Raw genomic sequence first — 57,120 nt, forward strand, 5'->3', positions numbered from 1 at the left:
GTGAAGGAGTGTGTGACATGCCGCTGCTTTTATTAGGCTTTTTACTGCATTGTACTGTGCATCAGGCAGCTTGCAAGGCAAAACGCTATTTTTTTGACACTGTGTCAAAAAAATAGCGTCAGCATAACATTAAGCCAATAACTGCAACGCCTGTTGCTGACTAATCCCCGCTTGGGCGCGCACGCTTAACGACGCCTGAGTTAAAATATCGGCAGAAGCCTTTTGCGCTGTCGCCTGGGCAAAGTCAGCATCTTCAATCCGGCTTCTGGCCTGTGCCTGATTAATTTGCTGGTTATTCAGGTTACGCGCCTGCTCTGCAAAACTGTTGATACTGGCACCGGCATCCGCCTGCAAGCCGCTGACAAATTCAGTAGCCTGCGTCAATGTGCTATTCGCTGCAGCCGCGCCAGCCTGGCTGGTTAAATCAATGTTAAACACATTTTGTGCACTGAGTGCCGCGCCAACATCCTCAACCTTAAGGTTAAGATTGCTCTGGCCGCTGTTAAAGGCAATATCCTGGTCATTAAACAGTGCCACGCCACCAAAACTGGCCGTTTGCAGCGTATTTTGCACGTTATCCAGATAACCCTGCGCCTGCTGTTGCAATGCCTGCCGATCGGCATCGGTATAGATACCGTTGCCGGCGGCCACCGCCAGGGTATTTACCTGCGACAAATCGGTATTAATGTTTTGCAGGCTTTGCTCATACACCTGTGCCAGGCCTATGCCATCGTATAAATTGCGCTGGCCTTGCGAGGCTTCATTTACCGCGCTGGTTAAGCGGTTGGCGATCTGTAGCCCCGCCGCGTCATCAGCTGCGCTGTTAATACGCTTGGCACTGGCCAGTTTTTCTGCTTGTTTTTGCTGGGTTTGCAGCAAAGTGTTTAATCTTTCCTGCCCCTGAGGTTGATTGCCAATTTTCATCATCCGCTCCGCTACCGTAACACTACTCTCAACACAGCCGCCACCACTGCGGCCCGCTTCGCTTAATATTAACTACTTAAGTATAGCGCTATCGCGACGGGCTTTCTGTGCCAGACACGGATTTAAAGCAGAATGTTATTTAAATGCCTGATATAGTTGAGATAGCATTTGGCAGCAGAGAATAACCGGGTTAAGTTTTTACCCCTGCTGCCGATACATAATACGCAGTACAACCGTTTTATCGCCATGCGGAGACAAACAGGTGACGGACATTTTAACGCTGATAGGCCGCAGCCAGCCTTTATTTACCGACGATATTACCAGCCACGAAGCCAGACTGAGCGATATAGTGTCACAAAGCCGCTTTCTGGTATTAGGTGGCGCCGGCTCTATCGGGCAGGCGGTATGTAAAGAGATCTTCCGCCGCCAGCCGAAAAAGCTGCATGTCGTGGATATCAGTGAAAATAACCTGGTAGAGCTGGTACGGGATATCCGCTCTGGCCTGGGCTATATCAACGGTGATTTTCAAACCTTCGCCCTGGATATTGGCTCTATAGAATTTGATGCCTTTTTTGCCAATGACGGTCAGTATGATTATGTGTTGAATCTGTCGGCACTTAAACATGTGCGCAGCGAGAAAGACCCCTATACGCTGATGCGGATGATCGACGTGAATATTCTCAACACTGACAAAACCATCCGTCTGGCAATCGCAAAAGGCTGTCGCAAGTATTTCTGCGTCTCAACCGACAAAGCGGCGAATCCGGTCAATATGATGGGCGCCTCTAAACGCATTATGGAGCTGTTTTTACAGCACCACAGCCAGCAAATCAGTATTTCTACCGCCCGCTTTGCCAATGTGGCCTTTTCCGATGGCTCTTTGTTACATGGTTTTAATCAGCGGCTGGAAAAACTGCAGCCAATAGCAGCACCAAACGATATAAAGCGCTACTTTGTTACACCTAAAGAGTCTGGCGAACTGTGCCTGATGTCGTGCATTTTCGGCGACAATGGCGACATTTTCTTCCCAAAACTCAGTGAAGAGTTGCATTTAATTACTTTTGCCGACATTGCGGTTAAATATCTGCAGCAGCGAGGTTACAGCGCTGTGCTGTGTGATAACGAACAACAGGCGCGTGAACAGGTACGCACCTTGAGTAGCGAAAATAAGTGGCCCTGCGTGTTCAGCACCAGCGACACCACCGGCGAGAAAGACTTTGAAGAGTTTTTTACTGAGGATGAAACCTTAGATATGCAGCGCTTTGCCAAGCTGGGCATTATCAAAAATGCGCCGCAACAGCACAGTGACCAGCTGCAGTATTTTGTCGATAGCATCAACGCTTTCAAGCAAGCCAGACAGTGGGACAAGGCCGCTTTGGTGCGCTTATTTCAGCAAATGCTGCCGCAGTTTGGCCATAAAGAAACCGGCCGCTATCTGGACAGTAAAATGTAACTTCTGGCTATGGGCATCTCATGAACGAAAAAATTATTGCTTTTATCCGTCAGCTGTATCAGACCAATGCCAGCATCCCACTGCACGCACCCTACTTTAGCGGTAAAGAACGGCAATATCTGAGCGATACCCTAGACAGTACCTTTGTCTCCAGCGTTGGTAAATACGTTGATCAGTTTGAACAGCAAATTCAGACCTTTACCGGCTGCACCAAAGCTGTCGCCACGGTCAATGGCACCGCAGCCCTACACAGTGCGCTGTATATGGCCGGCGTTAAAGCCGGCGATCTGGTGATTACCCAACCACTGACCTTTGTTGCCACCTGTAATGCCTTGTACCACATGGGGGCTGAACCGGTTTTTGTCGATGTCAGCCTGGATACGCTGTCACTGTGTCCGCAAGCATTGCTGCAATTTTTGCAGCAACAGGCCGCTACCGATGCCGCAGGCTGTTTCCTGAAAAGCACTGGCCAGCGGATTAAAGCGGTGATGCCGATGCATACCTTTGGCCACCCGGCCGCGCTGGATGAGCTGCTGCAGATATGTCAGCAATGGCAATTAATATTGGTAGAAGATGCCGCTGAGAGCCTGGGCTCGTTTTACAAAGGCCGGCACACAGGAACCATCGGCCAATTTGCTGCCCTAAGCTTTAACGGCAATAAAATTATCACCACTGGCGGTGGCGGTATGCTGCTGTGCGCCAATGCAGCAGATGGCGCACATGCCAAACACCTGACGACCACGGCCAAGGTAGCGCACCGCTGGGAGTTTTATCACGACGAGCCCGGCTTTAACTATCGCTTGCCCAATTTAAATGCCGCACTCGGCTGTGCTCAGATGGAGTCTCTGCCTTATTTCTTGCAGCAAAAACGCAAAGTCGCGATGCACTACAAAGCCTTTTTTGCCGCGACTGACTATCAGTTTATAGATGAACCGGCACAGTGCAGCGCTAATTTTTGGTTAAACGCTGTGCTGTGTCCGGATCAGCAGCGGCGCGACGCCTTATTGCAAAGCACGAATGACGCCGGCGTAATGACCCGCCCGGTATGGCAGCTAATGCATCATTTGCCGGCGTTTAAACAAGCGCTGCGTGGCGATTTACGCTGCGCTGAAGATATCGCCAGCCGGCTGGTTAACCTGCCCAGCAGTGTAACGGAGGCGCTGTAATGTCAAACGCTGAAATGCAGAAAAAAGTGGCGGTCTTTACCGGTACCCGCGCTGAATACGGTTTACTGTACTGGCTATTGCATGACATTAAAGCCGATGCCGATTTACAGTTACAACTGATTGTTTCCGGCAGCCACTTGTCGCCGGAATTTGGCCTGACTTACCGCCAGATAGAGCAGGATGGCTTTGTTATAAATGAAAAAATAGATATGTTGCTGTCCTCCGACACCGCTGCCGCTACGGTTAAAAGCATGGGTATAGCGCTGCTTGGTCTGGCTGATGCACTGCAGCGTTTGCAACCTGACGTGCTAGTGCTACTGGGTGATCGCTACGAAGCACTGGCCGCTGCGCAGGCCGCGATGTTAATGAAGGTGCCGGTACTGCATTTACACGGTGGTGAAATCACTGAAGGTGCTACGGATGATGCTATCCGCCATGCGATCACGAAACTGAGCTACCTGCATGGCACTGCAACCGAGGCTTATCGTCAGCGCGTGATCCAACTTGGCGAAAGCCCACAGCGGGTAGTCAATGTTGGCGCGCTGGGGTTGGAACAGCTGCATCGCGCCAGCTTGTTAACGAAACAGCAGCTGACGGACGAACTCAATTTTGATTTAAGTAAACCCTATTTTGTGGTCACCTATCACCCGGTAACGCTGGCTGATGAACCGGCGCAGCAAAGCTTTGCCGCCCTGCTGAACGCGTTGGAACAATTTCCTGAGCACCACATAATCCTCACCTACCCTAACGCTGATGCCGGCGGGCGCAGCATTATGACCCTGCTGCAAAACTATGCTGTGGCCCGGCCGAAGCGGGTACTGGCGGTGGCGTCACTGGGCCATCTGCGCTACCTCAGTGCCGTTAAACATGCCACGGCAGTTATTGGTAATTCCTCCAGCGGCATTATTGAAGTGCCGTCACTGGGCGTACCTACGGTCAATATTGGCCGCCGTCAGCAAGGCCGGCTGTGTGCCGGCTCTGTTATTCACTGCGACGCGACACAGGCCGCCATTGCAGCTGCCATTAGCCAGGCACTGGCCGCACGCCCGGGTGCGAATGACAACCCCTACGATACCGGTAACTGCAGCCAGCGTATTATTTCGATGCTGAAGCAGCTTCACTTTGACCCGGTAAAAACCTTTTATGATTTACCAGGAACATCAACATGACACTGATAATTGCTGAAGCCGGCGTAAACCATAACGGTGATGAAGAAATGGCATTTGCTCTGGTCGATGCCGCTGTGGCCGCCGGTGCCGACATTGTTAAATTTCAAACCTTTAATGCTAAAGCGCTAGCGACAGCAGCGGCACAGCAAGCTGATTATCAGCGCACTAATACCGGCCAGATTGAGTCGCAGCTGGCCATGTTACGTCGGCTTGAATTAAGTTATGACGCTCACCTGCGGCTGCAGGCGTATTGTCAGCAACAAGGTATCGGTTTTTTATCCACCGCCTTTGATGAACAAAGCCTGCAGTTTTTACTCGGGCCACTGAAGCTGACACGGCTGAAAATCCCTTCCGGTGAAATAACCAATGCCCCTTTTGTGCTGCAACACGCCAGAAGCGGGCACGACCTGATAGTATCCACCGGCATGGCGGATCTGGCAGAAATTAAAGCCGCTCTTGGGGTTATTGCTTTTGGCTACATCGCCACAACCGATGCCCAACCGTCACAACAAGCATTTAATCAGGCTTTTGCCAGCGAGCAAGGCCAACTCGCTTTGCGCCAGAAAGTCACCCTGCTGCATTGCACCACAGAGTACCCGGCACCGCCTGAGGATATTAATTTAACCGCGATGGACACCATGGCGGCGACTTTTTCTCTGCCGGTGGGCTACTCTGATCATAGTGCAGGCATCCATATTGCCATAGCCGCCGTCGCCCGGGGCGCTACAGTAATAGAAAAGCACTTTACCCTGGATAGATCCCTGCCTGGACCGGATCATAAGGCCTCACTTGAACCGGCAGAATTACAGAATATGGTCAGCGCCATACGTGATGTTAATCTGGCAATGGGTGATGGTATTAAACGGCCGGCGCCATCAGAGATCGCCAACAAAGCTGTCGCCAGAAAAAGCCTGGTCGCCGCTTGCGCAATCCGCGCCGGCGACACTTTAACCGCAGCGCATATTGCCTGTAAAAGGCCCGGCAACGGTATCAGTCCGCAGCGTTACTGGGAACTTTTAGGGACAGTGGCCAAATACGATTTTGCTGAAGGAGACTTGCTTGCAGACTAAGCACCTGATCCTGCTCGGCGGCGGTGGCCATGCCAAAGTGCTGCTGTCTATGCTTATGAAACAGCACAATGTTCCAAGCGCTGTATGTGCCATGCAAGCGCCGCAATCGGCCATGTTTAGCGCTATTCCCTTTTTGGGGGATGACAGTGCCCTATTGCAGTATCCAGCCGAAACAACCTTACTGATAAATGGTGTTGGCGCTTTACCGGGTAGCAAGGCGCGGCAGCAGCTATTTGAACGCTTCAGCGCACTGGGCTACCGCTTTGCTTCGGTTATTGCCAAAGAGGCCCTGATCGACCCGCATTGTACGCTGGGAGAAGGCGTACAAATTATGCCTGGCGCTATCGTTAATGCTGACAGCCAGATTGCCGATAACGTTATTATCAACACAGCTGCCATTATTGAACATGACTGTGTGTTACAGCGCCATACTATTGTTAGCCCGGGCGCTATCCTGTGTGGCGGCGTAAACTGTGGAGAAAACAGTTACATTGGCGCAGGCGCTACTGTCATACAGGGGCTGACACTGGGCAGCAATAGCATCGTTGCCGCAGGCACTACCGTGGTACGTAACTTGCTAGATAATCAGAGCATTTACGGCGCCAAGTCTGTCATTAAAGTGAAATGAGGCTGCATGATGAGTACCAGTTGGAAAAACACCGCTATAGCCCCGGACAGTAGCATCCGCGATGCGCTGTTATTACTGGATAAAGAAGCTCTGCGCATTGCGCTGGTGGTAGATGGCAATGACCAGTTGCTGGGCGTGCTGACCGACGGTGATATCCGCCGTGGCTTATTGCGTAACTGCACCTTGCAAAGCCCGGTTTCTGATGTGATGAATACCAAACCGCTGACGGCAGAAGCCGGCACGCCAAGACGCGATCTGGTGAAGTTAATGACGCGCAAGAAATTGCTGTCTATTCCGCTGCTAAAAGACGGCAAAGTCGTTGGGCTGGAAACTCTGCAAACGGCTGATGATGGCGCGCAGTACGACAACCCGGTTTTTTTAATGGCCGGCGGTTTTGGCAGCCGGTTAAAACCGCTTACCGATGCCTGCCCCAAGCCGATGCTAAAGGTCGGTGACAAGCCAATACTGGAAATCGTACTCAACAGCTTTATCCGCGCTGGCTTTCATAACTTTTATATTTCGCTGCACTATATGCCGGAGCAAATTCAGGCGTATTTTGGTGATGGTTCGCGCTGGAACGTCAGTATTAGCTATATCTACGAGCAAGAACCTTTAGGCACCGGCGGCGCTTTGGGCTTACTGCCGGATAATCTGCCGGACTTACCGCTGATCCTGATGAACGGTGATTTGCTGACCACGATAGATTTTGAGCAACTGCTGCAGTTTCATAATAAACAGCAGGCTGATGCCACTATGTGTGTGCGGGACTACGAATACCAGATCCCTTTTGGCGTGATCAATGGCGATGGCAATAAAGTCACCGGCATGATTGAAAAACCGATCCAACGGCTGTTTGTTAATGCCGGCATCTATGTGGTATCACCGAAAGTACGCAAGCAGGTCAAAGCCAACCAGCGTATCGATATGCCTACCTTGCTGGAGCAAAACATCGAAAAGAATAACGCCGTACTCATGTTTCCTATCCATGAATACTGGCTGGATATCGGCCGCATTGATGATTACCAAAGAGCGCAGATAGACGTCGTTAATCTGGGGCTGTTTTAATGCCACAGTTTGGCGTTATCGGCCAGGGCAGTATTGGCAAGCGGCATTTGCGCAACTTGCGCCAGTTGTTTCCTCAGGCGCGCTTATTGTCTGTCAGTGCCAGCGGTAACCGCCATAGCAGCCCACCTGAGCAGGCCATCGCCTTAACCCTGCCAGAGTTAATTGCACAAAAGCCTGATTTTGTTATTGTCGCCTCGCCGGCGAACCTGCATTTACAGCATACACAAGCTTTGCTCGCTGCCGGGATACCCACTCTGGTGGAAAAACCCATTGCGGTCAGTGCAGAACAATCCAGCCAGTTTATGCAACTGTTGACGCTGTACCCACAAGCTATCGTCGAAGTGGGTTATTGCTTACGTTTTTTGCCGGCCGCTCAGTTGATACAGCAGATCATTAAGTCTGAGCAATTGGGCAGAATTTTTACCGTTATATCTGAGGTAGGCCAGTATCTGCCGCACTGGCGGCCAGACACAGATTATCGTCAGACGGTATCTGCTCAGGCAGCGCTTGGCGGCGGCGCCCTGCTGGAGCTTAGCCACGAGCTGGATTATCTGCAATGGCTGTTCGGGCCGTTGCAACTGTGCTATGCCCGCAACCGGCAAAGCGGCCTGCTGCAACTGGATGTAGAAGATATCAGTGAACTCATACTGGAAAGCGTCGACAATATCTGCTGTATGGTACACCTGGACTTTATTCAGCAAGCTGCCAAAAGGCACTGCGCCATCATCGCCGCTAACGGCAGACTGGAGTGGGATCTTATTGCCAACACCGTCACACTGCACCAGCACAACCGGACACAACAACTGTACCAGGACAAGAACTACGATAAAAACAACATGTATCTGGCCATGCTACAAGCCTTCTGGCACAAAATTCAGCAGCCAGACCACAACCAAGGTTCGTTGTTATCAGCTGCAGCCATAGTGAAACTTATTGAACAGGCCAAAGGCTTTAAGCAACAGGATATTCTATGACAAGCGTGGCGTTTATCTTCGCCCGAGGCGGCTCTAAAGGCTTACCCGGAAAAAATATCAAACCACTTTGCGGCAAACCCCTGCTGCACTATGCTATTGATGTTGCAAAGCAAGTGCCTGCCATACAGCAAACTTTTGTCTCGACAGATAGTGATGATATTGCCCACTGTGCATTAGCAGGCGGTGCCAGCGTGATAGCCCGCCCGGCGGAACTGGCCAGCGACACTGCGCCGGAATGGGCAGCCTGGCAACATGCTATCCGCTATGTGCAACAACATTACGGCAACTTTAATACCTTTGTTAGCCTGCCGGCAACCAGCCCATTGCGTATTGCCGACGATGTGCAGGCAGCGATTAAACAATTACACCAAAGCAACGCCGATTTATGCCTGGCCGTTACGCCAGCTAACCGCAACCCCTACTTTAATATGGTCACGCGCAGCGCCAACGACCAGGTGCAGCTGGTAAGCAGCTTGCCTGATGGCATCCACCGGCGTCAGGATGCGCCGGCCGTATTTGATATTACAACAGTGGTCTATGCCGCCCGGCCGGAGTTTATTTTGCAGCAAAGCCAGTTGTTTGATGGTGTTATTACCAGCATTGAAGTACCAAAACAGCGCGCGGTAGACATTGATGATATTTACGATTTTATGCTGGCAGAGGCCATCTTAAAGGTTGAACAAAATGCTGAATAAAAAAACCATTTTAATTGCTGGCGCTGGCGGTTTAATTGGCCGAGCAGTGGTAAAAGCCTGCCTGGCGCAAGGTGCCAATGTGATCGCCACAGATTTAGATAAAGACAACCTGCGGCAAAGGCTGCAGGCTGAAGGTATAGCGCCAGCAGGCAACACATTGCAGCTGGCGACGCTTGACTTACAGCAAGCCGATGCTATCCAGGCGCTGCTGTTGCAATACCAGCCAACTGGCGCAGTCAATTGCAGTTATCCGCGCAATAAAGACTATGGTAAGCATTTTTTTGATGTCAGCCTGCACAGTTTTAACGACAACTTATCGCTAAACCTGGGCAGTGCCTTTTTGTTTATGCAGCAATGCGCAGCCTACTTTAAACAACAGCAGTGTGAGTTTTCTCTGGTTAATCTGGCGTCGGTGTATGGCGTCGTCGCGCCACGCTTTGATATCTATGCCAATACGGCAATGACAATGCCGGTAGAATACGCGGCAATTAAATCGGCGTTAATTCACTTAAGTAAATATGCAGCGGCCTATGTTGCCGACAGCCGCTTTCGGGTAAACCTAGTCAGTCCGGGTGGCATCCTGGATAGTCAGCCCGAGCCGTTTTTGCAAGCGTATAAGAAAAAGACGTTGGGAAAAGGCATGCTGGACGCATCCGATGTTGCCGGCGCTATTGTTTTTTTACTGTCTGACCATGCCCGTTACACTAACGGGCAAAATATCGTAGTAGATGATGGTTTTACGCTGTGCGGTTAAGCACAGCGTACATGGTTTATTAAACCTGACTGACCTTGTTTTTATTCGCAAATACGATATCCATACCCCAGTCACATTTTTTATTCCAGCTTTGCCGGTAATCCGCTTTCATCGCCCTGACATAATCTTTCCACAGCGCCAACAGTGCAGTAAAGCAGTCTAACGACACCTGCTCATCCTCATACTGGTATAACAGTGTCAGCATAGGGCAATGATAATATAACAACGAGCCTTTAATAAGATGGAATAAATGAGCAAAACGGGTTTTTCTAAACGAATACACATATCGTGCCTGACGCTTTAATATATCCGATGCCTCTTTCCTGGTAGAGTATGGCTCGCTAGCTATGTCATTGAGGTGTTCACAAATGTCGTCGAACAATTTGAAAGCCAACCGCTCGTCATTAACATTAAAAACCGGTTTATAAAAAAACCTCTGCTTAATATCATTTATTACCTGAGACTTTTCTAGCTTTCCAGCTCTGACAAAGACATCGTCCTCAACAATAGGGAATGCCCCTTCAATAAAAGCACCTTCTCCCACATTATATACAGACACTTTCTTATCAAGCGCAATGAGGCTTTCTATATGTTTGTGAGCTAGCATTAGCAAGTTAGTAGACATAACATCTTGAGAAATATTACCTTTTAACTTATGCACAGCACCTTTATCAACGATTTTTTTATAATTCTCATTGTGCGCGTATATACTGTTTTCAGAATGAGTTTTGCCATTCAGATAACCATTGTCTACACCAAAAAGGTAAACTTCTTCAAATCCAAAAGTGAAAGCAAACGACAGTGCAGTGTTGGCGACTAAAGGTCCAGGAAAGGTCAAAGATGGCATTATTTGCTTGTAATCTTCTAGCATTAAGAACTGCGAAAAAACCGTTGCCGCTTCAGGGCCTTTTAGACCCAGCCCTACCCAGTCGTAAAGATCAACGACATCTGGGTATATCACATCCACAGCCAGTAAATTAAGATCGGAATAGTAGCTTGGATCAAAACTGTCCATTAACGCATCATAAGTTGTTTTTGGACGCTCAACCAAAACATGAAAATCCGCTTTAATTCCTTGCCGGGCTAAAGAGCCAAGAGCTGTTCCACAAGCAAAAATAATGACTTTATCTTGTATCTCTTTTAACACTTCACTTGCAGCATCTAGTGATGGACCATTTCCGACTATAATTGCGGGCATCGACAAGTAACATCGTTTACTAGGTAGCCGTAAAAACTGCGCTTTGCTTTCATAATTTTTAATGCAATGTGCTAGCCCTGTTATTGCATCATTATAAAATCCAAACCCTGCCTGCAATTCATAATAGCGATTAAAAAAGGCTGCAATCTGCTTATTGACTTCTACTGACGGATAATGCTGATAACAAAACGCGCGAATAATTGAATATGGCCCAATATCATGAGCAAAACTATAAAGGGAATTAAAGAACTCTTTGACATCTAGCCCAATTTGCAGGAAAAGCGTACCTCCTGCCTCGTCTACGTCTTCAATTATTTTCGCCCAATCGGTACAAAAGAGGCTAGCATAAAAAATTTCAAGATCAGGCTCACTGACATAGATATAATCAAAACTATGAGACTCCAGCAAATCAGTCACAACATATCCCAAGCCCACACCAAATATAATTGCTGTCGGAAAGTGTTTAGGCAAAGTGCTAAGTTGCGTTGGATTTTTTTGCTGAAATCCTTGAATGGTATTGCTTAATTCAGCCATGTATCGGCTGTGGAGCCGATTGTCATTATCAGATACAGCAAAGCCATATTGAGTCAGACTATAATATCCTCTAGACGTGTTTTTCTTTAGCTGTTCTCTGCATTGTGCTAACGGATCATCAGAATAGATTGGGACTCCAACGTCTTTAGGTACAAAGTTTCCAACACCCGTTGAAGTGACAAGAATCTCGAAGTCTTCCCGAGGCTTATACTCTTTCAATATTGAAGCAATTTTGGGGTAGTATTTACCAAAAGCATTAATGTTTTTTTCAAAACGTAAACGAGATTCGGTAGCAAACTTTTTCTCTCTCTCGTTTTTTTGCATTAGTGCTGACAAAGCACTTTCAGCTTGTTGCAGCAACCGTTCTAGCTCAGTCATAAGTTAATCTATCTGGTAGGTTTTACTGATCTTATTATCTGACTTTACCGCAGCTATCTGGCTGATGCTATGCTTTATTTTTGTATGTTCTTGCTGCAATGCTGGCAGCAACACAGCAAAATCATCAGACAACCGCTGAACTTGCTGCAAGCTGTACTTATCAGAGGGCTCTAACTGCGAGAATACATGCTGTAATAGCTTCTGCCAGTCGCTTACCACTGATGTGGCCTGATGGTAGTCTTCTGAAGCGATAAGCTGCTTAATTTGCTCTAACAGCAGCTTCGCTTGCTGTAAATGATCAGCCAACATTGGCATGTGCTACAGTGCGCTGTGCTTCAGCCTGTTGCTGTGCACTGAATGGAATTTCATCCCAGGCTGATTTAATTTGCCGAAATAAGTCTGCCACTTCATCGATTGCGTCAGTACTCTCTTTTTCGACACTGGCGTCAATCAAACGCTCAATCATATAACTATATAACGCATATAAATTACCTGACAGCTCCGGTGATGCAGTCTCATCCAGACATGAGCGTAACGATTCCAGAATCGCCGAGGCTTTAGATAATACTTTTGCTTTGGTTTCAAAGTCTTTCCGCTGTAAAGCGCCTTTGGCCAGCGCAAGATTATCCATTACTCCAGCCATTAACATTTGAATAACCTGATAAGGAGAGGCCTCCGCCAACTGTGTCTTAGTGGCTTCTTTTTGATAAAACTTTAATTTGGCGCTACTCATTTGCGTTTCTCCCATCGGTTACTTTTTGTTGCTGGTAAAGCCAGGTAAGCTAGCCAGCTGCTGCGTAATATAGCTGCCTGCACTTTGCATCTGCGCTATCAGCACATCTAAACCGGCATACTTAGCTCTTAAGCCAGCCTCCAGCTGCGTCATTCTGTAATCGTGCGATGCTTTATCATCTTCAAGTTGACGCAAAGATTTGTTCAGCGAATCCTCTCGGAATTTAAAGCTGCCTTTTGCCTCAAGATGGGTTTCCAGCAAGGTTTCAAAACTCTTAGCTAACCCAGTATCACCAGAAAACAACTTACCCACATCGGCATAATTCTCGTTTAATGCGTCATTAACACTGCGCACCAAGGATGATTTTTCTAATTTACCTTCTTTAGTAAGACCAATACCAACATCAAATAAGGTTTCAAAGTCACCGGCACCATTTATTACTGTCGATAAGGTATTAGTCAGCTGATTTTTTAAGCCACGCATCGCAGAGTCACCATATAAAGCAGACCCCACCTGAGTGTGATACTCAATAGTACCAACAGCGTTATTGTACGCCTTAATAAATTCATCAATCAGCTTTTCAACACCGGTTTTATCATAATCGACTGTTAATTGTGCTGTTTCCGTGCCCTCGCTGACTTTTTTCGCAGTTATCGTTAAATCCTGCACGGCATCTTTAAAAATATTGGTTGAGCTGCTAACGGCAATACCATCCACTTCAATAATGGCATCTCTTGCCTGATCGGCCGCCGCTATGGTTAAGCCGCCGGCACCGCCAGCAAAAGCGGTGGTAGATATACTGTCTAGCTCAGCATTATCATTAGTAATGGTTAGATCATTACCGGTACCGCTCACATTAGAACTGATAACCAACTTTGCTTCGGGTGTTGCACCACCGGTATTAATAATATTTACCGACACACCAAAGTTATCAGCGGAATTATTAATTGCTGCACGCACCTCTTCTAAGGTTGCGCCGGCCGCTACGTCCACTTCAAAGCTTTTAGTACCCGCCGCTATGGTAAGTTTGCCGCCAGAGGCACTGACCACATCAGAGGGAGATGAAAAAGCAGCATTAGTCGTCGCCCGGCTGCCCTGAGCCAACTGATTGACTTTAATATTAAAGTTACCAGGCGTAGCGCTACTGTTTGATGCAACAGAAATAATATCGCCCGATGCCGGCTGCGTAATGGTATTACTGCGCTTGGTAAAGTTTTCCGGGTCCGCCAGCTTTTTGATAATGTCCTGAAAAGCGGATAAAGATGACTTTACCGCACCAAGACCAGACAGCTCCACTGATAGCCGGGTTTGCGTTTCTTCAAACCGTTTCATGCGCGGCAAATCTTCAGCATTAACCGTGGCCTGGATAATACTTTCCAGATCTAAACCTGAACCTACGCCAGCTGAAGTGATAGTTGCCATAACAGCATGCTCCTGTGTTATCAGGCCTGGAAATTAACCAATGCGCCTGCCTTAGTTAAGTTATCGGCCATTTCGCTAAAAGCTTTAGCCACTTTTACCAAATCCTGTGAAGGTATTTCGCGAATTAACTCATTACTGGTTTTGTCAATTACCTTAATCACCGGCGGATCGCCAAGCTCGTCAAACTCAAATACCAGTCGGGTATTAGTAATTGGGATCACTTTGTTAATCTGCTCCAGTGTTTGCCGGATTTGATTATTATCAAATGATACCGCAGTTACACCATTTTGAGCTTCTTCTGCAGCTGCTTTATTAATCTGTTCTGCAATACTCAACGTCTCAGCACTGTCAGTTTGTACTTGCCGTGGCGCTGGTTCAGCTTTTGCTGATTTTACGGTAACGGCTCGGTCCAATGCCATGTCTGCAATGCGGTTATCTTTATTAAACAGGGTGTCCACAGACATAAAAACCTCCGGAATAAAGCAGTTGGCCAGCAAGACACTGGCCAACCCACTATACTATAGCTTAGCCTAACAATGACAAAGCTACTTGCGGGCGTTGGTTAGCCTGCGCCAAAATAGTAGTACTAGCCTGTTGCAGGATCTGGTTACGCGTCAATGCAGCCGTTTCAGCAGCAAAATCTGCATCCTGGATCCGGCTACGGGCGCCTGACAGGTTTTCAGCAATATTCGACTGGTTACGAATGGTTGACTGAAACCGGTTTTGCACCGCACCTAATTCAGCACGCTTTTTATCTACTACAGCAATTAACGAGTCCATGCCCGCCATAACCATCTGCGCATTAGCTTGGGTGGAAACGCTCACTGCAGTCGCTAAAAATACCGTCGCAAAAGTCGTATCATCTGCAGCTGTACCTACAGCATCTGATAAACCACTGGCAAGGGCAGACAACGTTTTACCGGTCACACCCGATGCGATACCGGCAATACCCGATAAAGTAAAACCACCATTCGCTGACAATGAGTTGGCTGTACCGGCAACATTTTTCATACTGAAACCGATAGTTTGTACTGCATCAGCACCCACCTGGAAGCTGGCTGAGTAAGAACCATCTAACAAGTTCTGACCACCGAAAGTCGTATCTTTGGCAACACGGTTAACCTCACTCATTAATGAGCGGATTTCTTCCTGAATTGCCAGACGGTCTTCGTCGGTGTTTGAACCGTTTGATGCCTGCTGCGCCAACGTACGTACCCGTTGAAACATCGAGGTGACTTCTTCCATCGCGCCTTCTGCTGTTTGCGCTAATGAAATACCATCGTTGGCGTTACGAATACCCTGGTTCAGACCATTGATCTGGCCTGACAAACGGTTAGTGATCTGTAAACCTGCAGAGTCATCTGCAGCACTGTTGATACGTAAACCCGATGACAAACGTTTAAACGACGTATCCAGTGCATTGCCACTGTTCATCAGCTGGCGCTGGCCGTTTAACGAGCTAACGTTAGTATTGACATATAAAGCCATATGTAGCCTCCAAATTTAACAGAACTGCTTTGACTGCAGTGGTTACCCCACCCCTACAGTTAAACAGCATAAGTTCGATGATTTAGCCGGTTGGTCCCCACCGCCCGGTTAAAACAAGGTCACTAATACAGTTCCCCTGTAATCTGTATCGGCATGACTTTATAAAGCTTTAGGATTTTTTTTTGATTTTTTTGAAAAAAACGAAAGATGACAATTAAACCAAGTAAATCATACAGTTAACTAATTATATTATTGAATTAAAAAAGCCGGCAGCATTACCCCATGCTGCCGGCACCTTAATTTCCCAGTTAAACTCGAGGGCTCCGCCCATTACGCCGGATTTATTAGCCCTGCAGTAAGCTCAGTGCTGCCTGCGGCCGCTGATTCGCCTGCGACAGTATCGTCGTAGTAGCCTGCTGTAAAATCTGGTTGCGCGTTAACATCGCCGTTTCTGCCGCAAAGTCAGCATCTTTAATTCGCGATTTTGCGCCTGACAGGTTTTCAGCAATATTGGTTTGGTTACGAATGGTTGCCTGGAACCGGTTTTGCACCGCACCCAGCTCAGCACGTTTCTTATCCACCACCGCAATCAGTGAGTCCATACCGGCCATAACCATTTGCGCATTAGCTTGGGTGGAAACGCTCACTGCAGTCGCTAAAAATACCGTCGCAAAAGTCGTATCATCTGCCGTAGTACCTAACGCATCTGACAAACCACTGGCAAGAGCAGACAACGTTTTACCGGTCACGCCTGACGCAACACTGGCTATCCCGGATAAGGTAAAACCACCCGCAGCGGACAACGAATTCGCTGTTCCACCTACGTTTTTCATACTAAAGCCGATAGTTTGTACCGCATCAGCACCTACCTGAAAGCTGGCAGAGTAAGTACCATCTAACAAGTTCTGACCACCGAAAGTCGTATCTTTCGCAACCCGGTTAACCTCACTCATTAATGAGCGGATTTCTTCCTGGATCGCTAAGCGGTCTTCATCAGTATTTGAACCGTTCGCCGCTTGTTGTGCCAGGGTACGGACCCGTTGAAACATCGCAGTCACTTCTTCCATCGCGCCTTCTGCGGTCTGCGCTAATGAAATACCGTCGTTGGCGTTACGGTTACCCTGGTTTAAACCCTGGATTTGTGACTCCAAACGGTCTGAAATCTGTAAGCCTGCCGCATCATCTGCTGCGCTGTTGATGCGTAAACCGGATGATAAACGTTTAAACGAGGTGTCCAGGGCATTACCGCTGTTCATTAACTGACGCTGAGCATTTAATGCGCTGATGTTGCTGTTGACGTATAAAGCCATGGTGTTTCTCCTGATAACCCTATCTGTTTACCAATCACGGCGGCTTACTGTGTGCCCTGTGATTTGCCTGATACTTAGTTATCGGACGGCAGAAATTTTACTTTAGGAAATTTGCTAATTTTTTAAAATTCTTTTTCTAACAGAATGAATTTTATCTATTTTTCTACTTTATTAGGCAATAAAGGCAGACCGGCAAATTTTTGCCGGTCTAATAGAGATTAACGAATATAATCAAACAGTGAGGTATTGGTAATAGTGCTAAAGGTTGCCTGCACCGCCTGCAACGCGGTCTCTTCTTTGGTCAAGTCAGCAATAACTTTGGAAAAATCGACTTCAGCAATATCAGCCTGGTACTGGGTAGCCAGAATTTCCAGATCGGCATTGGAGCCGTTAATACTATCCAGTACGTTAATGCGGCCACCGATAGCGGAACGCGCCGATGCGACACTGGTAGAGGCGTCATCAATTTCTGCTACCGCTTTGGCAACACTGGCCTGAAACACATCATCTACCGGGCCAGGGGTGCGCAGCGCGGCCATCAGCTCACTGAGGCTGTTTAAGATATTGGTTTTTTCTGGCGCAGGTAAGTCAAAATCTACCCGTCCGGCACCTGCCGGGCCATCAATGACAATTTCCAACCCGTTAAAGCTTATTGGTTGTCCCGAGGTGTATGCCCCGGTTACCGGCGGTACTAAAGGCGCGCCACCGCGCAGGATTTGATAGTCACTTGGCGCGGTTAGCTCAACGCTAAAGGTATTATTGGCTGGTACTGCTTTGTCGTAGTTACTGATATAAAAGTTGTTAAATACTTCCTGATTCGTTATGTTTACCGTCGCAGCGGTTGGCCCCGGCACAGCAATAACAGCAGCCGTTGGCTGTGGCCGAACCTGTATACTGTCGAACACCTTTTTGCCACTATCGTTTACCGGCAAAGTCACTCCGGGTGACACCTGCAGGGCTTTTTGGCCATCATCGCCGTTAAATACGTACTTGCCGGTTGACGCATCTAAACTAAAGGCCTGCACCCCATCCTGAAAGCCAGAAAACAGATAGCCGCCTTCAACGTTACGGCTGTTCATTAAATCAAATAGTTGTTGCTGAATACCTTCAATTTCGGATGCTACCGCTTCGCGTTCAGATTCAGCATAAGAGCCATTACCCGATGCCAGCGCCAGCACCCGGGCTCTGTCCATTGCTGTGCGAATAGATGCCAGCACGGTTTCTTCTACCCCAAGATTGTTTTTTACCGCTATGCCATTTTGCTCAAACTGCGATAACTGTGACAGGTTTTGCCCCACGCCCAACACCTTAGCACTGCCGGAAGGATCATCGGCTGGTGTCAGGATCTTGGTTTGTTTAATCATCTGATCCTGGGCGCGCAGTAAGCGCTTTTGCGTATTTAAAATACCGTCCAGGCCCTGATTAAATTTGCTGTTAAATGTAACGCGCATAAGTTACCTCACTGCCTGTAGCAGGGTGTCAAATATCGTTTGCGACGTAGAAATTATTTTAGACGCTGCCGCGTAAGATTGCTGAAACCTGACCAGATTCGCCGCTTCTTCATCCAGACTAACGCCAGACAATGACTCTTTTAACTGCTGCGTCTGAGCGTACAGCGCTTCTGCTGCTGCCTGGCTGTTACGCGCCTGCGCCGTTTTATCACCGACAAAGCTGACCATAGTGCCGTAGGCTTCGTTAAAGCTGACGCTGTTATCGGCGTTTGGTGTCGCTACTGCATAACGGCGCATGGTTTCAGCAGTTTGCAGTTTGGCTATTTCCAAACCGTTACGGTTATCGTTAAAACCGCCGGTATTGTACTCAATGGTAAAGTTATCGCCGGTTTGTGGAATACCGGTAATATTAAAATCGAAACCGTAAGTGGCAAGGCCAGCCTCGGCCATAATATCATTCAGCTGGCCATTCGGTAGTGCTGGCGTAGTGCCCAACAACGCATTAGTGTTATCCCGAACTTCAAACTGATTATTACCAATATGAATGACAGTAAAAGGCGCGCCGTTGATAGTGTCTGGCGGCACAAAAGCCGATGACGCCGGATCCGTATTGCTAACAATGAGCTTATCAACCTGAGCATTGCCCAGGTTATCTTCCGCCACCTCGCTGCGCACCGGCGATGCCAGCGCTATATCCTCGGGCCGGGTCGTTGCCAGATTAATATTACGGGCAGCGCTGGACAATGGCTTCAGCGCAAAACGGTCGCCGTCGTTCATTGGCCCTTCCAGCTGCAGTGATAAACCATAAAAGTCGGTAACACCTGTGGTCTGGCTGTCAATCGTGGTCGGAAACGTAACACCCGTAACGGTAACGGCAGAGCCCGGCACGACATTACCTGAGGTATCTGTAGCCTCCAGCGTAATGGTGTCTGGCGCGGTAAATGTCAGCAAAAAGTCATTCGGTGGCAGCTGGGCCGCTTTGCCCGGCTCAATATCGACAGTAACAGTGCCAGTACCGGTATTGCCCTGGAATGCCAAACCACTGGTTTGTGGTAACACAAATAAGTCGCCACCAAGCTCACCGTTGGCATTCATACCGAGTTTATTTTGTGTGTTCAGTGCATCAGACATCGCCAGTGCCAGCTGGCCCAACTGCATTTGGGTCGGAATAAGCAAATCGTCGCGAAACTTAAGTAAGCCCCCCAATTGCCCTCCCAGCTCTTCAATGCCTAGATTACGAATAACCGACGGTTTTGAGTTCAGGCTCAGCTGCACATTTCGCACATTCGGATCCGGGTTACCATTTAGGCTTAAAATACTAAACTCGCCGTTTTCAACCACCAGCGACTGACCCGTGGCCATAAACACCAGCTTTTCACCGTTATCAGAGTCGAGCACCTTAATATCCAGCTTTTCTGATAACTGACGCAGCGCTTCATCACGCCGGTCCAGCAAGTCTAATGGCGGCTGGGCATTATCGCCGCGGCCAAAACCGGCAATGCTGCGGTTTAATTCAGAGATATTACGGATTAACGAGTTCGTTTGGGTTAAGTCCAAATCCAGTTGCTGGTTAACATAGCTGGCCTGGTCTAACACTAAATTGGACAAGGTGGCGAAGCGATCGGTCAGTGATTCGCTGCTGCTGATAATTAATTGCCGGGTTGAAATGGCGCTGGGATCATTGTTTGCCGTTTGCAGCTTCTGAAATAAATCGTTCATTGCCGATGAGATGCTGTTCGCCGGATTAGAGAATAAGCCATCGATGCGGTTTGCTTCAGCGGTATATTGATTGGCAAAAGCCAGCTTTGACGTATCCCGGCGCAGCTGTGCTGAGGTAAACTCGCTGACTAAACGCTCGGTGGTGCCTCTGCCTACTCCCAAGCCCAGTGTTTGCGCCTCAAATTCAGTGCGTTGGCGCGAATAGCCCTGCGTGTTAACGTTGGCAATGTTATTACTGGTGGTATTCAGCAACATGGAGTTAGCCAATACTGCTGAAGTCCCTATTTTTAGTAAATTGTCTGACATTGCTCTCTCCGCATCTGTCGCTTAGCTGCGTCAATTAGGTTATTAGTCGGCCGCTTCGGGTAATTCTTTAATCGTGCTGTCATCCACAGCGGCATTCTGCAGCGCCGGGCTTTGATACACTGCCATAATTTTTTGTGCATAAGCCGGATCAGTCGCATAACCGGCGGCCTGCAGCTGTTCAAAATAGGCTTTGGTATCGCCACTGGCTTTTACCGCATCCTGGTAGCGCGGGTTTTGCTGAATAAAGGCGACATAATCTTGCAAGCTTTGCTGCGGGCTTTGATAAGCGCGAAACTTCGCCTGCTCTTTCTTAGCGATACCGCCGCGGTATTCCAGCGTATCAACCACCGCCGTATCGCCCTGCCAGCCGTGGTTAGCCTTAATCCCAAACAGGTTAAAGCTGTTAGCGCCTTTAGCCGTTTTAATCATACGCTGGCCCCAGCCGGTTTCCAGTGCGGCTTGCGCCACCAGTGCCAGCGGGTCCAGCCCCAGTGCTTTGGCGGTTTGCCGCGCGGCCGGCAGTAAATGTTGAACAAAATCCGCCGGGCTTTGCACCTGCCACTGTGTTGGTACGGTTTCAGTTGTGGGTTCTGCTGCAGTTGCCGGTACAGCGCTTAACGGCGCAGAGACAGCAGGCTTAACGTTATCTGCTGTGGCAGCACGCGCGGTTTTCAGTGCCGGTAAGATCACTTTTGGCATAGCCAGCGCTTTGTCATGCTGCCCAGGCAAGCTATGCCCCGGTAAGCTATGGCCAGTTGCGGTGCTATTGCTGCTGCCCAGCGCCGGGCTTAATTGCTGTACTAATAAATCGGCCAGCCCCAGCGCACCTTTTTGGGCTAAATCAGTTGCCATCTGGCTGTCATGCATATCGCGGTAGAATTTGGTGGTTTGGCTGTTCATCATACCGTCTACTTCAAAGCCGGCATTGGCTTTGCGCATACTGCTAAGCAGCATGCTGAAAAAGATCGATTCAAACTGCTCAGCGGCCTGACGCAAGGCGGCTTTTTCATCTTTGCCAGCACTGCTGCGAATTTGCTGCAGGCTGGTTAAGTCATGATAAGACACATTGTTTGGCGTCAGGCTCATATCAGATCACCACCAGCTCGCCATGGATAGCGCCCGCTTCTTTTAATGCTTCAAGTATCGCCATTAAATCCCCCGGTGCCGCCCCCACGGCATTAACCGTGCGCACTAAGTCATCCAGGGTTACGCCGGGATCAAACTTAAACATGCGTGATTGCTCGGGGCGCACATCGATAATGGTGTTCTCTTCAATCGCGGTCTGGCCTTCTGCCAACACATTAGGCTGCACTACCCGTGGGTTTTCCGCGATGGTTACCGTTAAACCGCCGTGGGTTACCGCTGCCGGGAATAACCGCACTTCTTTGCCAATAACGATAGTACCGGTGCGGGAATTGATAATAATTTTCGCCGAATGATCGCCCGGCTCAAAACTTAAATTTTCCAGTGTAGATAAATATGACACCCGCTGGCTGATGTCGCGCGGCGCCCTAACCTTTACTGAAGTAGCATCCAGTGAATAGGCGGTATCAGGGCCAATAAAGTTGTTAATCGCCTCAGCCAACCGCTTCGAGGTAGTAAAGTCAGAGCGTTTCAGGTTAAAGGTAATAAAGTCGTTTTGCGAAAACGGCGTAATCACCTCGCGCTCGACCATGGCACCGTTTGGAATACGGCCTACCGTGGGCGTATTCACCAGAATGCGTGAGCCGTCCAGGCCTTCAGCGCCCAGGCCACTGACAATCAGGCTGCCTTGCGCTACCGCATACACATTGCCATCTAAACCGGTTAAAAAAGTTTGCATTAAGGTACCGCCACGCAGGCTTTTGGCACTGCCGACGGATGACACAGTAATATCCAGTGTTTGCCCAGGCTTAGCAAAAGCCGGTAGCTCAGCATGCACAGCAACCGCCGCCACATTTTTAATTTGCGCTTTCATATTGCCCGGCAACGTAATGCCAAAGTTGCTTAGCATGGTACGAAAGCTTTGCTCGGTAAACGGGCTTTGCTCGCCGGTGCCCGGCAAACCCACCACTAAACCATAGCCAACCAGCTGGTTAGCGCGCACGCCTTCAACATCGGCCACATCTTTAATCCGGGCAGCATTGCCTGATGGTGCCAACAGCAACAACAGTAATACAGCAACGAAGCGTTTCATCAGCAATCTCCTAGAAAGGCCACAGCGGACCATTAAAGAACCGGCTTAACCAGCCTGGTGACTGGCCATTGTGGTGTGCCCCGGTGCCACTGTATTCAATACGGGCATTGGCAATTTTGGTCGACTCTACGGTGTTATTGACATCAACATCCTGCGAGCGGATTACGCCGGTTAAACGGATATATTCTTTACCTGTGTTCAGCGTCAGCCACTTTTCGCCACGGATCACTAAATTGCCGTTGTTCAGTACCTGCAGTACATTAACCGAAATATTCCCTACCAGGCTGTTACTTTGATCCGCTTTAGCGTCGCCTTTGTAATCGGATGAAGAATCAGCACCAAATTGCAGTACGTTGCCGGCTACCGACACATTTCTGCCACCTAAGCCAATCATCGGCTCAAATGAAGTAGAGCTGTCCTTTTTCATTTCAGACTTGGCATTTTTACTGGCCTGGGTACGTTCTTTAAGCACTACCGTAATAATGTCACCTTCATGCCGTGCTTTGTTATCCGAATACAAGCTATTAGAGTAATTCTGCGCAAACAGCGAGCCGCTGTGTGTCAACGGCCGTGATGGCGGCTCAGGCTGCAGCGGCGCAAAGTACGGGTCGTCGGCTTTGGGCTCTTCCAATGAGGCGCAGCCCCCAAGCAGCAAAGCGCAACATAGTCCGGTAATAAAGCGTAACATAAGGCCTCCCGTTACAGCTGTTGAATGGCAAAGCCCAACATCTGATCTACCGATGAGATCACTTTGGAGTTCATCTCATACACGCGCTGGCTTTCTATTAAGCTGACCAGCTCTTCGGTAACGTTAACATTGGACGTTTCCAGTGCGCCCTGCACAATAATCCCCAAGCCTTCCAGGCCGGGTATGCCCTGCACCGGGTCGCCACTGGCACCGGTTTCCCGAAACAAGTTTTGCCCTATGGGTTCTAAACCAGCCGGATTAATAAAGTTAGTTACCGTCAACTGGCCTAATACTGCCGGTTCGCCTTCGCCGGGTAGCTGTACCGATACCTGCCCATCTTGCGACACGGTAATGCTTTGCGCATCTGGTGGTACCACTATGTTGGGCTGCACCTGATAACCGGCGCCTGAAGTCACCAGGTTACCCTCATCATCCACGGTAAACTGGCCATTACGGCTGTACGAAATGGTGCCGTCTGGCATTAAAATCTCAAAAAAACCATGGCCCTGGATCATCATATCCAAACTATTATCAGTGGTGATCATATTACCCTGAGTGAAGTTTTTCTGCGTTGCGACCACCTTAGTACCCGCACCTAACATCAGGCCATTTGGCAGCTCAGAGTTTTGCGACGAAGCACCACCAGGCTGATTCACGTTCTGGTACAGCAGATCTTCAAAAATAGCCCGGCTTTTCTTAAAGCCGACGGTGCTGGCGTTAGCCAGATTATTTGAAATCACCGAAATATCACGCTGCTTAGCGTCTAAACCGGTTTTACTGATCCATAAAGCTGGATGCATACTTGCCTCCCGGGCCTTGGCCCATTAACTGTTCAGGCGGTTAGCCTATTATCCTGAGTAACTGATTTTGCTGCCGATCCATCTCTTCAGCACTTTTCATCATTTTTACCTGCAGCTCGAACTGGCGCTGCAGGCTGATCATGTACGTCATTTCGCCTACCGCATTGACGTTACTGCTTTCTATCGCGCCTTTTAGCAGGCTGACGTCAACATCGGCCTCTGCAATTTGGCCGTCTTTGCGGCGAAACAAGCCGTCGTTGCCTTTTTCCATCTCGCTGTTGGCCGGTCGTACCAGCTTAATTCGTCCTGCCGGCACTATGGCATCGGCGGGTGCGCCCTGCGGTAGCACGCTGATAGTGCCATCCTGGGCTATCTCAACTTTGGCCAGCGGTACCGGTAACTGTATTGGGCCATCATCGCCCATTACCGGTAAGCCGGTGGCGGTTTCCAGCATGCCCTGCGCCGAAATTTGCAAATTTCCACTGCGGGTATAGGCTTCATTGCCATCCGGTGCCTGCACTGCCAGCCAGCCGTCGCCTTGTATTGCCACATCCAGCTCACGCTCGGTGATGATAATAGCGCCGGCGTCAAAGTTTTGACCTGGCTGCTCGGTCAACGAGAACACCCGTGTTGGCAAGCCGGCTCCAAAAGCCTGCATTGCCCGTGCTTGCTCAAAATCGGCTTTAAAGCCCACTGTGCCGGTATTGGCCAGGTTATTCGCCCGTACCGCTATGCCATTCATATTTTCTTTGGCACCGCTCATGGCGATATATAACAGATGGTCCATAACGCGCTCCGTTAATCGTTTCTAGCAATACGAAGCAAGTTTAATGCCAGCGCTGTTCGCTACCGCAGATTAACAGCATAAAAAAAACACCACCCGAAGGTGGTGCTGTGTGACTCACGTACTGAGGGTTTAACAGATCGGTGTTATTACCGGATCTGTAGTACCGTTTGCTGCAAGGTGCTGTTCACTTCCAGCGCTCTTGAGTTCGCCTGGAAGTTACGCTGCGCACTGATTAAATCTACCAGCTCAGTCGTCAGGTTAACGTTAGACTGCTCCAGCGATGACGCATTAACTGCGCCAAAGGTGCCGGTGTTGGCCTGACCGCCTATTGGCTCGCCCGAGGTAATACTTTGTTTCCACGAGGTATTGCCCACTTGTTTTAAGCCCTGTACGTTGGCAAAACGCACCATAGCAACTTGCGATAAATACGCCGAATCACCGTTACTGTAGCTGGCCAGCACCCGGCCAAAGGCATCGATATCTACGCCGGTCAAGAAACCGACAGTGGTGCCGTCCTGGCTCAGGTTAGTCACATCAAAGGTTGACGCATATTGTGTTGGCTCACGCACGCCTGAAGCGTCACGGAAATTCACCACCATGTCGGTTGCAAACTGTGCACCATTAGTCAGGTAGCCGTTTGCCGGATCGTTAAGATCTACCGCAGGCAATGTCAGCGTCGGAATAGGCGGCGTTACAAAATTACCGCTGGAATCAAACACTAAATTATCGCCCTGGATTGGCGCCGCGGTCACATCATCCCAGACGACGAACGTTTCCCACTCCGCATTCGCTGGCGGCACTGTGGTAGTTTTACGGAAATAGGTTGTCACCGTATGCGACTCACCAAGGCTGTCGTACACAGTTACCGACGTCGAATGGTTGTAGGTAGCGCGGTCTGTGGCATCAAACGGAATAGCATCGGTAGCCAGCTCACGCGAGTCCAGGTTCATACTTAAGAAAATATTATTGGTTGCCCGTGGTGCGCCGGCTGAGGTTGGAATTGCAATCGGCTGGGTAGTACTTAAACTAACCGACTGGTTTTCACCGGTTACCGGGTCAACGGCAAAGCCCTGCAAAAAATTGCCTTTGTTATCGACAATAAAGTTATCTTTATTCAGTTTAAAGGCACCGGCACGGGTATAAGTTAAATCCTGCGATTGCCTGTCTGGGGTCAACGCAAAGAAGCCCTCGCCGGTAATGGCTAAATCCAGCGAGTTATTAGTAAATTGCAGTGCGCCCTGGCTAAACTGCTGCGCTACCGTCGCGGTAGTAACACCATCACCCACTTTAGTGCGGCCAGAGGCAAAAATAGAGGTGGCGTACACATCGGCAAACTCGGCCCGTGACTCTTTAAAACCAGTAGTATTTACGTTGGCAATGTTATTTGCCGTTGTGTCTAAATCTTTTTGTGCTGCGGCCAGGCCGCTTAATGCGATATTAAAACTCATAATTCACCTCAGCTCGCTTAACTATATGAAACTTCTAAGACATCACTTAATTTCACCGCACCTAACCCCAACAGGTTAAGCATGATGCCACCGCCGGTGCCGTTCATGCTGACACTGCCTACCGGGGTATATACATTGACGGGCAAACTGGCGTTGCTGCCATCGGCATAGCTAACGTCTACTTTGACCTTATACACCCCAGCTTTTACGCGTTCAGACAGCTCACCATCGACTTCAGCCGCACTACCCGCACCGGATGGCATATAGGTGCCATCCCAGATAAATTCGTTTTTACCAACCTGCGGGTTTTCCACGCTGAACGACTGGACCAGCTCACCTTTTTCGTTTTCGATGCGTACCTTCATCAGGGTCGCAGCTTTTTCCAATTCGATATTGCCGCGTGACAAGGTGTCACCGGTAAACACGATTTCATCAGACTGTGTCAGTACACTACGCCCCACCAGAGACGACGCCTGCAGCGCCTGGTTCGATGACATGCTCTCGGCGAAGCCTTTAAAGCTCTCATTTAATGAGCCTATACCATCGGCCATGGTAAAGTTGGTCATCTGGGCGATCATCTGGTCATTCTCGACCGGCTTAGTAGGGTCCTGATAAGCCAGCTGCTGGGTTAGCAAAGCAAAGAAATCTGATTGCTTAAGCGCACCATTATTTTTGTCCGGCACCTTAGTGTCAGGGTTCCAATACATGCCATCCAGAGCAGAGTTGTTGTTTACATTAGAAGTCATTTCTCAGATCCTTACGATTGCTGACCTAAACGCAGCGTACGCATAATCATTTGCTTAGCGGCATCGGCAGTTTGCACATTGGTTTCGTACGAACGCGATGCCGAAATCATATTCGCCATCTCTTCCATGATGTTGATATTCGGCTTATAGATGTAGCCATTTTCATCCGCTAATGGATGATTGGGCGCATACTCTACATTCAGCGGTGCATCGGACTCCACGATACCCAACACTTTAACGCCAACGCTGGCATCACCCTGCTGACGCCGGGCCTCGGACAGCTCGGCAGCAAACACCGGATGACGACCACGGTAAGTCTGATCAATACTGCTGCTGACACTGTTGGCGTTGGCGATGTTACTGGCCGTGGTATTCATGCGTACCGACTGTGCTGTCATACCACTGCCGGTAATATCAAAAATGTTATAAGCACTCATGGTTATTGTCCTCCACCGGTAAGGGCTTTTTTCAAGCCATTAATACGGGAATTGAGAAACGTCATACTGGCCTGGTATTCCAGGCTGTTTTGCATAAAGGCGTTACGCTCGCGGTGAATGTCGACACTGTTACCATCACCGGTGTCCGGCTGGTCCGGGTTGCGAAACTGGGTTTCTTGGCGCGCAGCAATAGAAATATTAAAATGCTGCTCATGAGTGCGGGCGATATTGCCACTCTGACGGGCACGGGCATGTTGCAGCGCCTGCTGAAAATCCACATCTTTGGCTTTGTAACCTGGCGTATCGGCATTAGCGATATTTTCTGCCAATACCTGAGCACGCCGATCACGGATCAGCATGGCATCGGGATGCAGCCCAAAAGCTTTGTCAAAACTGATTGCCATTTTTTTGCCACCTGTTCATTAGCGATGGCAAAACAATGCAAAACACAGGCCAGAAATTAAATAAACGCGGAATTTAGGATTTTTTGCGGTAAATAATGCCGGGATTACAGCGCAGCATCTCAAAATCGTTATTCAAACTGGATAACGATTCTGAGGCTCCAAGGAATAAATAACCTTTGGGATTTAGTGACTGGGCAAACTGGCGGATAATTTTTGCCTTTACGTCAGCCGAAAAATAAATCAGCACATTGCGGCAAAAGATAATGTCAAACTTTCCCAGCAAGGTGTAACTGTCCAGCAGGTTAAGATGGCGAAAGCTAACGTTCTTACGTACATTGTCTTTTACCCGCATCATGCCTTTGCCGCTGTCTTCAAAAAACTTAGTGCGCCGCTCCGGCGATAAACCACGGGACAGTGCCAGGCCATCGTATTCAGCGCGCTGGCAATGCTCTAGCATGGTATTCGAAATGTCGGTGCCAAGCACATGCACTCCCAGGCTAAAAGCACCTGGCCGGCTTTGTTGATATTCCAATGCTGTCATAGCGATGGAGTAAGGCTCCTGACCGCTGGAGCTGGCCGCCGACCAAATTTTGACAGTACGGCAGGTTTTTTCCAGCTCAGGAAAAATTTGCTTTTTTAGTAGCTCATAAGGATAAGTGTCACGAAACCACAAGGTTTCATTGGTTGTCATCGCATCGATTACCGCTGAGCGTAATTGGCGCTCAAACGGGCTCAGGGTTTTGTTAACCAGCTCTGACAATGAAGCAACGCCAAAACGTTGCATTAGCGGTGCCAGCCGGCTTTTGACCAGATATTGTTTATTTTCACCCAATACAATGCCACATTGCTGCTCAAGAAAATCTCTGAACAGCACATACTCTTTGTCTAGCAACTCTTTATTTGGCACTGGTCATCCTTAACTGTTAATCAGCATGCAGCCATTTTTGCACCGACTGCGCCAGTTCATCAGGATTAAATTTAGCAATAAAATCATCAGCACCCACTTTTTGTACCATCTGCTGATTAAACACCCCACTAAGCGAGGTATGCAGGATCACATGCAGTTTTTTTAACCTGGCGTCCATTTTAATTTCTGCCGTCAGGGTATAGCCATCCATTTCTGGCATTTCAATATCTGAAATCAGTAAGCCGACTTTTTCCGTCACCGATTCGTTACAGCTTTTCGCCAGTTCCTGCAGATAAGTTAACGCCTCGCGGCCATTATTGACCAGATGCATTTTAACCCCTAATCCTTCTAGCGCGCGCTTAACCTGATTACGCGCCACCGCAGAGTCATCAGCAATAAGAATAAGCCGGTCCCCTAAGTCCGTGCTGATGCTTTGAGTATCTAACACCGCCGTGATCGCAGTAGGTGATGGGGAAATCTCCTCGAGTATCTTTTCGACATCCAGAATTTCGACCAGCTCTTTGTCAATCTCGGTTACCGCTGTCAGGTAGCTTTGCTTACCACTGGTGCCTTTCGGCGGTGGCATAATCGCTTCCCAGTTAATATTGATAATGCGCTCAACCGAGTTAACTAAAAAACCCTGCACCGAGCGGTTGTACTCAGCAATGATAATAAAGCTGTCTTTGACATTGTCGATCGGCTTACCGCCGGTCGCCAGGCTCAGATCGATTACCGAAATGGTCTGACCGCGTACATGCGCAATACCGCGTACATATTTATTACGTTTGGGAATGGCGGTTAGTGGCGGGCATTGCAGCACCTCCCGTACTTTAAACACGTTAATGCCGTAGCGCTGGCGGCCGACCAATTTAAATAACAGCAATTCGAGACGGTTCTGGCCAACTAACTGCGTACGCTGGTTCACCGAGTCTAAAATACCGGCCATCTGCAGCTCCTCTGTAAGACATATCGGATCAATTCTTGCTTGAGCACTATAACAGCACGCTAACCCGAAAGGCTCAGGCGCTTTAGCGTCAAACTTACGTCGTATGTTATAACCCTTAGCCAATAAAGCATAGCCGAAACCTTATGAAAAAGTACGAAAATTTAGTTAAACAGACACTTACCGCACTTAGCTTGTTCTGTGCGGCTGTTGCTGGCGCACCGCAAAGCTACAGCCCGGCCGAGCTTACTGTCGCGGCTGAACACTGGTTAACAGGGCAACTGAGCCAGGATGGTACGATCCAAACCGATATAACGCCGCTGGACGAACGAATCGGCGACAAATATTGCCCGCAAGACTTGGCTTTTAGCTTGTCCCAGCCGGCAACTCAACGGCAAAACACAATCCGCATCCGTTGCAATGCCGAGCAAAGCTGGCAACTGTATGTACCGGTAAGAATTGACGAAATAATACACGCCGTAGTGCTGACACAAAATATCGCTAATGGCAGCCGGCTCAGTGCCGATATGCTGGAAACTGCAGCGCGGCCAAGACGTTTTGTGCGTGGCAGCCCGGTTGCCGACCATGCTCTGGTTGTCGGCGCCAGAGCGAAAAAAGCGCTGGCAATGGGACAAATTTTAACCTTGCAGGATCTTTGTCTTGTCTGTAAAGGAGATGTTGTTACAATATCGGTCAGCGACAGCGGTTTAAGTGTCGTAACCAGTGGTGTAGCGCAGTCTGATGGCAGTTTGGGTGATACCATTAGCATACTGAATCAGCAGTCAAGGCGCACAGTTAGCGCGCAGGTCGTTGGCGTCGATTTAGTCAGCGTAAAATTTTAAAAAAATCGCTAAAGTTTTGCTGTTTAACGCCGTTAACCTGAACATAAGGAATGTATTAAGGTGATGAGGTTCGAGCATGGCTATTAATATCAACAACTTGCAAAATAGTGCGCAAGTAAAAACTGACAAGGTTGAGCAAAATGCTCAGCGTCAGCAGGCGGCTGTGCAGCAAAATGCCAGTCAGGCAACCAGCCAGAAACAAGATTCAGTGTCTATTACACCGCAGGCGCAGCAGTTTGCCAAACTGACAGAAAAAGCCAGCAACAGTAATGGTGTGGATCAGGAAAAAGTCGACAAGATTAAACAAGCGATTGCAGACGGTAAATACAAAATTAATGTAGAGCAGCTGGCCAGACGCATAGTACAGTTTGAAAGCGAACTGTTCGGTAAAAAATGACCGCCACTGATGCCATCGTCACCTTGTTAAATCAACAACAGCAGCACCTGGATGTGCTGTTGTCGTTATTGCGGCAAGAACTTGCCGCCCTCGCTAACCGCGACATAGATAGTCTTAATCAACTTATCAGCGAAAAAACTGCTGTGCTGCAGCAGCTTCATCAAGCCGACAATGCTCTGGCGCAAGCGCCAGAACTGGACAGTTACAAACAACAGGATTGGTTTAAACAACAGGTTGCCTTACTGGACCAACTGCTGGAACAATGCAAGCAACAAAATGATATTAACCAACAAACGCTGGAGCAAAGCCAGCTGACACTGGCCCGCTTTAAAACCGAACTGCTGGCAAGCCGTGGCAAGGCGGGGCTTACTTACACCAGTAAAGGCAAGCCAACAGTGGATAATAAAGGTAAAGGCATCAAAGCCTGAGCCGGCTCCGTTTAACCGCACAGGTTAGTAATAATGTACGCTCTTGACAGTCTGCCGCGGCCGAATATTCTGATACAAGTGGTACACCTGGGCAAAGTCCAGTTCCAGCTCGGTAACATACACATCATCGACCGCATAGCTTTTCACCACTCTGGCACCGGTTATTACACCTGATACCGACGCAGACAGACGCTCATCTGACAACACCATATCTTTGACCTGGTTAGTGGAGTCAATTTTTTGACCATACACCATCTCAGTTAGCTCTTTATAAGCGTCCAGCTTGGAAGCTTTCATTGCCTGCAACATTTTTTGCTGCGCATCCTGGCCTTGCTGTGCGCTGATCGGGGCATAGCCTACCGCATGCAACACGACAAAGCGCTCAGGCTTTACCAGGCCATATTCCACTTCCCGATCGAACAAAGTGCTGCAACCGGCCAGCTGCATAGCCCCCAGTACAAATGCGATAATGCGTAGCATCATGTTTAACCCCTTTTACTGTCAGAATTACCGCAAGACACAGCAAAAACCGCGCCAGCATTTGGGCACGTATTTTGCTTTATTCTTGAAAAGCCCATCAGCTTATTAAGGTTGTTATGAAACATTACGTCATGCTCAGTGTAATCAGCTGTATCAGCTTTAGCAGCAGCGCCACCTGGTTCGAGGCAACCGGTCAGGCCCGGATTGAACAAGGCAACACAGCGCAGGCCAGACAAAGCGCAGTAGACGATGCCGTCAAACGCGCAGCACTGGCCGCAGGAGCGCGTATCAGCAGTACACAACAGCTGATAAACGGCGTGTTGCAGGCCGAGCAACTGGGCATCAGTAGCCATGGTGAAATAAAGCAATTACAACTGATGTCCGAGCAGCGAAATGGTGATCTGCTTACCGTTACGCTGAGGGTGGATATAGAAGCAGAGCCAACCAGCTGTAATGGCAACAGGTACCGTAAACCCATGCTGCTAAGTAAGATCCGCCTGCAAGCGCGGCAGGATGCTATCTATGGCCAGCTATTTCAGCTTGGCAACGATGCTACCGTGCAACTGGAGCGGCATTTGCGCGACTACAGTCCGGCTACCCTGGTCAGTGTAGCGCCACAGAGTATTGAACAAGCGCAGTTGGTGTATCCGGACAACGATCGCTTATTTCAAAGCGGTCAACAATATGTACTCAGCGCGACCATCAATGACTTATCGCTGGGACAACAAACGAATAGCTTCTGGCAAGCCGATGAAAAAGAGCGTTTTTTCGCGCTGAATGTACAGCTTTTTGATTTATTTGAACAAACGCTGATATATCAGCAGGAGTACCGCACCAGCGCTGGCTGGCCTTTTAAACGCAATGATACGCCAGCCAGTCACAGTCAGGCATTCTGGCAGCTGCCATATGGCAGTAAAATAGACCGTTTGCTGCAAGCGGTGGCCGAAGACGTGCAGCAACAGCTGCAATGCCAGCCACTGCTGGGTAATATTCGTCAGGTTAACCACAATCAGATTATGCTGGCACTCGGTGAAAAGCACGGCTTACAGCAAGGCGACACCCTGCAGTTAATACAACTGCAGCGTCATCCCACCGCACCGGGCGTTAAACGCCTGCTACAGGACCCGCTACAGCTAACCATTACCGACTTAAACAGCCAGTATGCCTGGGCCAGTAGTAGCAAAGCAGAATTATTACAGCATATCCGCCCGGGCGACGTCGTAACCGTACAGAAAAGCACCCGTTATTAGCCGGTAGAGTTTGCAACCTCCGACGCTTCTGGTAGACTTTCGCGCCGTTGCCCCATAGTTAAATGGATATAACGGCCCCCTCCTAAGGGGCAGTTACAGGTTCGATTCCTGTTGGGGCAGCCATAAGCTGCCACGAAACCGCACCAGTCTACCTAACCTCAGCGTTCTTATTCAAACTGGTACCTTTTAACAGCAGTGTGCCCTGCTTTAAGCCGCTATTCAGCGCCCTCGTAGCGCAATTTGTGCCCCTTCAGCGCGTAAAAGAAAATCATGCCGTAACATGGCAATAGCAGCCAGTATGCGTGCTGGCTGTCGCCCTGCTCTGCCAGATAGCCATACAGCAGAGGGAGCACCGCGCCGCCGGCGATGCCCATGATCAGCAAAGCGGATGCGGTGGCGGTTAAGGCGCCCAGCCCCTGCAGTGCTAACGGCCAAACCGCAGGCCAAACCAGGGCGTTAGCCAGCCCTAGCAACGCCAGGTAGAACACCGGATCCGGCACTAAAGGGATACCTGACCAGCCCGTCAACCAAAACGATAGCTGTTGGCTTTGCACTGAGCTAAGTAACACCCCGGCACTGAATACTATGCCAGCCAGCGCCGACAGTAATAACGCCGACTGCTGACTAAGCCAACGCGGGATCAGCACTATCCCTAACAGATACCCCAACACCATAAACGCCATGGTATAAGAAGTCAGGCTGCCAAAATGCGCAACCCCGAGCCCCTGGCCAAATAAGCCAATAGTATCGCCGGCAATCACCTCAACGCCGACATAACAAAACAGTGTTAGCGTACCAAGCCACACCTGCGGATACTTTAATATACTAAACCAGTCACTTTGCTGTCCGGCCGCTGTGACAGGCAATTGAGGCTCGGGCAAGGGCGAGCACCAGACAAACAGCATTAACCCTAACAGTACAGCACTCATCAACAGGTAAGGTTGCACCAGTCGTTGCGCCAGACTATGCAGCAGTTGTTGCTGTTCATTGCTGCTCAGTAGTGCCAGCGCACTGTCACTGTACGCATCCATACCGGTTAAGATCCAGGCACTGAACAGCAAGGGCACGATAAAGCCGGCACCTTTATTAACAACACCCATCAGGCTGATGCGCATCGCTGCGCTGTCGCGTGGCCCGATACAGACAATGTAGGGGTTAGTGGCGGTTTGCAGTACCGTCAGCCCGGTACCGAGAATAAACAACGCTAACAAAAACAGACTAAAACGTGCGCTAAGTGCAGCAGGCACAAATAACAAGGCGCCACACAACATCACGCCCAGCCCAATCACCATACTGTTTTTATAGCCAAAGCGGCGCAACAGCACTGACATAGGCAGCGCCATCACAAAGTAGGCAATATAAAACACAAACGCGACCAGCAATGCCTGAAACTCATTGAGCTGACAGGCAATTTTTAAAAACGGGATCAGCGCGCCATTTAGCCAGGTAACAAAGCCAAAGACAAAAAACAAGATGCCAATCAATAACATTGGTAGAAAGCTGCCCGCTCTCGCGGCTGTTTTTTCAGTTAATACATCAGACATCATAATTCCCTATTTAATGACGTTGCCCACGTCTTATTGTTGTAGCTGGCCAGCAATCCAGCAGTGTTGTACCTTGCCTGTATCTGTCAGCCAGACCAGATCGGCTCGCTTACCGACAGCAATGCTGCCCCGCACCGCGCTTTGACCAATAAATGCTGCCGGCGTCGCCGTGGCCATTTGCACAGCCGTGACTAAACCGGCTTGTAATACCGTGGCGGCATATTGCACTGCACTGGCCATATCCAGCACCGAGCCGGCCAGCGAGCCCTGCAGGTTGGTCAGTTGCATGCCGTTTCTGATAACTTTACCGTCAAAGAAACTAAACTCTGTCTCATCAGTGCCTACCGGCGACATCGCATCGGTGACCAGCATAAGCCGTTCACAACCCTTCGCATTCAGCGCTACCCGAGCCGCGAGCGCGTGAACATGTTCACCGTCAAGAATAATGCCGCAGTAAGCACGGGGATCGGCCAAAGCGCAGCCCACCATGCCTGGCTCACGCGAGGTTAACGCCGACATGCCGTTGTACAAATGGGTAAAACCGCGGGCACCGGCGTCCAGAGCCGCCTGCACGGTAGCTGCATTGGCGTTGGAATGTCCCAGGCTGACAATAACGCCTTGGCTTACCAGTTGGCTGATCTGTTGTGGGCTTACACACTCCGGTGCAACGGTTAGCAAGCGCACGCCTAAATCATCGCGTTGATACAGCGCCAGCTCATCAGCTGACAAGCGGCGCAATGCAGCCGGTGGATGACAGCCGCGTTTGGTTGTCGATAAATGCGGCCCTTCAAAGTGAATACCGATAATGCCGGCCTGCCCCCGCTTAATCGCAGCAGAAACCGCATCCGCAGCGGCTTGCATCACCTTGATATTATCGCTGATCACCGTCGGTAGCATCGCCGTCGTGCCAAAACGGCTGTGTGCCTGCATCATGCGGTGCAGGGTCATGCTGTTCGGCTGTTGATTAAACAGTACGCCACCGCCGCCATTAACCTGGGTATCAATAAAACCGGGCAGCAATACGCCGTGCGTCAGTTGCTGTATCGTGCTGCTGTCAGGTTTGTCAGCACTGATCTTCTCGATCAGACCATTGTTTAACAGCACATATTGGTTTTGCTGCAGTTGGCCATCGAGCAAAACTGCGCTGGCATGCAGCCAGCAAGCATCAGTTGACATGATGTTGTCCTGTTAATAAAGCGCGCCCGAGCAAGGCAGCGCCACGTACCCCACTGCTGGCGCCAAACTCAGCCCGGGCGAAAACTGGCAATGGCGCACCGGCAAATAGATAACGACGGGTTGTCTCAGGTAATGCCGCCAGCAGCTCAGGCACTTCAGACAAACCACCGCCAAGCACAATAATATCCGGGTCTAATGTTAAAATTTGCGCTGCCATCACACTGCCCAGCGCGCTGATATAACAAGCAAAAGTCTGCTTTGCCGCCTCGTCGCCAGCGCGATAAGCGCTCAGCCATTGATAGCTGTCAGCATCTTGTAAACCACTAAAATAACGATATAACCTGGCCAGCCCTGAGCCAGAAATATAAGGTTCTGCGCAGCCGCTAAGGCCGCAGCCACAACGAAATAGCGGCAGCGAAAATTGCTGCACTACTGCCGCAGCCAAGCCCTGATGACCAAACTCGCCAGCCAGTCGACCGGCCCCCTGATACAATTGGCCATTCAGACAAAAGCCGCCGCCAGCCCCGGTGCCGACGATGGCACCAAACACCCGCTGAAATGATCGACCGGCACCTAATAAGGCTTCAGACAGCGCAAAACAGCGGCAATCGTTGCCAATGGCGACCGGCCGCTGTAGCTGCTGTGCCAACGCACTGGCCACGGCGTGATTGGTTAAACAAGGCACGTTACTTGACAACACAGTGTTATCCGGCCGGATCACACCGGGCAGCGCAATGCCTACCGAGCCCAGGCTGCCATAACGTTGATCTGCGATGCTGATTTGCGCCGTTACGGTTTGCAAAAACTGCTGATAATCTGCCGTTGGCGTAGCGATGCGCCAACTGTGCAGCAGTTGCATATCACGATCAAATACTGCCAACTCAATTTTAGTGCCACCAATATCCAGGCCATAGTGCATCGCAGTTACTCCGGTAACGGATAGAGTGTTACGCCCTGCACCACCCGGTTTACCTGGCCTCCCGGGCACGGATTATCCGGCGATATATTCAGCTGCAGCGCTTTATAAAACGCCAGTGCCTGGCACCAGAGTACAAATGGCAGACCCAACCAGACATCCGCTAAAGGCTGGCCATCCAGCAAAGCCTGCTGCTGCAAACTATTGAGCGACAGTGCCTGATTATCCCGTTGCAGTTCTGCCAGCAGATCCCGGTCATACTGCTGGCTGTAGGATGACGACGACTGCAACACTAAAATTTGCGTACTGCTGTCAACCAGGGATTTGGGCCCATGGCGAAAGCCCAGCGGGGTTTCAAAACTGCTGAGTATTTTGCCGGCCGTCAGCTCCAGATATTTAAGTGCCGCCTCCTGCGCAATGGCTTTAAGTGGCCCACTGCCCAAAAACACCATGCGCTGGCATGGCTGCTGCGCCTGGGTTTGTATTACCGCTAACTTATGCTGCAAAATATGTTGCGCCAGCGCTATCACCTGTTCTAAAACGCTGTTGTCAGGGCTAAAACTGAGTAACGTTGCCAGATACATGCAGCTAAAACTGCTGGTCATGGCAAAGCTTTGATCATGTGCCTCAGGCGGCATTAAGTACAACTGGCTGCGCTGTGGATGCTGCTGGGCATACAAGGCCATCTGGCCCTTAGCATTGCAGCTGATCAATAAATGCCGGCAATCCGTCAGCAACTGATCAGCAAGTTCAATAGCAGCAATGCTCTCGGGGCTGTTACCGGAACGGCCGTAAGACACCAGCAAAGTGGGCACATTATCCGTTAAATAAAGCTGTGGATGGCTTACCAGATCGGTGCTGCTGATCGCCTCTGCCCGTTGTCCGGCTAACGGTAATTGTTGCTGAATGTGCGCCGCCAGCGCCTGGCCGATATAGGCCGAGGTGCCGGCGCCGGTAAAAATAATGCGCAATTGCGGCAATGCCAGCATGGGCGCTAAAAACGCATCTAATTCAGCCGCAAACTGTTGATGTTGCTGCGCCAGCTGTAACCACAATGCCGGTTGTTGCTGAATTTCCCGTGCCGTCCAGTAGGCTCCAGCTTGCTTAAGTTGCAAGACGTCAAGTTGCATCAGTGTGGCCGTATTATCAGTGGCTAACATTGGCTTTCGCCCCCTTGTTGTCAGACATTCCGCAGGCCTTGGCATAATCAGCCAACACCTGCTCAATTTTATGTAGCACCAAGTCTTCTGCCGTATTTTTCAGCTCTGCACGTAACACCGCCAGATACTGCGACGGCATATACTGACTTAACAGCGGTAACGGTATCGGCTGCTGCAAATTGTCCAGCAAGGCACTCATAGCTTGCTGTAATACCGGCTCTGGCCAGTAGTAGCGAATGCGGTCGCTAAAGCTAAACAACAATTGCCAATGCTGTGTCTTTGTGTCGCTGTAAAATGTTTGCCAGTGCGCCGGTTGTTGCTGCATCAGCTCAGTAGCAATGGGGAGTAACCCCGAGTGCTGTGCAGCAGGCAGTAATACTTGTTCAATATGTGCCAGCGCGATCAACGCCTCACGCAGGGCGAATGTCAGCTGTGGCCCGACTTTGAGTATGGCAAAGTGCCCGCGTACCAATTGTGAATACAACTCCGGCAACTGATAGTCGGTCGAGTGCGCTTCATAAACCAGTTGTGGGTAGCGCTGAATATACTTGCTTAGCGCTGCTGCAGCCTGCGGCTGGTATAGCTGTACCTGACTGTTGTCAAACTCTACGCCTGGCTGGACGACTACCGCCAGCACCTTTTGCCATACTTCAGCCCCCAGGCCGGCGGCCAAAAATGCCTGTTGATGCGCTTGCAAGGTATAGTCCAGCGCCGCGACCGGTGTAACGGCCAGTTCATGTTCCAGCGCCGTTACACCGCCAGGTGCGGGCACCTCGGTACCAATGACATAACACAGTTGCTGGCCCGGCGCACAGTGCTGCTCGGCCACCTGACATAAGCGGGCAGCCCGCGCGGCAATCAGCTCATCGCTTAGCTGCGGCGGATCATCAGCACAGCGCATACTGGTATCCAGATGTATTTTACAAAAACCGGCCTGTACATAGCTGGCAATCAGCTGCTCTGCCTGCGCCATCGCTGTCGCGCTGTCCTGTTTACACCAGACAACAGGCCCTAAGTGATCACCACCAAAGATCAGCTGTGCAGCACTGACCCCTTCCGCCCGTGCCAGCTGCGTCACAAACTGAATAAAATGCTCCGGCTGCATACCGGTATAGCCGCCGTACTGATTAACCTGATTGGCCGTAGCTTCAATCAGCAGTAAAGAGTTGTCGGCTTTAGCCCGGCGTAATGCTGCTTTTAGCACTAAGGGTTGTGCTGAACATACCGCATAAATGCCCTGCTGTTTGCCCGCTTTGTTTGCACTGAGTACAGTGCGCAGTGCAGTGACTGCTGTTAATGAGGCTGTTGCCATTGTCAAAACACCTCTTAACCGACGATGCCAAGCGGCTTACCGCTTTGCCAGGCGCCACGGGTGAAATCCGGAAAGTCTTTCGAGTTGCTGCGATCCGCCACCGACGCCACCGATAACGGTAGCACCGCCGACCAGGCTGCACCGTCGTACACATCCTGATCCAGAGGTTCAGCATTGCGCAAACAATAAATCATGCGCCAGCACATCAGGAAGTCCATACCGCCATGGCCACCGTTAAGCTCCGCTTCTTTGCCCATTCGCAACCATAACGGGTGATCATATTGCTGATACCATTTTTGCATATCCTGATCCCACTGGTGGAAGTTGCCGCTACCGCCCTGTTCCAGCGCAATGCGGTTAGGAAAGCCGGCAAAGACACCGTTCGTGCCCTGGATCAGGTTATGCCGGCTATACGGCCGTGGTGTGGTCGTGTCATGCTGCACCATAATGGTCCGGCCTTTTACCGTTTTAATAATGCTGGTGTTGATATCACCATGAATATATTGCAACTGATTACGCGGATGATCAGCGGCAAACTCGCGCTTAGCATAGGCTTCGCGGCCCAGTGCCGGTGAGCTGGCCGACGTCAGGTAGTCAAAACGGTCACCACGGTTAATGTTCATGTACTGGGCAACCGGTCCCAGGCCGTGGGTCGGATACATATTACCGTTAAGTTGGGTGTGAAAGGCGGTACGCCAGGAGCCGGTCTTGCGATCCGTTTCTTTCATCTGCCAACGCAACTCATGAATATAAGCGGCTTCACCATGCAGCAGTTCGCCAAACAGGCCCTGACGTACCATATTCAGCACCATCAGCTCGTCACGACCGTAGTTGACATTCTCCATCATCATACAGTTACGCTGTGTTGCCTCAGCGGTATCGACTAAATCCCACATATGCTCCAGCGTTAATGCCATTGGCACTTCGACAAAAGCATGCTTACCGGCCAGCATGGCATCTTTTGCCATTGGATGGTGCCATTGCCAGGGCGTTGCAATAATCACTATGTCAACGTCCTGCCGGTTGAGTAATTCGCGATAAGCATAATTACCCTGACTGTAATAAGCTGGCGTATCGCGACCATACTGTTTGATAATGTTCTCCGCCCGCTGCAATACCGTTGTGTCGGTATCGCATATGGCCGTGATGCGGGCACCGGCAATTTTGCTAAAGTGATGCACAAAACCCGAGCCTCGCTCGCCTACCCCAATCAGGCCTACCCGCACTTCATCCATCGCCGGCACCACCAGCCCCATCACGGATTTACCGCGGGCCCCGGGCGTAAAGCCGCTGTTACTGCCGCTAACGGCACAAGACGCCAGCACGCCCGCTGCAGCGGTAGCCATTGATGCTTTTAAAAATGAACGACGGTTTAAGCCTGACATAGCGATCCCCTGTTACAAGTTAGTTTTATCTATCAGGTGCAACTGCACACCTTGTTTTGTTAGCTCTTCCACATAGTGTTCTGGTATACCGCTGTCGGTTACCAGAGTATGTATTGCCCGGCTGGCGCAAATTACATGAAACGCCTGTTGCTCAAATTTGGACGAGTCAGTTACCACGATAATTTCGTTGGCAATCTCACACATCAGCCGGTTTAAGCTGGCTTCTTTTTCAAAATGGGTGGTAAGTCCGGCGCGTAAATCGAAACCGTCCACCCCAAGCACCAACTTATTAAAGTTGTAATCACGTAAGCTTTTCTCAGCCACACTGCCGTAAAAAGACATCGATTTTTTGCGCAATAAGCCGCCGGTTAGCATCACGTCCACGTCTTCAGATTGCGCCAGTTCCATCGCGATATTCAGCCCGTTTGTCATCACAATTAAATCGCGCCGTTCGGACAAATTTGCCGCGACCTGTTGCGTGGTGGTGCCGGAGTCCAGAATTACCCTGTCACCATCTTTTATCAGCTGCGCCACTGCCTGCCCCAACTGTTGCTTTAGCGCCGAATAGCAATGCCGCTTCTCTTTTAGCGATAATTCCCGGCTCAGTTCGTTGTTAATCATCGCGCCGCCACGAGAGCGCACCAGCAGCTTTTTCTGATCTAATACCGCCAAATCACTGCGTATCGTGACCTCCGACACTGCAAACCGCTGTGCCAGTTGTTTTACCGCCACCTTGCCCTGCTGTTGCGTCAACCTGACAATTTCCTGCTGCCTTTCAATGGTATTTAACATGTCCATCCGCATTTCCACCTGGTTACTTTCAGTGTGCTGAACATAACATGCCACATTAGCTTTCAAAAGCTTTCGAAACACATTCAGAGCTCGCTTGCCAGCGCAGCTTTGCCGCTAAACCGGCCGTTAGCAGCGACTTGCGCGGCCAGTCCTTAGCTTTCAATTTAGCCTAGCATGCCGCATTTCGAAAATAAATAAAAGTTTTTTTTAATTTCGATATTGATCATTGTCTATTTTTAGCGCTATAACTAGACACAAGAAAGCTTTGAAACCTTCATTTGCTTTCGTTAATAAAGTAATGGCTTTGCCATATAAATAAAAACAGCGGGGGAAGAATGAACAACATAGCAGCAAAACCGGCGAGTCTGAGCCTGGCAGTCAGCCTGGCGTTGGCCAGTATGAGCATCCAGGCCCAAACCGAAGCAAACAGCGCCGAGCAAGATGTCGAGCGTATTCAGGTATCAGGCATTCGCAGCAGCATTAAAGAGTCATTATTTCAAAAACAAAACGCCGTCAGTGTGGTTGATCTGGTGGTGGCTGACGACATTGGTAAATTTCCGGATGAAAACCTGGCCGAAGCACTGCAACGCATTCCCGGCATCACCATCACCCGCAACGGCGGCGAGGGCCAGAATATACTGGTACGAGGCCTTGGCGGCGGTTACAACATCACCACCTTAAATGGCCGCAAGCTGGCGTCTGAATTTGCCGGCCGCGACTTTAATTTTGACACCATCGCGTCCGAGTTAGTCAGTGTGCTTAAAGTGTATAAATCACCGGAAGCTAAGTTACCCGAAGGCGGTATCGGCGCCGTAATAGATATTGAGACGCGCAAACCGCTGCAGTTAGAAGGCCGCACTATCGCCGCATCAGCCAAGGGTATTTATGAGTCCCGTACTGAAGATACCCATCCACATGCGTCGCTGATCATTGGTGATAAAACGGCCGACAACCGTTTTGGTGCCTTATTTTCAGCGGTGTATTCACGTAAAACACTGCGTGCCGACACCTACTCTGCCTCCGGTTTTTTTGACGAAGACGAAGGCTGGGGCGTCGACAGTGCCGGTGTGCCGGTTGATACCAATAGCAACGGCGTGATAGATGCCGACGAAATTTATGCCTCAAAAATTCCCAGCTATATGTATTTTGCCAATGCCCAGGACGTTCGTGAACGGCTGGGGGCGACATTAGCATTGCAATGGCAACCGACTGCGCAGTTAGATTTGAATATGGATGCGCTGTACTCACGCTATAACACCGATGGCAACCGCTACCAGATTGGTTTTGTCAATTATGATGAAAGCTGGACGCCGGGCACGCCGCTGTTCAGCGACGCCGAGTTTGATGAGCTGGACCGGGTAGTAAAAATGCGTCAGACCGGTGAAAATACCATGGTTGAGCTGCTAAATATCAGCAGCCCGCGTAAAACCGATACCTATCAGCTGGGGCTAAATGCCCGTTATCAGGTAAACCCACTATGGGCGCTGACATTCGATGCCGCTCACTCGGCGGCGAAAAACCAGAATGCTGGTGACAACCGCTTCATTGTCGCCCGTGGCTTTGTCGATGCTATCGATATTAACTACAACACCGGCACTATTTTACCGGATGTAGTGATTAGCCCGGGCCTGACAGCAGAGCAAGACTACGGCGCACACTACAGTTATAACTCCGGCACGGCTGTCGACGATAAGATCACCGACCTGAAACTGCTAAGTCATTATCAGCCGCTCGATGGCATCATCAGCCGCATCGACGCCGGGCTGCACTATGTTAAGCAAAGTAAACAACAAAACCAGTATGCGTCGGCTAACCCCAGCCAGTTTAGCCGCGGTGGTTTCTATTTAACACGTGATGGATACAGTTTTGACGACAGCACCGTCTTTAGCAAAGGCGAATTTGAACTGTTTAACATTCCGGCTGACGTTTTTGTGCCCGCTAACTTCGATAACTTTCTCGACGGCGAAAGCAGCATTTCACCACAGCCCTGGCCCAGCTTTGACTATGACAAGTTGCTCAGTTACTACCGTAGCCTGAATGCTGAAGCGGCAGATGCCAGCATAGTAGCGGTACAAAACCGTGCCGGTAGTTATCAGGTAGAGGAAGCCGTCAGCGCTGCCTTTATACAATTGTCGTTAGAACAGGAACTATTTGGCTTGCCTTATCTGCTGGACCTTGGACTACGCGCCAGCAAAACCGAAGTAACTTCAAGTGGTTACGGTTATGATCTGGCAAAGGTAGTGCTGGATAACGAAGGCCAGCCGGTCAATAATGACTGGCGCCAGGTACTGCCGGTCAGCTACGCCGATAGCTACAGCAATATCCTGCCCAGCGTTAACTTTAAACTAAACCTGACGGACAGCTTACTGCTGCGCATCTCTGCAGCTGAAGTGATAAGCCGGCCGGCTTTGTATTATTTGCGCTCCTGGGCGGCGCCTAATTTTACCGTACGCGAACAAGGCTTGCCGACGCTGGCGATGGGTAACCCGGGGGTAAAACCGGAGGAGGCGCGCCAGGCTGACCTGACATTGGAATGGTATTACGGTGACAGCAGTGCCTTAAGTGGCGGCGTTTTTGTCAAAGATATTCAGTCCTTTGTCACCGAGGGCAAGTATGCAGCCAATGTTGCCGGCACCGATTATCTGGTGACGACCTCGGTTAATGGCGAATATGGCGCTAAAGTGACCGGTTACGAGGCAGCCTGGCAGCAATCGTTGCAGGACTGGCTGCCGGAGCCTTTCAACGGCCTGGGCGTGCAGTTTAACTATACTTATGTCGACAGCAGTTACGATGAACCGGCGTTAAAAGCCAAAGCCCTGCCATTTCAGGGCATGTCAAAAAACTCTTATAATGCTGTGGTTTACTATGAGCAATATGGCATTCAGGCACGCTTAGCCTATAACTGGCGCTCTAAGTTTGTCGTTAATCCTGAAGATTGGGGCGGCGCATCCTGGATTGCTGACTATGGTCAACTGGATGCCAGCGTCAGCTATGCCATTACCCCGCAGCTGACGGTGTTTGCCGAGGCCAGCAACTTAAGCAACAACCGCTATTGGGGCTACGTAAAACGCGAAGATCAGGTGAACTATCTGGAGCGTTTCGGTACCCAGTTGGCTTTGGGCGTGCGCGGCCATTTCTAAACTGCAGTGATAGCGCAGTGCGGTTGCGGTTAACCACAGCCGCACTGCCATCACTTGATTTTCATGCTATTCCTGTCCATCCTGTGGCAACCCTAGCTGATAACAGGCAACCCCTATGAGCATTGAACGCAACGACACTGAACTGGATTGTCAGGTAAACCAGGGCTGTGATGCCATTGAGATGATTATCCAACCGCGCGAGACCGATCTGGGTGAGTTTAGCGTGAAACGCGTACTGCCAACCCGGGCCCGCAAGATGGTTGGCCCCTGGATCTTCTTTGATCATATGGGGCCAGCGCAATTTGCCCCCGGTCAGGGCGTTAATGTCAGGCCCCACCCGCATATTAATCTGGCGACGGTAACCTATTTGTTTGACGGCGAAATACTGCACCGCGACTCACTGGGCAGCTATCAGACTATTCGCCCCGGCGATATTAATTTGATGGTGGCAGGAAGTGGCATAGTGCACTCTGAACGCGAACGCCCTGAAGTGCGTCAAAGTGCTCATCGCCTGCATGGCTTGCAATTATGGCTGGCACTGCCGTTGGCAGATGAAGAAATAGCACCGGCGTTTTACCACTACCCTGCCAACGCGATCCCGGCGTTAACCGTTAATGGTGTCGCGCTAAGAGTACTGATAGGCGAAGCCTTTGGTGTTAAATCGCCGGTAAAAACCTTTGCCCAAACCTTATATGTTGAAGCTCACTTGCAGCCGGGGCAAACCCTGAGCTTACCCGACTGTGAGGAGCGCGCTATCTATGTCGCGCAAGGCAGTCTGCAAGCCAAAGATACCGTTATTGGCGAGCATCAGATGGCCGTATTTCATAACGTCAAAGGAGTGAGCGTTAGCGCAACCACTGAAAGCCGGCTGGCCATTATTGGCGGCGAAAACCTCGGCCCGCGTTTTATTAACTGGAACTTTATTTCCAGCCGCAAAGAGCGCATTGACCAGGCCCGTCAGGATTGGTCGGCAGGCCGCTTTGCCAAGGTTGTCGGTGACGAGGACGAGTTTATTCCGTTACCCGAATAAACCGCGGGTCATGGCGCTTGCTGCGCACTGGCAGACGGCGCCAGTACAAAGTCAGGAATATGGATCTGGCCACTGGCCAGCAGTGCTTTGCTGTTTAAGTGCATTACTCTGGCATTAATGACTATACCAGCGTTATCACGCAGCATAGTGCCGGTTAGCACATAATTGGCCTGCTGCTGCAGGTCAAGGTAGGCACCGCGGCTTAACACAAAATCGCCGCGCGGGGTAATACGAATTTGCCGCGCCAGCTTAACATCTGCCAGCGGTACACCCAGACGCTGCAACTGATAAAACAAATGCTCAGCAAGCTGATTTCCCAATGCATCAGCATGGTCAAGCCGGTTGTCAAATTGCACAAAAGAGCTTATCGCGATGGGCTGCTGCGGCATTTGATAGTGCATGGATTGCATTAACTGCAGCGCCAAATCAGCGGCATAGTCTGATAATGGCTTACCAGGCCTGGTAAAGCTGTGCGTTGCTGCCGGCACATAATTGCCACCGCTTAGCAGCGCCATCGCCTGCTCGTGCTGCTGCTGTGCACTAAGCGCCGGTGCTGCTGTATGTTCTGGCACTGTGCCCAGCAGCTGACAGCCTGCTAACCACAAAGCGCTAAACGCCGCTAATCTTGCTTTCATTACCACCTCTGCCGTTACTTAGCCTATGCAACACTATCGGCATGGGTGGTAATTTTCTTTAGTAAATAATTGCTTAGCCCTGCTTTAACTGCAGCTTATCGCCACCGCTGTTGCTGAGTAAAGCGCTAACCACCTGCTGCGGCATAAAAGTACGGGCAGCAGAAATAACCTGTTTATTATCAATTCGGATCAGCCGCGCATTGACCAACACCCCTTGCTTATGCGCCGTCATCGTGCCGGTAACAACATAACGGATCGGTTGGCTATTACCCAGTTCATTAAAATCCCGGCTCAGGGCAAAATCGCCGCTTGCTGTCACCCGGATATAGTCTGTTACTTTGTAGTCCAGCACCGCAACGCCAAACTTATGTAAGTCATACATAATGGCTTCGCTTAAGTGATTACTCAGTACCGAGCCCTGATCCAGAGCCGTATCAACATAGGCAAAGTCTGTCACGCCAACCAGACCGCTATCGTCCGCAGCGCGATGGTTGGACATCAGCTCATGCACCAGGGCCCGGGCATATTCGTTAATCGTCAGCATTGGCAGCGGTTCAGTACTGTCTTGGGCGCTGGCTAATACAAAAGCCGGCGCGGTAAAACGGTTATCCTGCTCAGTGGCAATAACAGACGCCGTTGTCGCCTGGTGCGATGCGCAAGCGCTTAGCAGTGTTGTGCTGAGCAACAGAGGAAAATATTTCATTGCTGTTCTCCAGAGATACTTTGCCGGTATAGTTTATCGCCCCGCTTGCCTACCTGCTGCACCGGCCAGAACACATTGTTTGGTATATAGCCACTGGCAGCGGCTAACACTTGCTTGTTGTCTAACCGGATCAGCCGGGCATTCACCATCAGGCCATCGTTCATTTGGCTGTAGGTGCCGGTAAGCAGGGTATCGGCATCAGACGCCGGATCTATAGCGCTTAGTTGCCGGGACAATGCCTGCTCGTGATCTGACGCCATCAACACTTCATTGCGCAAGCGGTAATCGTAAACCTTTAGACCGTGTTGTCGGGCATGCCCCAGCATAGACTCTGCCAACTGATTTGCCAGCTGGCGCTCTGGGTCGTCAGCCTGTTGTAGTGTCAGGCTGTTCAGCGGTAAAAAAGACGCTACCGCTATGCCATCGGTACGGCTGCGCTGCGCCGATAACTGCGCAAACAGCTGCTCAGACAGTGGCTGTGTGTAGTGATGTAAAGGATAAGCGCTAAGCGCTGCGGGCGCGCTGTGCGCTACCGGGTTAACCTGAGTACAGGCACTGAGCGTCCCCAGCACCAGTACCGATAGTACGGCTTTCATAAGCAACCTCTGCCACCAAGCTGTGAGTAATTTACAGACATAAGTCGCATCTGCAAAATACAGGCCATAAGCAGTGGCAGCCTTTTGACGCTACACCGCTACCGGCGCTTTAATATGCGGATGCGCCTGATAATTTTCCAGCGTAAAATCAGCAAAGGTAAAAGCAAAAATGTCTTTTACCGCCGGGTTTAACCGCATCTGCGGCAGCGGGTAAGGCGTGCGCGACAGTTGTGTATTAACCTGCTCTAAGTGATTTAAGTACAAATGCGCATCACCAAAGGTGTGGATAAAATCGCCGGGTTTAAGATCGCATACCTGTGCGACCATCAGGGTTAGCAGCGCATAACTGGCAATATTAAAAGGCACGCCGAGGAAAATATCGGCACTGCGTTGATATAACTGGCACGACAATTTACCGTCGTTCACATAAAACTGAAACAACGTATGACACGGCGGTAATGCCTGTTTACCCTGAGCGGCATTTTCTTTCGGCGACACTGAGGTATCGGGCAGCACGGCCGGATTCCAGGCGCTGACAATCAACCGACGTGAATCCGGTGTGCGCTTAATATCGCTGATAAGCTGACTGATCTGGTCGATAACCCGGCCATCGGTGGCCTGCCAGCTGCGCCACTGCGCACCATATACCGGGCCCAGTTCGCCGTCATCCGTTGCCCATTCGTTCCAGATAGATACACCGTTGTCTTTTAGATAACCAATATTGGTTTCACCTTTTAAAAACCACAGTAGCTCATGAATAATAGAGCGCATATGGCATTTTTTGGTGGTTACCAGCGGAAAGCCCTGCTGCAGGTCAAAACGCATCTGATAACCAAATACGCTCAGCGTACCGGTGCCGGTGCGGTCAGTTTTTTTATGGCCATGTTCCAGCACATGGCGCATTAAATCCAGATATTGCTGCATGATCAGACTCTCTGCTTACGGTGTCTAGGTTGGCTTATATTGGCGTAGACAATGAGTACCAGACCGGCAACGATCATTGGCAACGATAACCATTGCCCCATTGACATGCCCGCCGACAACACCCCAAGGTGTGCATCGGGTTCACGGTAAAATTCAACCCAAAAGCGCGCACAGCCATAACCGGCCAAAAACAGCCCGCCCAGGCTACCGGCCGGCGGGTTAAAACGGCGGTAAAACATAATAAGGGCAAACAACACTATGCCTTCCAGTGCAAACTCATATAACTGTGACGGATGGCGCGGCAAGGGCCCTGCACCGGGAAACAATACTGCCCAAGGCACATCTGTCGGCCGGCCCCACAGCTCTGCATTAATAAAATTACCCAGGCGCCCTGCTGCCAGCCCCAATGGGATCAGCGGTGCAACAAAGTCGCCCAACTGCAGATAAGGCTTGTTGTTGCGTTTAGCAAACCAGGCCATCGCAAGCAATACCCCCAACAAGCCGCCATGAAATGACATACCACCGGTCCAGATTTTCACCAGATACAGCGGCTCAGCCAAAAACAGCTCAAACTGATAAAACAGCACATAACCAATGCGACCGCCAAGGATTACGCCGAGAAAGCCGGCAAATAATAAGTCACTGACCTGTTGCTCTGTCCAACCCGAGCCCGGCTTTCTGGCGGCGCGATTGGCCAGATACCAGGCCAGACCAAAAGCAATCAGGTACATTAAACCATACCAACGCAAACTGACCGGCCCTACCGAGAAAATCACCGGATCAATTTGCGGAAACGTAATATAACCAGCTGACATAACACCTCTTAACTAAAAAATCATTCTCGCGCCAACCAGCAGCAAAAATACACCAAACACCCGTTTAATCATCAATACCGGTAATTTCTGCGCCAACCTGGCGCCAACCGGCGCGGTAAATACCGAAGTAGACACTATACCCAGCAACGCCGGCAGATAGATATAGCCGACAAAGCCATCCGCTAACTGATAATGCTGCCAACCGGCAATAACATAACCAAGGGTACCAAAGAGGGCAATTGCGATACCACTGGCCGCTGCGCAGCCGATAGCCCGGCGCATATCCATCGAGAAATAATTCAGCATAGGTACAAAGAGTGCGCCACCGCCAATGCCCAGTAAACTGGCCAGGCCACCCAATACTACAGACAAAGACGTTATAACAGCCGTGCCTGGCAGGGATCTTTTACCGACTGCCGAGCGTGAGCCCAGCATGCGCAGTGACAATAGCAACACGGCGACACCAAAGATCATTTGCAACACGGGGCCACTGATATGATGTGCCAGATAACCGACACTCCAGGCACCGAGCGCTGCGCCGATCATAATGGCACCGGCCACTGACCAGGGCACATTACCCCAGCGGTGATGGGCATAGACTGAAGAGGTTGCAGTAATAATGATCGAACCCAGCGATGTTGCAATCGCGACCAGTATCGCCTGATCCGCCGGTACTATGCCAAAAGCAGGCAATAACATCACCAGTGCTGGCACCACCACCAGACCGCCACCAATACCCAGCAAACCAGCGAGAAACCCGACCAGGGCGCCTAAGACCAATGTAATAGCAATAATACTTAACACAGACTTCTCTTTATTGTTCTATTTATTGTTCTATGGCGCGCAGTATAACAGTTAAGGCCGCCGCTACACAGCTGCTCAGGCGCGTAACTGACTTAACAGCCGCTTTTGTTCAAGAAAACGCTGCGTGGTTAACCTGACCTGGCGTGCCGACTGACAGGCTAACACCTCCGGCAGCAACAGCGCCAATTCTGACATTTCTATCCGGCGTAACAACCATTTAATTTTCGCCAGATTACTGCTATTCATACTAAAGCTGTTATAGCCCATCGCCGCCAGCAGCAGCACACCGGATGGCTCGCCGGCCAGCTCACCACAAACGCTGATCGGAAACTGCAGGCCTTTTGCCTGTTGTGCCAGATGATGCAAGGCGCGCAGCACTGCCGGATGCATAGCATCGTACAAGCCTGCCACTCTGGGGTTGTTGCGATCAACCGCCAGCAAATACTGGGTTAAATCGTTGGTGCCAATGGAACAGAAGTCTACCTTACGCGCCAGTTCAGGAAGCTGATACATAATCGACGGCACTTCAATCATCACCCCCACTTTGGGCCTGGGCAGGTCGATAGCCAGTTCATCACTGACTTCAAAACAGGCCTGCTTGATTAAGCGTACAGACTCATCAACTTCAGCCAGATCAGAAATCATCGGTAACAGAATATGCAAATTGTCCAGCGCCAGGTTCGCCTTTAGCATAGCGCGAATTTGCACCAGAAATATTTCCGGGTGATCCAGCGTTAAACGAATACCCCGCCAACCTAAAAAGGGGTTTTCTTCCACTATGCTAAAGTACGGCAGAGCCTTGTCACCGCCAACATCCAGCGTACGCATAATCACCGGTTTATCCGGGTAGTTTTCTAACACCCGCCGGTACAGCTCAATTTGCTCCTGCTCAGTAGGAAAGCGGCTGCGCATAATAAACGGAAACTCTGTACGGTACAGACCCACCCCACCGGTATATTGCGGATCTGTGGTTTCAAGCTCTATTGCCAGGCCAGAGTTGACCATCAAGCTAAATGGCGCACCGCAGGCCGATTGCGACGTTAAGCCAATTTCCGCCAGATAACGCGCATTTAACGCCGCATCTTCGCTAATAAGGCGCTGATATTCCTGACATATTGCTTCCACCGGCGATAACAGTATATGGCCCTGATAACCATCAACAATCAGCCGCTGCCCTTGCCAGTGCAGCAGCGGCAATTCACTGACGCCCATTACCGCGGGGATCCCCAGTGCGCGCGCCATAATAGCTGCATGCGAATTGACCGAGCCCTTTAAGGACACTATCGCCACTAACTGCTCGCGCGGTACTTCCGCTAGCATAGTCGCGGTAACATTGTCAGCCACCAGCACTACTTTGGCTGGCAGCTTAATTTTGCGCTGCTCGGTATCAAGCAGATTGTTCAGCACCCGTTGCCCCAGATCGCGAATGTCAGTGCCGCGCTCCCGCAGGTAGGCATCATCCATATCATCAAACTGGCGGGCAAATTTCTCCACCACCCGCTTAAGCGCACTTTTGGCACACCAGCCTTCGGCAATCTGTAGCTCAATTTCACGGCCTAAACTGGCCGCATCCAGTAACTGATGATAAACGTCAAAAATCGCCAGGGCGTCGGCCGGTAAATGGCCACTCATACGCTCAGCCAAGCGGTTAAATTCTGCTTTGGTGATTTTTACCGCCCGATAGAAATGCGCCAGCTCTTTGTCCGGATCATCTGCACGTTTAAGTGAAATTGCGTCAAAATCATTCGCCGGTTGCAGTACGACGGCTTCTCCTATGGCGATGCCTGGTGCACCGGGCAAGCCCTGTAACTGACCACTTTGGGTTTGGCTGGGGCTACTTTCGCTGGCGGCCTGGCGCATTTCAGCGTTGGCCAGCACCGACGCCAGCTGAGCGCCCAGCGTAACCAGAAAAGACTCTTCGTCTTCATTAAATACCCGGTCGGCCGCTTGCTGAATGGTTAACACCCCCAGCACTTTACGATGGTGAATGATAGGGCAGCCGAGAAAGGCTGAAAAGCGGTCTTCGCTTACCTCGGGGGTAACTTTAAAACGGGGATGCAGATGGGCTTTTGCCAGATTAATCGGCTCTTCACGCTGGCCAACCCAGCCAATCAGGCCTTCAGAAAAACCTATTGCAACCTGCCCTATCGCTTCCGGGTTCAGGCCGTCCGTTGCCATCAGCATAAAATGCTGTTGTTCATAATCGGCCAGATAAACCGAGCAGCATTCCGTGGCCAGTGCCTGTTTTACACTCGTGACTAAGCCAGCTAATGCGTTATGAAGCACTGGCTCTTGTGCTACGTCCTGAACAATTCGCCTTAACTGGCCTAACATAAGAGCCCCATTTTCAGTTTAGCTAATTGTCTAACCTGTTGTCTTAACTCTTTTTCTTTCCTTCGCGGCGGATAAACGGCAAAGCGACCGGAGCAAACTCTTTCATGACTTTACGGTAAACTTCGCGTTTAAACGCCACCACCTGCCGTACCGGATACCAGTAACTGACCCAACGCCAGCTATCAAATTCCGGATGGGTGGTTTTTAGTAAGTTTACATCTTCGTCTGCACAGGTCAGCCGCAGCAAAAACCACTTTTGCTTCTGGCCAATACACACAGGATTACTGTCTTTACGAATCAAACGCTTGGGTAACTTATACCTTAGCCAATGCTTAGTGGTAGCAATAATTTCCACATCAGCCGCGCTAAGTCCGACCTCTTCATGTAATTCGCGAAACATGGCTTGCTCTGGTGTTTCACCATCGTCAATGCCGCCCTGCGGATATTGCCAGGAGTGCTGACCATATCGTTTTGCCCAAAACACCTGTCCCTGGTGGTTACAAATCACTATGCCGACATTGGCCCGAAAACCTTCGGCATCGATCACACAAACCTCTGGCGGATCTTAAAACAATATGTAAAAGATTCTTTCATAAAGTCGGGGCTTGGGCAAACGGTATTTTTGCCACAACTTTTACACAGTTATCCACAGTATGGCAGCAACAGGACCGCGCAATGTGTACTTTTTCACAGAGACTGTTGATAAAACTGTCCATAACTATAAAGAAAGCCTTTAATAACTTAATAAGCGGCCAGACGACAACAGCGCAATAAAACACATACCTATTTAAAATCATAAACTTAAACTAAAACCATCGCGTTACTCAGCGAACTTTTGCTGTGCGTAAGTTAGTTTGCTGTGTTTTTAAGCAGCTAAGTTGGCAGAAAAATGCTAGCGTATTGCTACCTTTGTTAGTCTTAGCATTTATGCATTCTGCTCCCGCTTCATTGACTGAGTTACAACAACGCAGCCAGGCATTGGCAGGCCTGACCTTAGGCCAGCTTGCCGCTCAGCTGCACGTTAGCGTGCCGGCTAATTTGCAAAAAGATAAAGGCTGGGTGGGACAATTACTGGAACAAGCTTTGGGCGCCACTGCCGGCGCCAAAGCGGAGCCTGATTTTCCGCATCTGGGCGTTGAGCTTAAAACCTTGCCAATAGACCGTCACGGTAAACCCCTTGAAAGCACTTATGTTTGTGTCGCGCCATTAACCGGTGTTGCCGGACAACTCTGGCATCAGTCCTGGGTATGCCAGAAGTTACAACAGGTGCTATGGGTACCCATTTTGGCAGAGCGTAGCATTGCCTTACCAGAGCGAATGATTGCCACGCCTTTTTTATGGCAGCCAACCCCGGCGCAACAACTGGCGTTGCAACAAGATTGGGAAGAGCTGATGGAGCAGATCACCTTAGGCGGTATCAGTAGTATTCGCGGCAGCCAGGGAAAGATCCTGCAATTGCGTCCCAAAGCCGCCAACAGTAATGCGTTAACCGATGCCATAGGCGCACAAGGCGAACCCATACGCACCCTGCCGCGCGGTTTTTATTTAAAGGCCAGCTTTACCGCCAGCCTGTTACAGCAGCATTTCCAACTGGTTTAGTGGCGGTACTTGTCAACAATCCGGCTATATTCACCGTTGTTGCGTAGTTGTGCCAAACCATCATTAAATTGTTGTACCTGAGCCTGTGTTACTGAAGCCTTGCTAAACATAACATACACATCTGAACTACCAAGGCTGATACTGTGCGGCTGAATGTACTTATCCAGGCCTTTACGCCGCAATATAGATGCCCCGACAAAGCTGTCTTCCAGCAGGCCGTCAATTTCCTCATCCAGCAAGCGCGCCATATTCAGCTCACTGATGATAGCCCCGACAAACTGCTCCCGCAAAGTGTCATCAGCGTATAAAGCGGCCATTTCGTCACCGTAGTAATATTCGTTAACGATCCCCACTTTATGACCAGCCTCAACAAAGGCTTTCAGGCTATCAGACGGCAAGGTTGCCTGTTCTTTTCGCACATACAGCTGAAAACGCTCCTGACGGTAGGGCTCAGAAAAATAGGCAAACTGCTCACGCTCTTCGGTTTTTGAGGCACCCAGCACAAAATCAACATCACCGTCTTTTAACAGGGTCAGCAACTCAACCCAGCTGCCTTGCACCACATCCAGGCTGCATCCCATACCGGCGGTCACGGCCTGTACCAGCTCAACATCAAGCCCGCTGACGGTATTGCCAACACTCATATACTGATAAGGTTCCCAGGCATCCATCCCCATGGTCAGGTTACAAGCGTCGACTTTGGCGGCAGCGCTTTGCTCTGCGGCCGGCGGCGACACCGTAGCAGCTTGCTCTGCCGGTTTACATCCAGACAAGGTAATTATTACTGCAACGACCAACAACATGTAAGTTTTCATATTACACCTCAAGGCGTTATCACGATGGTTCAAGCTTAGTGCATAAAATGCCGGCTTGCCGCTTTAACTTTTGCAGGCATTAAAAACCAGCTGGCTCAGCCTTGTTGCGCTGTTTCGCTGCCATCCTGACGCTCGACAGCCGCTTTGGGGGCGCCAAAGAGTATAACTGCTAGCTGACGGATTGACCGGCTATGGCGCACTTCTGTCCACATGCGCCGCCACTCGTAAAAAGTGATAACCAGAGGATTGTCTGAGGCAAAATCGTCAGTGATACCATAACGGCAGGGTTCATCGTCACGCTCGGCGACATAGGTACCAAACAGCCGATCCCAGATAATTAAGACACCGGCAAAATTTTTATCGATATACTGCGGGTTGCAGGCATGGTGCACCCGGTGATGCGACGGCGTGTTAAACAGCCACTCCACCGGCCCCAGCTTACGCACGGACTGAGTATGAACAAAAAACTGAAACGCCAGATTAAGCGCCACCACCGCAAAGACTACAGCAGGTGTAAAGCCAATAATGATCATTGGCGTCCAGAATAGCCACATTCCCGATAGCGGATAAGTCAGGCTTTGGCGCAGGGCGGTGCTAAAATTCATCTGCCGTGAGCTGTGATGCGTCACATGTGATGCCCATAACCAACGGATATGATGCGAAGCGCGGTGAAACCAGTAATACAGAAAATCCTGCAATACAAACGCCAGTGCAATGCTGCTGGCGGTTAACTCAATATCGAACAGCCGAAACTGATGCAGCCAGAGAAAAAACGGCATTAACAGTAGTAACGCCAGCATATCACTGCCCTGATGCAAAAGTGCCAGCACCGCATTGGCCAGGCTATCCTGCCAGCGGTACAGCCCTTTTCCGGCGCGGTGCGTACTGAACCACTCCCAGGCAATAAAGCCGGCAAACACCGGGCTTAACGCCAGTAATATTAACTCTACCGGGATCATCTGCCCCTATCCAGTGATAGTAAAAAACTACAGCGATAGTACTGCAACGCGCAAATAAACGCCATGATGCAGCAGCACCCCCAAGCGTAATCCGGCAGATAATAATGAGAAAAGGCGCCGTCTGGCGCCTTTTCTATTGGTAAATTTGAATTATTGGTAAACTTAAAACCGCGCCAGAAACTCAGCCCGGGTGCGGCCGTCGTCTTTAAAAATACCGCCCAGCGCTGTAGTTTGCGTTTTCGAGTTTACATCCATAACGCCGCGGGATTTCACACAGTAATGCACAGCTTCCATGGTTACCGCCACATTTTTCGTTTGCAGCAGGGTTTGCAGCGCTATCAGAATTTGCTGCGTCAGCCGTTCCTGCACCTGAGGCCGCTGGGCAAAAAAGCGCACGATACGGTTAATTTTTGACAAGCCAATAATGCGTTTTTCCGGAATATAAGCCACGGTAGCGTTGCCATCTATCGTGACAAAATGATGCTCACAGGTACTGGTAAAGCTAATATCCTTTACCTTAACCATTTCTTTTACCTGCATTTTGTTATCTATCAGCGCTATCTTTGGAAAATTGCGGTAATCCAGGCCACCGAAAACTTCATCGACATACATCTTGGCAATGCGGTGCGGTGTTTCGCTTAAGCTGTCGTCCTGCAAATCCAGGCCAAGGGTGCTCACCACTTCGGCCATCAGCGCGCTGATTTTGTTGTATTTTTGGTCGCGCGACAAACCATTGTCCAGCATAGGCGTTTCAAGCCCCTGTGCTTCAAGTGCGCTACGAACCAATATTGCTTCATCTGATAACATAACTATATCCAAACCGGCTGTGTAACCATTAATACGTGCCGCTAACGCCGTTAGTTTACGGGTAAAGTCATTTTTTTGCCATTTTTATACTTATTGCCCCCGCACAGCACGTAAGCAGGGGCAACGTGGCTGGCGGTGGCTTATTGCACCAAAGATAAGGCTTCAAGCAGCTCGCGTGGTTCAACTTCAGGGCCGTTTAAACTCTCGTCCCAGTTAGTGCCAATTAACACACCATCGTCATACATCTCTTTTAGCCAACCCTCACAAAACACATCCAGTGGAATGGCTTCAGGCTTATATACCGCCCATTCATCCGAGCAGTGCGCTTTCGCGGCAGCTTCATCTGACCAAAATGGCATAACATCAGTGTCTTCAAATTCTACTGATTCTACCACCAGTAAATCTTCACCATCGGCCAGCACATATACCATACCGTGGGTTTTGGCTTCTTCGACAAAACGCTGAAAACTCGGATCTTGCGCAAACTGACTCATAGTAATTTCC

The 57,120-nt window shown here is 50.1% G+C and carries 58 protein-coding genes and 1 tRNA gene (1 of these 59 only partly in view); 17 read left to right on the top strand and 42 right to left on the bottom strand.

From position 1 onward, the window contains the following. Positions 1 to 19: the start of a sigma-54 dependent transcriptional regulator gene (locus tag EYB30_RS00290; protein ID WP_166835791.1), read on the bottom strand. Its footprint begins 1,436 nt before the window's first position; 19 of the gene's 1,455 nt are visible here — the first part of the coding sequence; the start codon lies at positions 17 to 19; its stop codon lies off the left edge, out of view. A gap of 110 nt (positions 20 to 129) precedes the next feature. Further along, positions 130 to 924: a flagellin gene (locus EYB30_RS00295; protein WP_166836091.1), complete on the bottom strand. Its 795-nt coding sequence runs from the start codon at positions 922 to 924 to the stop codon at positions 130 to 132. A gap of 262 nt (positions 925 to 1,186) precedes the next feature. Between EYB30_RS00295 and EYB30_RS00300 the strand changes: the two genes are divergently transcribed. Genes EYB30_RS00300 through EYB30_RS00340 form a run of 9 tightly spaced genes read left to right on the top strand, consistent with a single transcriptional unit; the run spans position 1,187 to position 9,898 of the window. Beyond that, positions 1,187 to 2,377 carry a UDP-N-acetylglucosamine 4,6-dehydratase gene (locus EYB30_RS00300; protein ID WP_166835793.1) on the top strand — a complete coding sequence of 397 codons (1,191 nt, stop codon included), beginning with the start codon at positions 1,187 to 1,189 and terminating at the stop codon, positions 2,375 to 2,377. A gap of 20 nt (positions 2,378 to 2,397) precedes the next feature. Beyond that, positions 2,398 to 3,543, top strand: coding sequence for a LegC family aminotransferase (locus EYB30_RS00305; protein ID WP_166835795.1), 1,146 nt, complete (start codon positions 2,398 to 2,400; stop codon positions 3,541 to 3,543). After that, positions 3,543 to 4,712, top strand: coding sequence for a UDP-N-acetylglucosamine 2-epimerase (gene neuC, locus EYB30_RS00310; RefSeq protein ID WP_241697918.1), 1,170 nt, complete (start codon positions 3,543 to 3,545; stop codon positions 4,710 to 4,712). The genes EYB30_RS00305 and neuC overlap by 1 nt, the downstream gene beginning before the upstream one ends. Then, the gene (neuB, locus tag EYB30_RS00315) at positions 4,709 to 5,782 is read left to right on the top strand and encodes an N-acetylneuraminate synthase (protein WP_166835797.1); all 1,074 of its coding nucleotides are present in this window, start codon (positions 4,709 to 4,711) and stop codon (positions 5,780 to 5,782) included. Before neuC ends, neuB begins: the two co-directional genes overlap by 4 nt. Then, positions 5,772 to 6,410 carry an acetyltransferase gene (locus EYB30_RS00320; protein ID WP_166835799.1) on the top strand — a complete coding sequence of 213 codons (639 nt, stop codon included), beginning with the start codon at positions 5,772 to 5,774 and terminating at the stop codon, positions 6,408 to 6,410. Before neuB ends, EYB30_RS00320 begins: the two co-directional genes overlap by 11 nt. A gap of 6 nt (positions 6,411 to 6,416) precedes the next feature. Continuing rightward, entirely contained in the window at positions 6,417 to 7,475 is a 1,059-nt protein-coding gene (locus EYB30_RS00325) for a nucleotidyltransferase family protein (protein ID WP_241697919.1), read from the top strand. Beyond that, positions 7,475 to 8,449: a Gfo/Idh/MocA family protein gene (locus EYB30_RS00330; RefSeq protein WP_166835802.1), complete on the top strand. Its 975-nt coding sequence runs from the start codon at positions 7,475 to 7,477 to the stop codon at positions 8,447 to 8,449. The genes EYB30_RS00325 and EYB30_RS00330 overlap by 1 nt, the downstream gene beginning before the upstream one ends. After that, a complete protein-coding gene (locus tag EYB30_RS00335; RefSeq protein ID WP_166835804.1) occupies positions 8,446 to 9,144 on the top strand; it encodes an acylneuraminate cytidylyltransferase family protein in 699 nt (232 codons plus the stop codon). The genes EYB30_RS00330 and EYB30_RS00335 overlap by 4 nt, the downstream gene beginning before the upstream one ends. Next, on the top strand, positions 9,134 to 9,898 hold the full coding sequence (locus tag EYB30_RS00340) for an oxidoreductase (protein ID WP_166835806.1): 765 nt from the start codon (positions 9,134 to 9,136) through the stop codon (positions 9,896 to 9,898). Before EYB30_RS00335 ends, EYB30_RS00340 begins: the two co-directional genes overlap by 11 nt. A gap of 19 nt (positions 9,899 to 9,917) precedes the next feature. On the opposite strand, the gene EYB30_RS00345 is transcribed toward EYB30_RS00340, so the two are convergent. From EYB30_RS00345 to EYB30_RS00440, 20 genes are all read right to left on the bottom strand, one after another. Beyond that, positions 9,918 to 12,008 carry a motility associated factor glycosyltransferase family protein gene (locus EYB30_RS00345; RefSeq protein WP_166835808.1) on the bottom strand — a complete coding sequence of 697 codons (2,091 nt, stop codon included), beginning with the start codon at positions 12,006 to 12,008 and terminating at the stop codon, positions 9,918 to 9,920. A 3-nt stretch (positions 12,009 to 12,011) separates the two neighbouring features. Beyond that, entirely contained in the window at positions 12,012 to 12,317 is a 306-nt protein-coding gene (locus tag EYB30_RS00350) for a hypothetical protein (protein ID WP_166835810.1), read from the bottom strand. Then, a complete protein-coding gene (fliS, locus tag EYB30_RS00355) occupies positions 12,307 to 12,741 on the bottom strand; it encodes a flagellar export chaperone FliS (protein WP_166835812.1) in 435 nt (144 codons plus the stop codon). Before fliS ends, EYB30_RS00350 begins: the two co-directional genes overlap by 11 nt. Before the next feature lie 18 nt (positions 12,742 to 12,759). Further along, positions 12,760 to 14,163: a flagellar filament capping protein FliD gene (fliD, locus tag EYB30_RS00360; protein WP_166835814.1), complete on the bottom strand. Its 1,404-nt coding sequence runs from the start codon at positions 14,161 to 14,163 to the stop codon at positions 12,760 to 12,762. Between the two features lie 20 nt (positions 14,164 to 14,183). Further along, on the bottom strand, positions 14,184 to 14,627 hold the full coding sequence (locus tag EYB30_RS00365; RefSeq protein WP_166835816.1) for a flagellar protein FlaG: 444 nt from the start codon (positions 14,625 to 14,627) through the stop codon (positions 14,184 to 14,186). A gap of 61 nt (positions 14,628 to 14,688) precedes the next feature. Further along, a complete protein-coding gene (locus EYB30_RS00370; protein WP_166835818.1) occupies positions 14,689 to 15,651 on the bottom strand; it encodes a flagellin N-terminal helical domain-containing protein in 963 nt (320 codons plus the stop codon). A gap of 344 nt (positions 15,652 to 15,995) precedes the next feature. Next, the gene (locus EYB30_RS00375; protein WP_166835822.1) at positions 15,996 to 16,961 is read right to left on the bottom strand and encodes a flagellin N-terminal helical domain-containing protein; all 966 of its coding nucleotides are present in this window, start codon (positions 16,959 to 16,961) and stop codon (positions 15,996 to 15,998) included. A 218-nt stretch (positions 16,962 to 17,179) separates the two neighbouring features. Beyond that, positions 17,180 to 18,412 carry a flagellar hook-associated protein FlgL gene (gene flgL / locus EYB30_RS00380; RefSeq protein ID WP_166835826.1) on the bottom strand — a complete coding sequence of 411 codons (1,233 nt, stop codon included), beginning with the start codon at positions 18,410 to 18,412 and terminating at the stop codon, positions 17,180 to 17,182. Positions 18,413 to 18,415: 3 nt separating this feature from the next. Then, on the bottom strand, positions 18,416 to 20,437 hold the full coding sequence (gene flgK, locus EYB30_RS00385; protein WP_166835829.1) for a flagellar hook-associated protein FlgK: 2,022 nt from the start codon (positions 20,435 to 20,437) through the stop codon (positions 18,416 to 18,418). 42 nt (positions 20,438 to 20,479) lie between these two features. Beyond that, positions 20,480 to 21,523 (bottom strand): flagellar assembly peptidoglycan hydrolase FlgJ, encoded by a 1,044-nt coding sequence (gene flgJ / locus EYB30_RS00390; RefSeq protein ID WP_166835832.1) that lies wholly within the window; start codon positions 21,521 to 21,523, stop codon positions 20,480 to 20,482. A 1-nt stretch (position 21,524) separates the two neighbouring features. Further along, positions 21,525 to 22,613, bottom strand: a complete 1,089-nt coding sequence (locus EYB30_RS00395) for a flagellar basal body P-ring protein FlgI (RefSeq protein ID WP_166835836.1) — start codon at positions 22,611 to 22,613, stop codon at positions 21,525 to 21,527. Between the two features lie 10 nt (positions 22,614 to 22,623). Beyond that, a complete protein-coding gene (gene flgH, locus EYB30_RS00400) occupies positions 22,624 to 23,301 on the bottom strand; it encodes a flagellar basal body L-ring protein FlgH (RefSeq protein WP_166835838.1) in 678 nt (225 codons plus the stop codon). Between the two features lie 11 nt (positions 23,302 to 23,312). Next, positions 23,313 to 24,101, bottom strand: a complete 789-nt coding sequence (flgG, locus tag EYB30_RS00405) for a flagellar basal-body rod protein FlgG (RefSeq protein WP_166835840.1) — start codon at positions 24,099 to 24,101, stop codon at positions 23,313 to 23,315. A 40-nt stretch (positions 24,102 to 24,141) separates the two neighbouring features. Further along, entirely contained in the window at positions 24,142 to 24,888 is a 747-nt protein-coding gene (gene flgF / locus EYB30_RS00410; protein WP_166835843.1) for a flagellar basal-body rod protein FlgF, read from the bottom strand. Positions 24,889 to 25,034: 146 nt separating this feature from the next. Next, positions 25,035 to 26,336 carry a flagellar hook protein FlgE gene (gene flgE, locus EYB30_RS00415; protein ID WP_166835846.1) on the bottom strand — a complete coding sequence of 434 codons (1,302 nt, stop codon included), beginning with the start codon at positions 26,334 to 26,336 and terminating at the stop codon, positions 25,035 to 25,037. Between the two features lie 17 nt (positions 26,337 to 26,353). Beyond that, on the bottom strand, positions 26,354 to 27,082 hold the full coding sequence (locus EYB30_RS00420; protein WP_166835849.1) for a flagellar hook assembly protein FlgD: 729 nt from the start codon (positions 27,080 to 27,082) through the stop codon (positions 26,354 to 26,356). 11 nt (positions 27,083 to 27,093) lie between these two features. Next, positions 27,094 to 27,519: a flagellar basal body rod protein FlgC gene (gene flgC / locus EYB30_RS00425; RefSeq protein WP_166835852.1), complete on the bottom strand. Its 426-nt coding sequence runs from the start codon at positions 27,517 to 27,519 to the stop codon at positions 27,094 to 27,096. Positions 27,520 to 27,521: 2 nt separating this feature from the next. Then, entirely contained in the window at positions 27,522 to 27,923 is a 402-nt protein-coding gene (gene flgB, locus EYB30_RS00430; protein WP_166835856.1) for a flagellar basal body rod protein FlgB, read from the bottom strand. A gap of 73 nt (positions 27,924 to 27,996) precedes the next feature. Further along, the gene (locus EYB30_RS00435) at positions 27,997 to 28,830 is read right to left on the bottom strand and encodes a CheR family methyltransferase (RefSeq protein WP_166835858.1); all 834 of its coding nucleotides are present in this window, start codon (positions 28,828 to 28,830) and stop codon (positions 27,997 to 27,999) included. A gap of 16 nt (positions 28,831 to 28,846) precedes the next feature. Further along, on the bottom strand, positions 28,847 to 29,776 hold the full coding sequence (locus tag EYB30_RS00440; RefSeq protein WP_166835860.1) for a chemotaxis protein CheV: 930 nt from the start codon (positions 29,774 to 29,776) through the stop codon (positions 28,847 to 28,849). A 143-nt stretch (positions 29,777 to 29,919) separates the two neighbouring features. Between EYB30_RS00440 and flgA the strand changes: the two genes are divergently transcribed. The 3 genes from flgA (at position 29,920) to EYB30_RS00455 (ending at position 31,440) form a co-directional block, all read left to right on the top strand. After that, a complete protein-coding gene (gene flgA / locus EYB30_RS00445; protein ID WP_166835862.1) occupies positions 29,920 to 30,615 on the top strand; it encodes a flagellar basal body P-ring formation chaperone FlgA in 696 nt (231 codons plus the stop codon). A 76-nt stretch (positions 30,616 to 30,691) separates the two neighbouring features. Beyond that, positions 30,692 to 31,012, top strand: a complete 321-nt coding sequence (flgM, locus tag EYB30_RS00450) for a flagellar biosynthesis anti-sigma factor FlgM (RefSeq protein WP_166835864.1) — start codon at positions 30,692 to 30,694, stop codon at positions 31,010 to 31,012. Next, positions 31,009 to 31,440, top strand: a complete 432-nt coding sequence (locus EYB30_RS00455; protein WP_166835866.1) for a flagellar protein FlgN — start codon at positions 31,009 to 31,011, stop codon at positions 31,438 to 31,440. The genes flgM and EYB30_RS00455 overlap by 4 nt, the downstream gene beginning before the upstream one ends. Positions 31,441 to 31,464: 24 nt before the next feature. Here EYB30_RS00455 and EYB30_RS00460 read toward each other — a convergent pair whose 3' ends face one another. Continuing rightward, complete coding sequence (locus tag EYB30_RS00460; protein WP_166835868.1) at positions 31,465 to 31,923, bottom strand: LPP20 family lipoprotein; 459 nt, start codon at positions 31,921 to 31,923, stop codon at positions 31,465 to 31,467. A 113-nt stretch (positions 31,924 to 32,036) separates the two neighbouring features. Between EYB30_RS00460 and EYB30_RS00465 the strand changes: the two genes are divergently transcribed. Beyond that, complete coding sequence (locus tag EYB30_RS00465; RefSeq protein ID WP_166835870.1) at positions 32,037 to 33,170, top strand: flagellar assembly protein T N-terminal domain-containing protein; 1,134 nt, start codon at positions 32,037 to 32,039, stop codon at positions 33,168 to 33,170. 48 nt (positions 33,171 to 33,218) lie between these two features. Then, a tRNA-Arg gene (locus EYB30_RS00470) sits at positions 33,219 to 33,293 on the top strand. A 92-nt stretch (positions 33,294 to 33,385) separates the two neighbouring features. On the opposite strand, the gene EYB30_RS00475 is transcribed toward EYB30_RS00470, so the two are convergent. The 7 genes from EYB30_RS00475 to agaR all read right to left on the bottom strand — a co-directional run bounded on the left by EYB30_RS00475 (position 33,386) and on the right by agaR (position 41,461). Continuing rightward, a complete protein-coding gene (locus EYB30_RS00475; protein ID WP_241697920.1) occupies positions 33,386 to 34,660 on the bottom strand; it encodes a sugar MFS transporter in 1,275 nt (424 codons plus the stop codon). Positions 34,661 to 34,747: 87 nt separating this feature from the next. Then, positions 34,748 to 35,890, bottom strand: a complete 1,143-nt coding sequence (gene nagA / locus EYB30_RS00480) for an N-acetylglucosamine-6-phosphate deacetylase (RefSeq protein WP_166835874.1) — start codon at positions 35,888 to 35,890, stop codon at positions 34,748 to 34,750. Beyond that, entirely contained in the window at positions 35,880 to 36,809 is a 930-nt protein-coding gene (locus EYB30_RS00485) for an ROK family protein (RefSeq protein ID WP_166835876.1), read from the bottom strand. The genes nagA and EYB30_RS00485 overlap by 11 nt, the downstream gene beginning before the upstream one ends. A 5-nt stretch (positions 36,810 to 36,814) precedes the next feature. Next, positions 36,815 to 37,966, bottom strand: a complete 1,152-nt coding sequence (locus tag EYB30_RS00490) for an SIS domain-containing protein (protein ID WP_166835878.1) — start codon at positions 37,964 to 37,966, stop codon at positions 36,815 to 36,817. Beyond that, on the bottom strand, positions 37,953 to 39,278 hold the full coding sequence (locus tag EYB30_RS00495) for a class II D-tagatose-bisphosphate aldolase, non-catalytic subunit (protein WP_166835880.1): 1,326 nt from the start codon (positions 39,276 to 39,278) through the stop codon (positions 37,953 to 37,955). Before EYB30_RS00495 ends, EYB30_RS00490 begins: the two co-directional genes overlap by 14 nt. Positions 39,279 to 39,292: 14 nt before the next feature. Next, positions 39,293 to 40,663, bottom strand: coding sequence for a Gfo/Idh/MocA family oxidoreductase (locus EYB30_RS00500; RefSeq protein ID WP_166835882.1), 1,371 nt, complete (start codon positions 40,661 to 40,663; stop codon positions 39,293 to 39,295). Between the two features lie 12 nt (positions 40,664 to 40,675). Further along, positions 40,676 to 41,461 (bottom strand): transcriptional repressor AgaR, encoded by a 786-nt coding sequence (gene agaR / locus EYB30_RS00505; RefSeq protein ID WP_174978712.1) that lies wholly within the window; start codon positions 41,459 to 41,461, stop codon positions 40,676 to 40,678. 329 nt (positions 41,462 to 41,790) lie between these two features. Here agaR and EYB30_RS00510 point away from each other — a divergent pair, with 329 nt between their 5' ends. Continuing rightward, on the top strand, positions 41,791 to 44,595 hold the full coding sequence (locus tag EYB30_RS00510) for a TonB-dependent receptor (RefSeq protein ID WP_166835883.1): 2,805 nt from the start codon (positions 41,791 to 41,793) through the stop codon (positions 44,593 to 44,595). A gap of 115 nt (positions 44,596 to 44,710) precedes the next feature. Next, positions 44,711 to 45,625 carry a pirin family protein gene (locus tag EYB30_RS00515; RefSeq protein ID WP_166835885.1) on the top strand — a complete coding sequence of 305 codons (915 nt, stop codon included), beginning with the start codon at positions 44,711 to 44,713 and terminating at the stop codon, positions 45,623 to 45,625. Between the two features lie 8 nt (positions 45,626 to 45,633). On the opposite strand, the gene EYB30_RS00520 is transcribed toward EYB30_RS00515, so the two are convergent. The 8 genes from EYB30_RS00520 to rppH form a co-directional block, all read right to left on the bottom strand. After that, positions 45,634 to 46,260: a FlgO family outer membrane protein gene (locus EYB30_RS00520; protein WP_166835887.1), complete on the bottom strand. Its 627-nt coding sequence runs from the start codon at positions 46,258 to 46,260 to the stop codon at positions 45,634 to 45,636. Positions 46,261 to 46,333: 73 nt separating this feature from the next. After that, entirely contained in the window at positions 46,334 to 46,963 is a 630-nt protein-coding gene (locus tag EYB30_RS00525; protein ID WP_166835889.1) for a FlgO family outer membrane protein, read from the bottom strand. Then, on the bottom strand, positions 46,960 to 47,559 hold the full coding sequence (locus EYB30_RS00530; RefSeq protein ID WP_166835891.1) for a FlgO family outer membrane protein: 600 nt from the start codon (positions 47,557 to 47,559) through the stop codon (positions 46,960 to 46,962). The genes EYB30_RS00525 and EYB30_RS00530 overlap by 4 nt, the downstream gene beginning before the upstream one ends. Before the next feature lie 90 nt (positions 47,560 to 47,649). Then, positions 47,650 to 48,483 (bottom strand): thymidylate synthase, encoded by an 834-nt coding sequence (locus EYB30_RS00535; protein WP_166835893.1) that lies wholly within the window; start codon positions 48,481 to 48,483, stop codon positions 47,650 to 47,652. Positions 48,484 to 48,485: 2 nt separating this feature from the next. Beyond that, on the bottom strand, positions 48,486 to 49,298 hold the full coding sequence (lgt, locus tag EYB30_RS00540; RefSeq protein WP_166835895.1) for a prolipoprotein diacylglyceryl transferase: 813 nt from the start codon (positions 49,296 to 49,298) through the stop codon (positions 48,486 to 48,488). Positions 49,299 to 49,310: 12 nt separating this feature from the next. Further along, positions 49,311 to 50,102, bottom strand: a complete 792-nt coding sequence (locus EYB30_RS00545; protein WP_166835897.1) for a sulfite exporter TauE/SafE family protein — start codon at positions 50,100 to 50,102, stop codon at positions 49,311 to 49,313. A 75-nt stretch (positions 50,103 to 50,177) separates the two neighbouring features. After that, on the bottom strand, positions 50,178 to 52,436 hold the full coding sequence (gene ptsP / locus EYB30_RS00550) for a phosphoenolpyruvate--protein phosphotransferase (RefSeq protein ID WP_166835899.1): 2,259 nt from the start codon (positions 52,434 to 52,436) through the stop codon (positions 50,178 to 50,180). Positions 52,437 to 52,479: 43 nt separating this feature from the next. Then, complete coding sequence (rppH, locus tag EYB30_RS00555; RefSeq protein WP_166835901.1) at positions 52,480 to 52,983, bottom strand: RNA pyrophosphohydrolase; 504 nt, start codon at positions 52,981 to 52,983, stop codon at positions 52,480 to 52,482. 380 nt (positions 52,984 to 53,363) lie between these two features. Between rppH and mutH the strand changes: the two genes are divergently transcribed. Further along, a complete protein-coding gene (mutH, locus tag EYB30_RS00560) occupies positions 53,364 to 54,035 on the top strand; it encodes a DNA mismatch repair endonuclease MutH (protein ID WP_166835903.1) in 672 nt (223 codons plus the stop codon). Here the strand turns inward: mutH and EYB30_RS00565 are convergent. The 4 genes from EYB30_RS00565 to EYB30_RS00580 all read right to left on the bottom strand — a co-directional run bounded on the left by EYB30_RS00565 (position 54,032) and on the right by EYB30_RS00580 (position 57,110). Beyond that, complete coding sequence (locus tag EYB30_RS00565; protein ID WP_166835905.1) at positions 54,032 to 54,850, bottom strand: substrate-binding periplasmic protein; 819 nt, start codon at positions 54,848 to 54,850, stop codon at positions 54,032 to 54,034. The two genes, mutH and EYB30_RS00565, sit on opposite strands and share 4 nt — an antisense overlap. 95 nt (positions 54,851 to 54,945) lie before the next feature. Then, positions 54,946 to 55,809 (bottom strand): sterol desaturase family protein, encoded by an 864-nt coding sequence (locus tag EYB30_RS00570; RefSeq protein WP_174978713.1) that lies wholly within the window; start codon positions 55,807 to 55,809, stop codon positions 54,946 to 54,948. A gap of 162 nt (positions 55,810 to 55,971) precedes the next feature. Then, entirely contained in the window at positions 55,972 to 56,616 is a 645-nt protein-coding gene (gene folE / locus EYB30_RS00575; RefSeq protein ID WP_166835907.1) for a GTP cyclohydrolase I FolE, read from the bottom strand. Positions 56,617 to 56,756: 140 nt separating this feature from the next. Beyond that, positions 56,757 to 57,110, bottom strand: a complete 354-nt coding sequence (locus EYB30_RS00580; protein WP_166835909.1) for a DUF2750 domain-containing protein — start codon at positions 57,108 to 57,110, stop codon at positions 56,757 to 56,759. Between the last annotated feature and the right edge of the window lie 10 nt (positions 57,111 to 57,120).

Source organism: Rheinheimera pleomorphica (genome assembly GCF_011634895.1).
Lineage (GTDB): Bacteria > Pseudomonadota > Gammaproteobacteria > Enterobacterales > Alteromonadaceae > Alishewanella > Alishewanella pleomorphica.

What these genes read in the sequence shown, in the direction of transcription:
- EYB30_RS00295 (WP_166836091.1), bottom strand. Translation starts at nt 924, where the DNA reads ATGAAAATTGGCAATCAACCTCAGGGGCAGGAAAGATTAAACACTTTG.
- EYB30_RS00305 (WP_166835795.1), top strand. Translation starts at nt 2,398, where the DNA reads ATGAACGAAAAAATTATTGCTTTTATCCGTCAGCTGTATCAGACCAAT.
- neuC (WP_241697918.1), top strand. Translation starts at nt 3,543, where the DNA reads ATGTCAAACGCTGAAATGCAGAAAAAAGTGGCGGTCTTTACCGGTACC.
- neuB (WP_166835797.1), top strand. Translation starts at nt 4,709, where the DNA reads ATGACACTGATAATTGCTGAAGCCGGCGTAAACCATAACGGTGATGAA.
- EYB30_RS00325 (WP_241697919.1), top strand. Translation starts at nt 6,417, where the DNA reads ATGATGAGTACCAGTTGGAAAAACACCGCTATAGCCCCGGACAGTAGC.
- EYB30_RS00330 (WP_166835802.1), top strand. Translation starts at nt 7,475, where the DNA reads ATGCCACAGTTTGGCGTTATCGGCCAGGGCAGTATTGGCAAGCGGCAT.
- EYB30_RS00335 (WP_166835804.1), top strand. Translation starts at nt 8,446, where the DNA reads ATGACAAGCGTGGCGTTTATCTTCGCCCGAGGCGGCTCTAAAGGCTTA.
- EYB30_RS00340 (WP_166835806.1), top strand. Translation starts at nt 9,134, where the DNA reads ATGCTGAATAAAAAAACCATTTTAATTGCTGGCGCTGGCGGTTTAATT.
- EYB30_RS00345 (WP_166835808.1), bottom strand. Translation starts at nt 12,008, where the DNA reads ATGACTGAGCTAGAACGGTTGCTGCAACAAGCTGAAAGTGCTTTGTCA.
- EYB30_RS00350 (WP_166835810.1), bottom strand. Translation starts at nt 12,317, where the DNA reads ATGTTGGCTGATCATTTACAGCAAGCGAAGCTGCTGTTAGAGCAAATT.
- fliS (WP_166835812.1), bottom strand. Translation starts at nt 12,741, where the DNA reads ATGAGTAGCGCCAAATTAAAGTTTTATCAAAAAGAAGCCACTAAGACA.
- fliD (WP_166835814.1), bottom strand. Translation starts at nt 14,163, where the DNA reads ATGGCAACTATCACTTCAGCTGGCGTAGGTTCAGGTTTAGATCTGGAA.
- EYB30_RS00365 (WP_166835816.1), bottom strand. Translation starts at nt 14,627, where the DNA reads ATGTCTGTGGACACCCTGTTTAATAAAGATAACCGCATTGCAGACATG.
- EYB30_RS00370 (WP_166835818.1), bottom strand. Translation starts at nt 15,651, where the DNA reads ATGGCTTTATATGTCAATACTAACGTTAGCTCGTTAAACGGCCAGCGC.
- EYB30_RS00375 (WP_166835822.1), bottom strand. Translation starts at nt 16,961, where the DNA reads ATGGCTTTATACGTCAACAGCAACATCAGCGCATTAAATGCTCAGCGT.
- flgL (WP_166835826.1), bottom strand. Translation starts at nt 18,412, where the DNA reads ATGCGCGTTACATTTAACAGCAAATTTAATCAGGGCCTGGACGGTATT.
- flgK (WP_166835829.1), bottom strand. Translation starts at nt 20,437, where the DNA reads ATGTCAGACAATTTACTAAAAATAGGGACTTCAGCAGTATTGGCTAAC.
- flgJ (WP_166835832.1), bottom strand. Translation starts at nt 21,523, where the DNA reads ATGAGCCTGACGCCAAACAATGTGTCTTATCATGACTTAACCAGCCTG.
- EYB30_RS00395 (WP_166835836.1), bottom strand. Translation starts at nt 22,613, where the DNA reads ATGAAACGCTTCGTTGCTGTATTACTGTTGTTGCTGTTGGCACCATCA.
- flgH (WP_166835838.1), bottom strand. Translation starts at nt 23,301, where the DNA reads ATGTTACGCTTTATTACCGGACTATGTTGCGCTTTGCTGCTTGGGGGC.
- flgG (WP_166835840.1), bottom strand. Translation starts at nt 24,101, where the DNA reads ATGCATCCAGCTTTATGGATCAGTAAAACCGGTTTAGACGCTAAGCAG.
- flgF (WP_166835843.1), bottom strand. Translation starts at nt 24,888, where the DNA reads ATGGACCATCTGTTATATATCGCCATGAGCGGTGCCAAAGAAAATATG.
- flgE (WP_166835846.1), bottom strand. Translation starts at nt 26,336, where the DNA reads ATGAGTTTTAATATCGCATTAAGCGGCCTGGCCGCAGCACAAAAAGAT.
- EYB30_RS00420 (WP_166835849.1), bottom strand. Translation starts at nt 27,082, where the DNA reads ATGACTTCTAATGTAAACAACAACTCTGCTCTGGATGGCATGTATTGG.
- flgC (WP_166835852.1), bottom strand. Translation starts at nt 27,519, where the DNA reads ATGAGTGCTTATAACATTTTTGATATTACCGGCAGTGGTATGACAGCA.
- flgB (WP_166835856.1), bottom strand. Translation starts at nt 27,923, where the DNA reads ATGGCAATCAGTTTTGACAAAGCTTTTGGGCTGCATCCCGATGCCATG.
- EYB30_RS00440 (WP_166835860.1), bottom strand. Translation starts at nt 29,776, where the DNA reads ATGGCCGGTATTTTAGACTCGGTGAACCAGCGTACGCAGTTAGTTGGC.
- flgA (WP_166835862.1), top strand. Translation starts at nt 29,920, where the DNA reads ATGAAAAAGTACGAAAATTTAGTTAAACAGACACTTACCGCACTTAGC.
- flgM (WP_166835864.1), top strand. Translation starts at nt 30,692, where the DNA reads ATGGCTATTAATATCAACAACTTGCAAAATAGTGCGCAAGTAAAAACT.
- EYB30_RS00455 (WP_166835866.1), top strand. Translation starts at nt 31,009, where the DNA reads ATGACCGCCACTGATGCCATCGTCACCTTGTTAAATCAACAACAGCAG.
- EYB30_RS00460 (WP_166835868.1), bottom strand. Translation starts at nt 31,923, where the DNA reads ATGATGCTACGCATTATCGCATTTGTACTGGGGGCTATGCAGCTGGCC.
- EYB30_RS00465 (WP_166835870.1), top strand. Translation starts at nt 32,037, where the DNA reads ATGAAACATTACGTCATGCTCAGTGTAATCAGCTGTATCAGCTTTAGC.
- EYB30_RS00475 (WP_241697920.1), bottom strand. Translation starts at nt 34,660, where the DNA reads ATGTTATTGATTGGCATCTTGTTTTTTGTCTTTGGCTTTGTTACCTGG.
- nagA (WP_166835874.1), bottom strand. Translation starts at nt 35,890, where the DNA reads ATGTCAACTGATGCTTGCTGGCTGCATGCCAGCGCAGTTTTGCTCGAT.
- EYB30_RS00485 (WP_166835876.1), bottom strand. Translation starts at nt 36,809, where the DNA reads ATGCACTATGGCCTGGATATTGGTGGCACTAAAATTGAGTTGGCAGTA.
- EYB30_RS00490 (WP_166835878.1), bottom strand. Translation starts at nt 37,966, where the DNA reads ATGTTAGCCACTGATAATACGGCCACACTGATGCAACTTGACGTCTTG.
- EYB30_RS00495 (WP_166835880.1), bottom strand. Translation starts at nt 39,278, where the DNA reads ATGGCAACAGCCTCATTAACAGCAGTCACTGCACTGCGCACTGTACTC.
- EYB30_RS00500 (WP_166835882.1), bottom strand. Translation starts at nt 40,663, where the DNA reads ATGTCAGGCTTAAACCGTCGTTCATTTTTAAAAGCATCAATGGCTACC.
- agaR (WP_174978712.1), bottom strand. Translation starts at nt 41,461, where the DNA reads ATGGACATGTTAAATACCATTGAAAGGCAGCAGGAAATTGTCAGGTTG.
- EYB30_RS00510 (WP_166835883.1), top strand. Translation starts at nt 41,791, where the DNA reads ATGAACAACATAGCAGCAAAACCGGCGAGTCTGAGCCTGGCAGTCAGC.
- EYB30_RS00515 (WP_166835885.1), top strand. Translation starts at nt 44,711, where the DNA reads ATGAGCATTGAACGCAACGACACTGAACTGGATTGTCAGGTAAACCAG.
- EYB30_RS00520 (WP_166835887.1), bottom strand. Translation starts at nt 46,260, where the DNA reads ATGAAAGCAAGATTAGCGGCGTTTAGCGCTTTGTGGTTAGCAGGCTGT.
- EYB30_RS00525 (WP_166835889.1), bottom strand. Translation starts at nt 46,963, where the DNA reads ATGAAATATTTTCCTCTGTTGCTCAGCACAACACTGCTAAGCGCTTGC.
- EYB30_RS00530 (WP_166835891.1), bottom strand. Translation starts at nt 47,559, where the DNA reads ATGAAAGCCGTACTATCGGTACTGGTGCTGGGGACGCTCAGTGCCTGT.
- EYB30_RS00535 (WP_166835893.1), bottom strand. Translation starts at nt 48,483, where the DNA reads ATGCAGCAATATCTGGATTTAATGCGCCATGTGCTGGAACATGGCCAT.
- lgt (WP_166835895.1), bottom strand. Translation starts at nt 49,298, where the DNA reads ATGTCAGCTGGTTATATTACGTTTCCGCAAATTGATCCGGTGATTTTC.
- ptsP (WP_166835899.1), bottom strand. Translation starts at nt 52,436, where the DNA reads ATGTTAGGCCAGTTAAGGCGAATTGTTCAGGACGTAGCACAAGAGCCA.
- mutH (WP_166835903.1), top strand. Translation starts at nt 53,364, where the DNA reads ATGCATTCTGCTCCCGCTTCATTGACTGAGTTACAACAACGCAGCCAG.
- EYB30_RS00565 (WP_166835905.1), bottom strand. Translation starts at nt 54,850, where the DNA reads ATGAAAACTTACATGTTGTTGGTCGTTGCAGTAATAATTACCTTGTCT.
- EYB30_RS00570 (WP_174978713.1), bottom strand. Translation starts at nt 55,809, where the DNA reads ATGATCCCGGTAGAGTTAATATTACTGGCGTTAAGCCCGGTGTTTGCC.
- folE (WP_166835907.1), bottom strand. Translation starts at nt 56,616, where the DNA reads ATGTTATCAGATGAAGCAATATTGGTTCGTAGCGCACTTGAAGCACAG.
- EYB30_RS00580 (WP_166835909.1), bottom strand. Translation starts at nt 57,110, where the DNA reads ATGAGTCAGTTTGCGCAAGATCCGAGTTTTCAGCGTTTTGTCGAAGAA.